This window comes from Iodidimonas muriae, from assembly GCF_014647255.1.
Classification (GTDB): Bacteria; Pseudomonadota; Alphaproteobacteria; order Sphingomonadales; family Rhodothalassiaceae; genus Iodidimonas; species Iodidimonas muriae.
Genome location: NZ_BMOV01000003.1, coordinates 228,743 through 286,413 on the forward strand (window position 1 = coordinate 228,743; position 57,671 = coordinate 286,413).

Consider the following 57,671-nt stretch of genomic DNA (forward strand, 5'->3'; position numbering starts at 1 on the left):
CGGATGCTGGCAGGGTTGATCGACCGTTGGAAAAACAAGGCGCTCACGCCTGATCGTGTGCCGCAAGGCGAAGGGTTCAATTTCGCCGATGGCAAGGGATTAGAGCTATACGCGCAATATCAGGCCCGGCTGAAAGTGCTCAATGCCTGCGATTTTGGTGACCTGCTTTTGCATATGATCACCATTTTCCAGCATCATGGAGATATTCTGACGCGCTATCAAAACCGCTATCGCCGGTTGCTGGTGGACGAATATCAAGACACCAATGTGGCGCAATATTTATGGCTGCGCCTGCTGGCCCAACGCCCGGATGACCAACCGCGAAACATTTGCTGTGTGGGGGATGACGACCAGTCGATCTATGGCTGGCGCGGCGCGGAAGTGGGCAATATCCTGCGTTTTGAAAGTGATTTTCCCGGCGCCCATATTGTGCGTCTGGAACAGAATTACCGCTCCACCGGCCATATTCTGGGGGCGGCCTCCTCCCTGATCGCCGCCAATTCCGGACGGCTTGGCAAAACCTTATGGACCGATGCGGGGAACGGGGACAAAATCACCATATGCGGCGTGTGGGATGCCCTTGAAGAAGCCCGCACCGTGGGCGACCGGGTGGAAACCCTGCAAAGAAGCGGCCATTCTCTTGCGGAAATGGCGGTTTTGGTACGTGCAGGCTTTCAAACCCGCGAATTTGAAGAACGCATGATCACATTGGGTATTCCCTATCGTGTGGTGGGCGGGCCGCGTTTTTATGAGCGGGCGGAAATCCGCGATGCACTGGCCTATTTACGTGTTCTGGTGCAACCCGATGACGATCTGGCGTTCGAACGCATTTTGAATGTGCCAAAGCGCGGCCTTGGCCCTGCCGCGATGCAGGCCATCAACCGCCTTGCCCGGCTTGAAGACATCCCCATGAGCCGCGCCGCCGCCATGCTTACCGATTCAGAAGAATTACGCCCGCAAGCGCGGCGGTCGCTGGCGCTGTTTTTGGAAGACTTCCGCCGCTGGCGCCAAGACCTGGATCATCTGGATCATCCAACGCTGACCGAACAGATTTTGGAAGATTCCGGCTATATCGAGATGTGGCAAAAAGACAAATCCCCCGATGCCGAAGGGCGGCTGGACAATCTGCGCGAAATGGTCAGCGCCATGCGGGATTTCGATACATTGCCCGGTTTTCTGGAACATATCAGCCTCGTGATGGAAAATCAGGAAGCATCCGGCGTCGAGAAGCTGTCCATCATGACCTTGCACGCCGCCAAGGGACTGGAATTCGATAATGTGTTCCTGCCCGGCTGGGAAGAAGGCGTTTTTCCCAATCAGCGCGCCATCGATGAAGGGGGGCTTGAGTCTTTGGAAGAAGAACGCCGCCTTGCCTATGTGGGCCTGACCCGCGCCAAAAAGCACGCCATCATTTTATTTGCCGCCAATCGGCAAATATTCGGGCAATGGCAAAGCAGCCTTCCTTCGCGCTTCATCGAAGATCTGGACGCCAAGCATGTGGACACATTAAACGCCCAAGGGCTTTATTCCGGCCAGGAAGGCAGCATGGCATCCGGCGCATGGGGCGGCTTTCAAGGCTATGACGCCGAACCTGCCCGTGGGCCGGGTTGGGCACGCGCCCGCAATCGTCATGCGGACGAAGGGCGCAGCACACAATCCGATTGGGGCGGTGGCCGCGCCGAGCGTATCCGCAAATCAAGACGCAACAAGCCCATCGAAGGCCGGGTGGAACGCAGCGGTCTGCCGCAAGCCAAAGCCACCCGCTTTGCCGAAGGAGACCGGGTGTTTCACGACAAATTCGGCTATGGCGAGGTTATGTCGGTGGATGGCAATAAGCTGGTGGTCATGTTTGAGCATTCCGGAGAAAAACGCGTGATCGATAGCTTTGTGAGGCCCGCATGAGCGCTTGGCATGTCTGGACCACGGCCCCCATGGCAGTGGCCCCCGCCCTTGAAACTCTGTTTGAAGAGGTGTTCGCCCTTGATGCCTGCCCCCCCACCATTTCCAGCTTTGAAGTGGTTGAAGACCATATCTGGCGAATCGAAGCCTATTTCGACACGAAACCCGATCTGACAAGGCTAGCCGCCGCTCTTGACGCATGGCGGGATGAAACCGGGCATCAAGCCGAAGACATTCAGTGCGAAGCTTTGGAAGATCGGGATTGGGTCAGCGAAAGCCAGAAACTGCTGTCACCGGTGACAGCGGGAAAACTGTTTGTACATGGCAGCCATGATCGAGAAAACCGGCGGGCTTTCGGCATCAATTTGCAGATCGAAGCGGGGCAAGCCTTTGGCACCGGCCAACATGCCACCACAATGGGGTGCTTGCTGATGCTGGACCGCTTGGCCCGGCGAATCGACCGGCCACAAGCAATGCTGGATCTGGGCTGTGGATCGGGGGTTCTGGCCATGGCCATGGGGCGTCTGTGGCGCAAAGGCGTGCTCGCCAGCGATATCGATCCCATTGCCATGGTCACCACGCGGGAAAACGCCGTTATCAACGACTTTCCATGGCGGCATAATCACCGTGCGGGCTATGGCCTTGCGGCCCTGACCGCGCCGGGGATGCGCCATCGCGCCATCACATCGGCAGGCCCTTTTGATCTGATGACCGCCAATATTCTGGCCGCACCGCTTGTGGAAATGGCCGCCGATATCGCAAAAGGCGTGGCACCGGGCGGGCGGCTGATTCTGGCGGGATTACTGGCCCGGCAGGAACGGCGTGTGGCCAATGCCTATCGGGCGCGTGGATTTTTATGTGAAGGGCGTTTGCAGATCGGCGATTGGCCGACCCTGTTGATGCGTAAGGCACCGGCCCAAGGCAAGGATAGCGCCAAGATCGCTTAGGCGGCTTGCCGTGCGATTGCAACCGGAGCCGTCACAATGGGGGCTTGGGGCTTTTGAAAGGCCAAAAGTTGGGCTGTGGCCTGTTCCGTCAATTGACCATTGTCGGTCAGCAGATCGAAAAAGCCATAATGGCGGCCAAACAGGCCTTGAGCGGCCTCACGGGTGGATTGTGCGAATTGTGCAAACATCTGTATTTCCTATGGAAAGAGTAACCTTGGTTCCCCCTCATGTGACGTTTTGCACTGCACAATAGTAGAGCCATTAAAAGCACCATAGCCATGCAAAAAACGCATGGCTAAAAAATATATCGTCCCATATGAATTATATCTAGGCCGGAGAGAAGGTGGCGATACGGGCCAGCCATTCCTCTTCATCAATCACGTCGATTCCCAAACTCTGCGCTTTTTTCAATTTCGATCCAGCGCCCGGACCGGCAATCAACAGGTCTGTCCTGGCTGACACGGAATCGGTTACAGTTGCCCCGAAGCTTTCCGCCTGCGCCTTCGCCTCGGATCGTTTCAATTGCTTCAAGGAGCCGGTGAACACCAGTGTTTTGCCTGCAAGCGGGCCGGGCTCTTGCGGCACATCTTCCATATCCAGCACCGTGACATTTGCCAAAAGCCCATCGATCACTTTGATATTATGGGGCTCATGGAAAAAATCGATGATGCTTTCAGCCAGCTTTGGACCAATCTGATCCACCGCCTTCAATTCCGCCTTGGCCTGTCCCGGATCGCCTTCCAGCAAGCCGCGCAATGCCTTTAAAGATGTCCAGCGGCGGGCCAATATCTTGGCGGTGGTTTGCCCCACATGGCGAATACCAAGGGCATATAAAAAGCGATCAAGGGAAACTGTACGCCGCGCCCTGATGGCATCGAACAGTTTTTGCGCCGATTGCTCTCCCCACCCATCCATCTTTTCGATCTGAAGATCTTTATTACGGTCTTCCAGCGTGAAAATATCCTCAGGGCCTTCGATCAAGCCTTTGGCGAAAAACGCCTTGATCTGCTTATCGCCCAGCCCTTCGATATCCATGGCATCACGGGATACAAAATGGCGCAAGCGCTCGCCCCTTTGCGCTTTGCACACCAAGCCACCCGTGCAACGAATGACCACATCATCACCTTCGCGCACCACAGCCGAGCCGCAAATGGGGCAGGTTTCCGGGAAATGAATGGCCTTTGCATCATCAGGGCGCAATTCCGGCACAAATCCCAAAATCTGCGGGATCACATCGCCAGCGCGCTGTATCATCACCGTATCGCCGATCCGCACCCCAAGGCGGGCAATCTCGTCTTTATTGTGCAGCGTTGCCTTTTGCACCACCACGCCGCCCACCGTCACCGGCTTCAATTTTGCCACCGGAGTAATGGCGCCGGTGCGTCCCACCTGAAAGTCCACATCCATCAAAAGCGTTTGGGCTTTTTCTGCGGGGAATTTATGGGCAATAGCCCAGCGTGGGCTGCGGCTGATGAACCCCAGTTTATCCTGCAAATCCAGCCGGTCCACCTTATAAACAACGCCATCAATATCATAATCAAGGCTGGCCCGTTTGGCCTCCAACCCCCGAAAATGCTCCAATACAGACTCTAGATCATCCAGCGTTTGCGTATAGGGATTGATCTTGAATCCCCAGCGTTCAAACTGCTTCAAGGCCTCCATTTGCGTCTTGAACGGCAAAGCCGACATATCGCCCCACCCATAGGCGAAAAACCGCAAAGGCCGCGATTTGGTAATGGCGGGATCAAGCTGACGCACCGACCCTGCGGCGGCATTGCGTGGATTGGCAAAGGGGGCCTTCCCAGCCTTTTCCTGCCGTTCATTGAGGGCGAAAAAATCCGATTTCGCCATATAAATTTCACCGCGAATTTCCACCACATCAGGCCAGCCATCGCCCGCCAATCGTTCGGGAATATCGCTGATCGTGCGGATATTGCGGGTGATATTCTCGCCTTCTGTCCCGTCGCCACGGGTGGCGCCCACCACCAATTGCCCATATTCATAGCGCAAGGATGCCGACAGGCCATCGATCTTGGGTTCGCCGGTCAGGCTGATGGGCGCCTCATCGGCCAGCTTCAAAAACCGCCTGATGCGCGCCAGAAAATCCGCCATATCCTTTTCATCAAAGGCATTGTCAAGCGACAACATGGGCTTTTGATGACGGTATTTTTCAAATTTTTCCGAAGGCGCCGCCCCCACCCGTTTTGACGGGCTATTGGTGCGGACCAGATGGGGAAACCGCGCCTCTATTTGTTCGTTTCGGCGCCGTAACGCATCATAGTCCGCATCGGAAATGGCGGGCTTGTCTTTCTGATAATAAAGCGCGTCATGATGGGCGATTTCCATCGCCAAACGTGCCAGTTCGCGGCGTGCTTGTTTTTCATCAAGATCATCCACCGCAACCGGCAACAAAGGGAGCTTCGACATAAAAACACTGCTTTATTAGAAAATGAGACGAACGCCCTGGAGATCAGGCGGATTGTTTCATCAGGCTGGATGCGGCCGCACGTGCTGCATCGGTGATTTCCGCACCCGACAACATACGTGCAATTTCCTCTTGTCGCGCCTCTTGGTCAAGACGTGCCACATCTGTCCGGGTTACAAGCCCTTGTGCATCGTCCCGATCGGCCTTGCTGATCTGTAAATGACAATCGCCCCGGGCCGCCACTTGCGGTGAATGGGTCACCACCAGCACTTGCGCCTGTTGGGCCAAACGCGCCAAACGCTCACCCACCGCATCGGCGGTCGCCCCGCCAATTCCCCGATCAACCTCATCGAAAACCAGCGTTGCTGCACTGTTGCGGCTAGCCAAAGATACCTTGAGCGCCAAAATCACTCGGGCCAGTTCACCGCCTGAAGCCACCTTGATCAGCCCGCCAAAAGGCGCGCCGGGATTGGTGGAAATCTCGAAGGCCACATGATCGCCGCCATCCCGCGTCCAATGCTCTTGGGCCAAGGGCTCCAGGCGGGTGCGAAACCGGGCTTTTTCCAGCTTCAAAGGCGGCAATTCGGAATTCACCGCCGCATCCAGTTTTTGCGCCGCATCTTTTCGGGCCTTGTGCAAATCCGCGATTTTCTCGGCAAGGACTGTGCGAGCGCGTTCCAGAGCTGCGCGTTTTTCGCCAATACCTTCCGAACTGTGATCCAAAGAGGCCACATCCTGTGCAAATTTCATCCGCAATGCGGGCAGATCATCAGGCGCACATTTATATTTCCGGCCCGCCGCGCGCAAAGCGAACAAACGCTCTTCCACCTGTTCCGCCTGCTCGGGATCGAAATCCAGCTCAGATTGTACGGCAGACAACGCCATCATTCCGTCTGCGGCTTCGATCACCGCCCGATCCAAAGCACTGATCACTGGCTGCAAAAGGCTCTGCACTTCTGGCTCCAGCCGCTCAAGACGCCGCAACACACCACGCAACTGTGCCTCGACTCCGGTATCGGCCTCTAATTCTGTCTGGATATCCCCCAGTGTTCCCGCCAAGCGTTCGCCCTGCATCATCAGCGCCCGACGTTCGGCCAAATCCGCTTCTTCGCCCGCTTCTGGGGCCAATTTATCCAGTTCTTCCAAGGCATGGCGCAAATAATCTTCTCCGGCCTGCGCTTGCGCCAAAGTCTCTTCCGCTTGATGCAGGCTGGTCTTGGCGGCTTTCATCGCATCATAGGCGCTAGCCACCGCCTCACGGAGGCCTTCATGGCCCCCATAGGCATCCAGCAAGGCCCGATGTCCAGACACATCCAGCAAACCGCGATCATCATGCTGGCCATGCACCTCTACCAGCAGATCGCCCAATTTTCGCATCATGGAAACAGAGATCATCTGGTCATTGACATAGGCCCGGCTGCCGCCATCCGCATGAATGACCCGACGTAAAATCACCGGCTCATCCGCGCAATCCGTCTCTTTGCCGATTTCCTGGTCGCGCAGGAATGCCCGCGCCTTATGGGTGGCAGGCAGATCGAAACTGGCCGTCACAGAACCACGGCTGGCCCCATGCCGCACCAGCCCGCTATCGGCGCGCGCACCGATGGCAAGCCCCAGCGAATCAAGAAGGATGGATTTCCCCGCCCCCGTTTCACCGGTCAGCACCGTCAGCCCTTGGGAAAAGGACAAGGAAAGCTGCTCGATCAAAACAATATCGCAAATAGTAAGGCCAAGCAGCATTACGACAGAGCCCCTAAGCCGCCTTTCACAGGATCACCGCCCTCAGTTCCCGAAAATCCGCGCGAAAAAACTACGGTTTTCTTGTGGCGCATCAGGATCTTCACCCGTGACCATGGCATAAGAATAGCGATACCACTTACTGCCGGGATGGTTGTGTCCCAAAACAGCGGCGTATTTCTGCGCTTCCCGCTCCACACCAAGGGCCGTATAACATTCCACCATGCGATGGAGCGCTTCCGGAACATGGCTGGTGGTGCCATAGCGGTCGATCACATTCTGGAAGCGCCCCATGGCGGCCAGATATTGTTCTTGCTTCAAATAGAAGCGGCCCACATCCATATCTTTCGCGGCAAGCTGGTCATAAACCAGGTCCAGTTTCAAGGCCGCATCGCGGGCATATTCACTATCGGGATAACGGCGCACAACTTCTGTCAATGCCTGGGCTGCCTGCTCCGTAACCCGTTGATCCCGGTACACATCCGAGATCTGCTCATAATAGCTGACGGCAATCAGATAGTTGGCATAGGCTGCATTTTCATTGCCGGGATGCAAAGACAAGAACCGTTCGGCCGCAAGAATGGCCGAATCATATTCATCATCCATATAAAGGGCATAAGCCCCCATCAGCTGCGCCTGACGCGCCCATACAGAATAGGGATGCTGGCGTTCCACCTCGTCAAAGGCGGCGGCGGCCATTTTCCAGCGACGCTTTTGCAAGCCGTCATAGCCGATGCTGTAAAGCACATCCACATCCCGCGCCACATAGGTGTCTTTTTCGCTGCCGGAACAAGCCGCTAAAGCTGCAACCAGCCCAACGGACAGAACGGAACGCAGAAACACACCCTTCAGTTGCAATACTTTTTTGAGAAATCGCATCTATACTTGTCCACCGAGTTGTCCTATCGTACCTCTTTCTACCATGAGTATTTTTACTCATCGAAAGAGACACAGTGATTGATAGCCTTATAACACGATTTTCAGGAATTGCGGCAATGCATCCGTTCAAATTGAACATTGCATGCCAAGAACCGGTGTTTGTGAAGGCCGGGATTGTCGTGATCCAAACCGCTTATGGGGACCAGGGAGCGCACGAGAGTGACTGAAGAGGAACAACGAGAGCCAAGCATGCCCGACAGAGAGGCGCTAGGGGAATTGGCCAACAGAGTTGATCAGCAAGTAGGGCTGTCGATCAAGAATCGACGCCAGCAGCGTGGTGTGACCCAACAGGAATTGGCCCGGGCTTTGGGAATTTCCTATCAGCAGGTGCAGAAATATGAAAATGGCACCAATCGAATCAGCGCCGGGCGCCTTTATATTCTGGCAAAAGCACTGAACATCACGGTGGGGGATTTCTTTTCCGAAATCGACCAGCCCTTTTCCAGCAAATCACTGGCGGTCACATCGGAAGATGTGGTGCTGACCGCAAAGGAACTAAATGCGGTTCGTGACCCGCGTGTGCGCAATTCCATTCGGGCTTTGGTACGGATTCTGGGATCGGATAACGATCCCTTTTATTAAGAAGCGTGCAAAACAAGAACATGCCGTCACCGGGGACATCCCGATGACGGCATGGGGCAAGCAAGAAAAGGCCATCGAGCCTTTCTAGTTGATCTGGCGGCGCAAGAATGCCGGAATTTCCAACTGCTCTTCTGCCAGTTTCTTTTCCGAACGACTGCTCGGAACCGGACGGTCTTCGGGGCGTAACCGATCCAGCTTGCGCTTGTCTTTTTGCGCCTCTTCCGTTTTGGCGTTCAGCTGGGCATCCGCCACAGACTGGGCCGACGCCCCGCCTTTATTGCCAAAAGAGGTCATGCGCCGAAACAGAGAGCGGCTTTTTTCCACCTGAGGCTCGCCAGCATTTTCATAATCCGCTTTTGCAAACACATCCGGTTCCCCCACCGGATCTGTCGCCGAGCTGGGGATTTGCGGCTCCGGTGCGATAAACACATCCGCATTTGCCACAACCGCTTCCACATCGGCTTCATCCAGTGACGCATTGTCCATCGCGGCAGACTCGTCCAAAGCAGCATCCTGAGACATGTCCGTCTGCGCCGGAACTTCCGTTTCACTGCCAATCTGGGCTTCCAGCACAAGCGCTTCTTCAGCATCCTGGGCTGCCAAGCGGGCATCATCCTCTTCCATGATTCGCACCGGCTCTTCATCCAGAGCGCGCGCCACGGCCGCTTCCGCACGCGGTTGAGAAACAGCACCATTGATTTGAGGCCGCGTATTGCGCGAAAAGCTCACAACAGATGCACTGGAGGGCTGTGCATCTGCCGGCTTTTGCATATCTTCGCCTGCAATGCCTGTGGCCACAACAGACACCCTGATCTGGCCGTTCAATGCTTCATTAAACGCCGACCCGACGATGATATTGGCATCTTCATCCACTTGGCTGCGGATATGCTTGGCGGCTTCATCCACCTCGAACAAGGTCAGGTCCATACCGCCGGTGATATTGATGATCACGCCCTTTGCGCCCTTCAAGGACACCTCATCCAGCAAAGGATTGGAAATGGCTGCTTCGGCAGCTTCCACAGCACGACGGTCGCCATCGGCTTCGCCGGTGCCCATCATCGCCTTGCCCATTTCGCTCATCACCGTTTTCACATCTGCAAAATCCAAATTGATAAGGCCGGGCATCACCATCAGATCGGTAATGCCGCGAACCCCGGAATTGAGCACTTCATCAGCCATGGAGAAAGCATCTTGAAAGGTGGTTTTCTCTGTGGCGATGCGGAACAAATTCTGATTGGGGATGATAATCAGCGTATCGACACTTTCTTGCAATTCAGCGATACCGGCTTGCGCGAATTTCATCCTGCGGTTGCCTTCAAAGCTGAACGGCTTTGTCACAACCCCAATGGTAAGGATGCCACGTTCACGCGCTTTTCGGGCGATCACCGGTGTGGCTCCGGTGCCGGTGCCACCGCCCATGCCCGCGGCCAAAAACAGCATATGACAGCCATCCAGATGCTGTTCGATCTGTGCCAGTGTTTCTTCCGCTGCCTGTTCACCCACTTCAGGTTTAGAGCCTGCACCCAAGCCCTGCGTGCTTTCCACGCCCAGCTGGATACGCGTATCGCACAGACTATGCGACAAAGCCTGTGCATCGGTATTGGCAACCACAAAGCTTACACCTTGCAGTTCGGACCGGATCATATTGTTCACGGCATTGCCGCCAGCGCCCCCCACACCCATCACAGTGATGCGCGGTTGAAGCTCGGTCAATTCTGGCATGGTCAGTTCGATCGACATTGGCCTTCTCCTCTTTTTATCCCCCAATCGGGAGGCATATGCGCCGGGCTTGCCCTTCCGGTCGCGTCTCGTTTCTAGAAATTCTCTTTGAACCAGCGCCCCATTCGCGCCAATCGTCCTTTGGGTTGTTCCTTTGCCTCTGTTTGGCGTTCGTCCGACAGTTCCAAAGGGGCCATCTGGTCGTATAATAAAAGCCCCGTACAGGTGGCGAAGGCCGGTCCGGCCGTGGCATCGGCCAAGCCAACCACCCGACATGGCCGCCCAATCCGCACCTGCTTTCCCAAAATGGTTTGTGCCAGTTCGCGGATGCCCGGCATTTGCGCGCCTCCGCCTGTCAGCACCACCCGACGCGCGCCAATGCCATCAAAGCCGCCCGCTTCCAGATAATCGCGCACCAATTCCAGAGTTTCCTCGATCCGTGGCTGGATCACCCCTGTCAGCACCGAACGCGGCAATTGGCTGGTGATATCTTCGGCCGGGCCGGTTTCCCCCAATTGCGGCACGTCGATCATTTCCCGATCATCGGTCGGTGATTGCATCGCCGCGCCATAATAGGTTTTCAAGCGCTCGGCATGGTCCACCGGCGTCAACAAACCCCGCGCAATGTCTTGCGTGATATGGCCCGCCCCCACCGGGATCACATCCACATGCACCAAGGCACCGCCTACGAAAATGGCGATCTGTGTCGAACCGGCTCCCATATCCACAACAGCCGCGCCCAATTCCCGCTCGTCATCCACAAGCGTTGCAAGGGCAGAAGCGTAAGGGCTTGCCACAAAGCGAGCCACGGTAAGATGGGCGCGCTGAATGGCGCTTTCCAAATTCCGCACCGGTCCGGCAGCCGCCGTGATCACATGCATGGACACCGCCAAACGATCGCCAAACATGCCCACCGGTTCTTTCACCCCATAAGAGCCATCAATGGCAAAACAGGCCGGAAAAGCGTGGATCACCACCCGATCACCGGGATCGATACTGGCACGGGCTTCATGCAGCACGCGGGTGATATCCGCCTCTTCCACCCGATGGCCATCAATGGAGACATCCACCTCGATGACCTGCGATTCCAGTTGTCCGGCGCTCAGGCTCACCAAAACGCTTTCCACGGTTTCGCCCGCAAGGGTTTCCGCTTGCTGCACGGCAGCACGGATAGCCCGCTCGGCCTCGGCAATATCCACCACCGCACCGGCCTTCACGCCCCGGCACACCCGATGTCCCAAGCCAAGCACATCAAGCTCGCCCGAAGCCCCTCTATGCGCAATGAAACACCCCACTTTGGAGCTGCCCACATCCAGTGCCGCGATCAATCCCTGTCGCTGAGAGGTCATGGCCGAGCCCCCCCCGCCAAAGCTGTTATGAAACCGGCCCGGATCATAGGATATCCCCATTGGACAAGCCCAATGCCCGACCTTCCGGGGTCAGGCGCACAACCAACCGGTCCGCAAGGCGCAAATCCACCAAAGCAATATCGCGGGTCATCAGCCGATGCTGCTTTTCAAGGGCCGCAAAAAACGCCCAGGCCCTGGCGCAATTCCACACCTGCTCCCCTTCCGCGCGTGCGTCCTCCCCAAGGCCACTCTCCGGGCCATTTTCAGGGCCATCCTCAGGTAAGCGCACAAGGATATTATTGGCCATTTTCACATCCCAGCGCCGCGCCCCCACCCGCACCAAGGCATCCACCTGGCTTGCCAGATCCGGCGTTGTATCAAGCACATGGAGCATCGCCTGCGCCGCTTCGGGAGCACCTGCGCCCACGATCAACGGCAGATGCCGCCAGCGGGCCAGATCTTCATGGGTGAGAATTTCGCCCGTATCGTCCACAAGGCTTAAAACCCGATCCTTTTGCCACAAGGCAAAAGGCGTGCGTTCGGTAAGCCGGATCAGGATACGGTCGGGCAATTGGCGCTCTACCTCAGCGGATTTTACCCAGCTTATGGCTTCCACGCGGGCCTTGATGGCATCCAGCGCCACCGCATCCATGGCCCGCCCCCGCTGATCGCCAATGGCTTCATTCAGCGCCGCATCGGATGTAAAGACGGCCCCTTCCACATCCACACTATGAACCGTCAGGCCCAGTTTCTCGCGTGCTTCGCTGCTGAACAACACCCATTGGCTGCGCAGGACCGGCCCATAAAGCCCGAAAGCCCCCAGCCCCACGACCAAAAGCACCAAGGCCGCCACAGCCTTGATCATGCCGGTACGTGAAAAAGGTCCGATCATCTGGCCCCTCCTGCACGCTTGCCGATGCGGCGGATTTCCCAATCCAGCGTTACGCCGCATTGATCCGCCACGCATTGCCGCACCATTTCACCCAAATCTTCCAGATCGCCAGAGCTGGCCGTTCCGGTGTTGATCAGGAAATTTGTATGTTTTTCCGATATTTGTGCGCCGCCCAATGTCATGCCCCGACAGCCTGCCCGGTCAATCAGTTCCCACGCCTTCATCCCCGGCGGGTTTTTAAAGGTGGAACCGCCCGTACGGCTGCGCAAAGGCTGCGCATCTTCCCGTGCCTTGCTGATCTCGGCCATGCGCGCTTCGATCCGTTCGCGGTCACCCGGCACACCGCGCAAGCGGGCGCTGACAACCACATCCCGATCGCTTAACCCGCTATGGCGATAGCTGAAATCCAGATCGGCACAGGCCACGTTACGGATATGCCCGAAGCGATCCATAATGCAGGCATCCACCAGTATATCGGCCATTTCAACGCCATAAGCCCCGGCGTTCATCCGCACGGCCCCACCGATCGAGCCGGGCACACCCCGCAAAAATTCCAAGCCCGACAAACCATAATCGCGGGCCGCATGGGCCACCGCAAAATCAGAGGCACCCGCGCCCACCATCAGACAATCGCCATCGCGGGCAATCTGTCCCATGGCCTTGCCCAAGCGAATCACAAGCCCGTCCACCCCGCCATCGCGGATCAAGATATTGGAGCCCACCCCAAGAACGGTCAGCGGCACATCCGCAGGAAGAGTGCCCAGCAAGGCACAGAGATCGTCTTGATCTGCCGGTTCAAAAAACAGCTCTGCCGGACCGCCTGTGCGGAACCAGCTATAACGTGCCAAAGGCACATTCGCTTCCAGACGCCCCTTCAAGGGAGGCAGATCCTCGGTCCAATGGGAGGAGGCATGTGCGGCCATCATGTGCTCCCCCTGTCTTTCAGCAAGGGCGCAAGGCTTTGGGGCAGATTATGCGCCCAACGGGTAATGGACCCGGCCCCAAGACACACCACCAGATCGCCCGGTTCGGCGACTGAAGCCACCGCCTGCGCCAATGCGGCTTCATCGTCGATCAAAGTGACACTGCGATGTCCGTGGGCTTTCAAACCACGGGCCAGATCATCGGCCATGGCCCCTTCAATGGGTGTTTCTCCGGCTTCATAAACCGGCGTCACGATCACATGGTCGGCCTGATTGAAGCAGGTGCAGAAATCCTCAAACAGATTTTTAAGGCGGCTATAGCGGTGCGGCTGCACCACGGCGATCACCCGGCCATCATAAGCCTCGCGGGCGGCTCCCAAAACAGCGGCAATTTCCACCGGATGATGGCCATAATCATCAACAATGGTCACGCCGCCCACCTCGGCCACCAGGCTGAAGCGCCGCTTCACACCGCGAAATCCCAACAAGGCGGCACCGAGATGTTTGTCATCGAGGCCCATTTCCAGACCCACGCACAAAGCAGCAAGGGCGTTTTGCACATTGTGCCGCCCCGGCATCGGCAGGCGCAGCCCTTCAATGCGGCGTGCCTCACCACTATGACGGTCCATCACCTCCACAGCGAAATCCGCACCACCCTTGGAGAATTCCAGATCCACGGCGCGAATATCGGCCTGCTTTGAAAAGCCATAGGTGACAATGCGGCGGTCAACAATACCGGCCATCAAGGATTGCACTTCCGGATGGTCGATGCACAAAATCGCCGCGCCATAAAAAGGGATATTCTCGATAAATTGGCGAAAGGCAGCCCGTTCCGTATCGAAATCCCCGTAAAAATCCAAATGCTCGGGATCAATATTGGTGACCACAGCCAGCGTTGCCGGAAGCTTCACAAATGTGCCGTCGGATTCGTCGGCCTCTACCACCATCCATTTGCCTTCGCCCAAGCGTGCATTGGTGCCATAGGCATTGATGATGCCGCCATTGATCACCGTGGGATCGAAATTGCCCGCATCCAGAACCGCAGCACAAAGCGACGTTGTGGTGGTTTTGCCATGGGTGCCCGCCACCGAAACACACCATTTAAGGCGCATCAACTCGGCGAGCATTTCAGCGCGGCGCACCACCGGGATCTGACGATCACGCGCCTCCAGCAATTCGGCATTATCGGGCCGGATCGCCGAAGAAATCACCAGCACCTCGGCCCCGCCCAGATTGTCCGCATGGTGGCCGATGGACACCACAATCCCCAAGCCGCGCAACCGTTCCACATTGGGGGTTACGGCAATATCGCTGCCCTGCACCTGATAGCCCAGATTGTGCATCACTTCGGCAATGCCCGACATGCCGATGCCGCCAATGCCGACAAAATGGATCACGCCAATGTCGAAGGGGATGGATTTCATGACATGGCCTCATCTTGGTCGGAAACTTCAAAAGGGGACGCGCTTTTGCCCGATGCCGATTGATCGGGCCGAGCACCGCGCATGCTGGCGATTTCTTCCACCAAATCGGCCAGCGTTTCTGCCGCTTGCGGACGGCCAAGCTGATGGGCGCGCCGGGCCGCCACCCGCAGGCGTTCCGGCTCCAGCGCCAGTCTTTGCAAGCGTTTGGCAAGGGTTTGCGGGGTAAAATCCGTTTCGGGCATCAGCCATCCGCCGCCCTGATCGGCCAAATGCCGGGCATTTTTGGTCTGGTGGTCATCGGTGGCGATGGGCAGCGGCACCAAAATCGAAGGCCGCCCGCCGCACATCAATTCCGCAAGGGTGGTGGCACCGGCCCGTGCAATGGCCAAATGGGTCCACATCAGACGTTCGGGCATATCGGCAATGAAGCTGGCCAGTTCCGCCGCGATTCCCGCATCTTTATAACGGGCGCGGACCTTTTCCAGATCTTCTTCACGGCATTGTTGTGTGACCTGAAGGCGGCTCTTCAAATGCGGGGGCAATAGCGCCAAGGCATCGGGCACCACATCGGACAGCACCCGCGCCCCAAGGCTTCCGCCCACCACCAAAAGCCGCAGCATATGATCTTCATCCAGCGCCGGATAAGGCTTGGCGGCCAAGGCTGCCACCTCGTTGCGCACGGGATTGCCGGTAAGCACCGTGCGAGCCCGCATGCCCCGCGACAGCTTTTCCGTATCGGGATAAGACAGGCCAATGGCTTCGGCCATCGGGGCCATCAAACGATTGACCCGCCCCAGCACCGCATTTTGTTCATGAAGGCAAATGGGGATTTTCAAGCTCCGCGCCGCCAGCAAGGTCGGCAGGGCCGGATATCCGCCAAAGCCGATCACCGCATTGGGGCGCTCTTCACGCAAAAGTCGCCGCGCCACCCTGATATTACGGACAATCCGCGCCAAGGCCCGCACCCGCACCCACAAGCCGCCGGTCATGCGGCCACTATCAAGGATATGCACCGGTTGGTCGGCCAATGGCCCCGGCACGGCCGCGCCGCGCTTGTCTGTAACCAGATGGGTGATATGTCCGCGGTCTTGCAATTCCAAAGACAGCGCATAGGCAGGCATCATATGTCCACCGGTGCCGCCAGCGGCAATCATCACCTTTATGGGCTGCTTTGCGGTCACCATCATGCCCAATGCCCCCGCACTGTGCTGGTATGAAGTCTCGGCCCGGTTTCAAAGCGGTTTTTACGGGTCAGCGCCAGCACCATTCCCATGCTCAAGCCCAAAGCCAGCATGGAAGACCCGCCATAGGAAATGAACGGCAAGGTCATGCCTTTGGAGGGCAAAAGCGCCAAATTCACACCGATATTGATCATGGCTTGCAGGCCAAACAGCGACAGCAACCCGCCAGCGGCCAAAACGATGAAGGGATCTTCTTCCTCCGTCAAACGCACAAGCCCGCGCATCACAATGACGGCAAACACCCCCACAATAATCAGGCACACAAGCGCCCCGAATTCTTCTCCGGCAACGGCGAAGATATAATCCGTATGGGCATCGGGCAGCACTTTCTTCACTGCCCCTTCGCCCGGCCCGCGCCCGAACAATCCACCGGCACGAAAGGCATTCAGCGCCGTATCCACCTGATATGTATCGCCGCTGGAAGGATCGAGAAAACGATCAAAGCGTTCGGTCACATGGGGGACGAACAAATAACACAGAAATACCGTGACAATGCCCAGAACCAACAGGCCACCGATCCATAAAAGCGGCAGGCCCGCCAAAATCATCTGTATGGACCATACGCTGCCCAACAAAATGGTCTGGCCGATATCGGGCTGCAAAATCAGCAATCCGGCACATAAAACAAACAAACCACTGGCGATCTGGCGGCCGGGGAAGCTCTTGTCATCCATGGCACCGGCAAACAGCCATGCCGAAACCACGGCAAAAGCAGGCTTTAAAAACTCTGCCGGCTGAAGCGTGAACCCTGCCACATTCACCCAACGGGTGGCGCCATTATAATCCGGCCCGAACAACAAGGTAACAACCATCAGCACAAGGCAAAGGGCAAACAACGCAATGGCCCCGCGCCGCACCATTTTCACCGAAGCCAGAGAGACGGTGATCATCAGCACCAGTCCCAAAGCCAGAAACACCAATTGACGCTTGGCAAAATGAAATACCGGCAGGCCCAGCCGCTCGGCAACCGGCGTACTGGCTCCGAAGGTCAGCACCAGTCCGGCCCCCAGAAGAAAAATCACCGCCACCAGCAACCAACGGTCCACGGTCCACCACCAACGGGCGACAAGGCTTTCATCGGCACGTGAGAGAAGGCTCATGCGCGTTCTCCCGACAAGAAAGGCGCAAGGGCTGTGCGAAATGCCTCGCCCCGCGCTTCAAAATCACTGAACTGGTCGAAGCTGGCGCAGGCGGGCGAAAACAGCACGGTTTCGCCGGGTTTTGCATCGGCCATGGCCTTTTGGCTGGCCACATCCACCGTCCCGCACTGGGTGACAGGCACATGACCGTCCAAAGCATTCGCAAAATCCGCGGCCGCTTCCCCAATCAGATACGCATGGCGTATATGCGGGAAAAACTGTGCCAAAGGGCTTAAATCGGTGGATTTTGCGCGCCCGCCCGCAATCCACAAAATTTTGTCATAGGCCGCCAAAGCGGTGGCAGTGGCCTCCATATTGGTGGCTTTGGAATCGTTCACCACCAAAATATCCCCCTTTTGCCCCAACACTTCGCAGCGATGGGCAAGGCCGGGGAAATCCGCAAAGGCGGCCATGATGGCATTGGGTGAAAAGCCAAGCCGCCGTCCCACCACATAGGCGGCCGCGGCATTTTGCCAATTATGGCGGCCGCGCAAGGTGGCAAGGCCTTGAAGGCTTCCCACAGCCTTTGCCGTCCCGTCCTTGCGCTCCACCAACTGGCCATCAGGGGTCACGCCCACCCCGTCCACTCGTTCGTCGCGGACAGAAATCGGTACAAGGCTTTGCGGCAGGGTTTTGGCCATCTGCCGGCCTGCGGCATCATCCACACCGATCACTGCCAAATGCGCTTTAGATTGCATCTCGAACAAACGGCGCTTGGCCGCCACATAGCCCGCCATATCCCCATGTCGGTCCAGATGATCGGGGCTCATATTGAGCAACACCGCCACATCCGCATCCAGATTATGGGTCAGGTCGCATTGGAAGGATGACAGTTCAAACACATACACCCCGCCTTTGGGCAAAGGGTCCAGATCCAGTACCGGAATACCGATATTCCCGCCCAGGGCCGCAGGCCGCCCACAGGCTTTCACCATATGATGGATCAAGGCCACGGTGGTGGATTTGCCATTGGTGCCCGTGACCGCCACCAGCTTATGCGTTGGCAAGTCCTGACGCGCGCTATCGAACAGATCCATATCGCCAATCAGGGGAACCCCTGCCGCCCGCGCCTTTTGCACAAGAGCATGGGGCTGCGGATGGTGAAGCGGCACACCAGGGGCCAACATCAAGGCATCCAGACCGGAAAAATCCGCGCCATAAAGGTCGATGGCGGGGCACGGCACCGCTTTTCTGCGCGCCACATCATCATCCCATGCCCACACATGGGCACCGGCAGCCAAAAGCGCCCGCACAGCAGCCAGCCCGGTGCGTGCAAGGCCGAACACCCCGATCCGCTTTCCCTGATATGCGTGCGGCACGATCATCAGCTTATCTCAGCTTCAAAGTGGCAAGCCCGATAAGGGCAAGGATAAGTGCAATGATCCAGAACCGGATCACGATGGTGGGTTCCGACCAGCCTTTATGCTCAAAATGATGATGCAAGGGCGCCATGCGAAACACCCGCCGCCCCGTCAGCTTGAAGCTGGCCACCTGAACGATCACCGACACGGTTTCCAGCACAAACAGCCCGCCAATGATCAACAGCACCAGTTCATGTTTTGTGACCACCGCCACAGACCCCAAAGCCCCGCCCAGAGACAGGCTGCCCGTATCGCCCATGAACACCATGGCGGGCGGCGCGTTGAACCACAAAAAGCCAAGGCCCGCACCGATGATCGCGCCGCAAAACACCGCCAGTTCGCCCGATCCACGGATATAGCTGATCTGCAAATAATCGGCATAGATGGCATTGCCCACCAGATAGGAAATCAACCCGAAGGCCGAAGCGGCGATAATCACCGGCATGATGGCCAATCCGTCCAGCCCGTCGGTCAGGTTCACCGCATTGCCGGCGCCCACAATCACCAACACGCCGAAAATGGGATAAAACCACGCCAAATTGACCATGGTATCCTTCACAAAGGGCAGCATCAGGCTGGGCGAACCGATATGCGCCACCCACAAGGCAATGGCGACAGCCACACAGCTTTCCGCCAGAAATTTCCAACGCCCCGGCACGCCTTTGGGATTGGCCTTGGTGACCTTGAGATAATCATCCAGAAATCCGATGGCCCCGAAGCTGGCGGTCACCGCCAAGCAAGCCCACACATAAGGATTCGACAAATCGGCCCACAAGATCGTGCTGGCCACCAGCCCGATCAGGATCATCAGCCCCCCCATGGTGGGCGTGCCTGCTTTTGACAAAATATGCGATTGCGGCCCGTCTATGCGGATGGGTTGGCCTTTTTTCTGCTTCACCTTCAACCAGCGGATCAATCCCGGCCCGATCACAAGGCTGATCAGCATGGCCGTCAACAAGGCCGCGCCGGTGCGAAAGGTGAGATAACGCACCAGATTGAGCACGGCAAAATCATCAGCCAGCGGGATCAGAAAATTATAAAGCACCCATTTCTCCCTTCACATCGCCGCCGCAGCAAGCGGTTGTTGGCGGTGCGGTACAAACGGACTTTGACCCAATGCGAAAAACCCCGAAACAACCCGATCAAGCCGTGCCGCATGGGAACCTTTCACCAACAAAACATCACCGGGCCGAACGATCCGCTTGGCCTGCGCCAACGCCTGTTCGGGGCCATCCACCTCTGTAACCGGGATATTTGCGTGCCGGGCCATGGCCGCCATTTCGGGGCCAAGCGCAATGATCTGCGCCAAGCCTGCTGCCTGCGCCGCTTTGGCCAAGGCCTGATGACACGAGGCACTATCGGCCCCCAATTCCGCCATATCGGCAAAAATGCCAAGACGCCGCCCCTTTGCCCCCGGCGCCGCCAAAGCCAATGCGGCAAGGCTGGCCTCAAAAGACAGCGGATTGGCATTATAGGCATCGTCGATCAAGGTGAAGGGGCCATCGCGCAAAGCAATCTGGCGATGCACACCGCGCCCTTTTGCCGGCCGAAAATCTGCCAAGGCCAGCGCCGCCAAGCCCAGATCGCCGCCCAGTTCCCTTACTGCGGCCAAAACCAGCAAGGCATTGGCCACCCAATGGCGTCCTCCGGCCCCGATCTTGCCCGTCACCAATGTTTTCCCAAGCCGCGCGGTAAAGCAGCTTAGCTGCGCCTGTTCATGATAGCGCACCAGCCCCACATCGGCGGATGCCTCTTCCATCGATACCGTCACCAGCCGCGCTTTGGCCGCTTTCGCATGGGTCACAAGCCGCGATGCCTGATCGTGATCCATCCCCAGCACCGCCACACCGCCGGGGGTCAACCCCGCGAAAATCTCGGCTTTTGCATCGGCGATCTGCATAAGGCTGTCGAACGCCTGTGCATGCGCCTTGCCAACACCGGTAACAATCGCCAGATCCGGGGCCATCAAGCGCGACAAAGGCGCAATTTCGCCCGCCGCACTCATCCCCAATTCAAATACCGCAAAGGCCGTTTCACGCGGCATCCGCGCCAAAGACAAAGGCGCGCCCAGATGATTGTTGAAGCTGCGGATGCTGGCATGGACAAGGCGTTCGCGGCCCAAGGCAAGGCGCAGCATATCCTTGACGCTGGTTTTGCCTGCACTGCCGGTCACCACCGCCACCTTGCCCGTCATCCGCGCCCGCGCGGCTGCAGCCAGCTTATAAAGCGCCGCCATGCCATCATCCACCGTCACCAGACGGGGATCATCATCGGCAACACCGGACACCGCTTTTGAAACAATGGCCCCAACGGCCCCTGCCGCAAAAGCCTGCGCCACATAATCATGGCCATCATGATTTGGGCCATCCAGCGCGATAAACAGATCACCGGGCACCAGATCGCGGCTGTCAATGGCAATGCCGTCCGCATACCAGCGGCTTGTGCCCATAGCGCCCAGAACCGCCCGGATTTCCTGCGCTGTCCATAAAGGTTCGCGGATCGTCACGCCCCTCTCCCTGCCAAAAGTGCGGTGACCACCGCGATATCGGAAAAAGGCAAAATCCGGTCGCCGATTATCTGCCCTTGTTCATGGCCCTTGCCCGCAATCACAAGGCAATCGCCTGCATTCAGGTTCTGGATCGCAAAGGCAATGGCTTGGGCCCGATCACCGATTTCCTGCGCATCAGGGCAGGCCGCCAGAATATCCCGACGAATGGCAGCGGCATCTTCGGAGCGCGGATTGTCGTCGCTCACCACCACAAGATCCGCCAAATCCTGCGCCAAGCCCCCCATTTCCGGGCGCTTGCCGCGATCACGGTCGCCGCCGCAGCCAAACACCACCGCAAGCCGGTTGGCAGTATGGGGGCGCAACGCCTCCAGCACGGTTTTCAGGCCATCAGGGGTATGGGCATAATCCACAAACACCGGCGCACCGTTTTGGGTATCGCCAATTTTTTCCAAGCGCCCCGGCACCGGCTTTAACGTTTCCAGCGCTTTGAACACCGCCTTCGGATCACCACCACAGCCGATCGCCAGCCCTGCCGCCACCAAAGCGTTTTCAGCCTGAAATCTGCCGAATAGCGGCAATATAATATGGTGGGTCACGGCGTCATATACGATCTTGAGCTGCTGCCCGCTGCCTTCTGCCTTGATGCCATCAAGCCGGATCGACGCATAAGGCGCCCGCCCCACCGTAATCAGGCGCAAGCCGCGACCTGCGGCGATATCGGCCATCCGCACGCCAGCCTCGCTATCAATAAAAACAACCGCCGCGCCATCATCGACCGCCAGATCATTGAACAAGCGGGCTTTGGCATGGAAATAGGCTTCCAATGTATGGTGATAATCCAGATGATCGCGGCTGAGATTGGTAAAGGCCACGGCCTTGGGACGCACCCCGTCCAGCCGATATTGCGCCAGTCCGTGGCTCGATGCCTCGCACACGCCGTGGGTGACACCGGCTTTTTGCAAGCTGGCCAAAGCTTCATGCAGCGCCACAGGATCGGGGCTGGTGAGGCCGCCGGGGCGAGTCATCACCGTGCTTTCGACCCCAAGCGTGCCGATGCTGGCCGCAAACAATCCCGATTGTTCCCAAATCTGACGCGTGAAGCTGGCCACAGACGTTTTGCCATTGGTGCCGGTCACACAGGCCATCACCTCGGGAGACGGTCCATAAAACCGCGATGCCATATGGGCAAAGGCCTGGCGCGGCACCGCCGCTTCGATCCGCGCCACATCGCCGGGCAGCTCTAGCCCCTTGGGGCCAAGAACCGCCACCGCCCCCCGTGCCAAAGCATCGGGGACAAAATCTTGGCCATCCACCTGACTACCGGGAAGGGCTGCAAACAGATATCCTTTTTGCACCCGACGGCTATCGGAGGTGAGGCCGGTGATCGCCATATCGCCATCACCATCAAAGCCCAAAAGATCGGATAAAGGGCGCATGTGCATGGAATCGGCCATCACGGATGCCTCCGCGAATCTTCGATCGCATAGGCTGCCTGCTGGAAAAGACCATCATCTTCCTTTTGCGGCTCCACCCCCAAAATTGGCGCAATACGCAGGATAATCTTGGCCACGGTGGGGGCTGCGGTCCAACCGCCGCCCGCAAAATTCCATGTGGCTTTTGTGCCTTTTGGCTCGTCCACCAAAACGAAGACCAAATAGCGCGGATCATCCATGGGAAAGACGCCGGCAAAAGACGACAACAGCGCTTTGCGGGCATAGCCACCGGCTGCCGGTTTTTCTGCGGTGCCGGTTTTGCCACCCACCTGATAGCCGGGCACATCCGCCGATTTGGCCGTACCATCCCGCACCACAAGCCGCATAAGCCGCCGCATGATATCGCTGGTATTTTCTGAAATAACCCGTTTTCCCGAAGACATCTGATCTTCATTTTTGCGGATCAAAGTGGCCGGAAAAAGGTCGCCACCGTTCACCATTGCGGCAAGGCCGGTGGCCAATTGCACCGGACTAACGGCGATGCCATGGCCATAGGAAATGGTCATGGTGGCGATATCGCGCCACCGTTCCGGCACCAAAGGATGCCCCACTTCGGAAATCTCCAGCGCCGCCGGACGCAACATACCGATACGCGAAAGAAACGCCTGCTGGTCTTGCGCCCCCACATCCAACGCCATTTTCGCGGCGCCAATATTGGACGAATGCACAAACACTTCCGGCAGGCTTAACATACGGGCCTGAGGATGATCGTCCCGAATGGTAAAGCGGCTCACCCGGATCGGTTCCGACGCATCATAGCGCGAAGACAAATCCGCCACGCCCGTTTCCAGCGCCATGGCAATGGTGAACGCCTTGAAGGTGGACCCCAATTCATAAACGCCCTGGCTGGCGCGATTGAACAGCGCATCTTTTGGCGCACCGCCCCCATGATTGGGATCGTAATCAGGAAGCGAGGCCAGTGCCAGAAGTTCGCCTGTGCGCACATCCATCACCAGCCCCGCCCCGGCCTTGGCGGAAAAACGCTCGATAGCCTGCGCGATCTGATCGGCAAGAGCGTGCTGCACCCGCACGTCCACCGAAAGCCTGAGCGGTTCGTCCACCATGGTTACATCCGACAAGCGGCTGTCGAAAAAATGCTCTACCCCCGCAAGGCCACGCCCGTCGGGATCGGTAAAGCCCAGAACATGCGCCGCCAACCGCCCTTGCGGATAGACGCGCTCTTCTTCTTCCTGAAACGCAAGCCCCGGCAATCCAAGCGCATTCACAGCCCACATCTGGCGGGGCGACAGCTTGCGCTTGATCCACACAAAGCGACGGCTGGAGCGCAATTTCTCCAGCAATTCCGCTTGGGCCAGATCCGGCAATATACGGACCAGCTTGGCCGCCGCATCTTCCGGATCAAGAATGCGCTTGGGATCGGCATAAAGCGAAGCAGTGCGCAAATTAGTGGCCAGAACCACGCCATTGCGGTCCACAATATCGGCGCGCGATGCGGCCCGCACAGTGGCCGAAGCCGACAAGGAATGGGTTTCCGCCACCGCCCGGAACAAGCCCAGATCAAGCGTGCGCACCCCCATCAGCAAAAACGCCCCGCCGAACAAAACGGCGATCACAACCAGACGCTGGCGGGCGCGCTCCATTGCTGTGGCCCGCGCGCCGTCCACTCTGACGCGCGTCAAGGTCATCTCTCGTCCCCGATACGCTCAAGCGCTTTTTGCATCCGCGCTCCGAAATCCAGCTGTTTGGGCCGTGATGTTTGGCGGGGCGGTGCGTTGTCTTTAGCGCGGTCTGTCCGGGTCAATCGGGGCTGTTGGGCGCGGGGTGCGGCGCTATAGTCCCGTGCATCAGACACGGCAATCACCGGCTGATCGTGTTCTTCGATCCGCACCGGAGCCGTCGGTTTCTTACGAGGCGACGGCACGCGAAACACATCATCAGGCATGGCGGATGCCAAACGCCGCCCTTCCAGACGATATGGCAAAACCGCAAGCGACGATACAAGCTGCTCAGGGCTTGCCGGACGCAATTTCAAATACCGGAAGGCCTGATCCTGAATCACCTGCGGGCTGGACAAATACGCCCATTCCGCTTCCAAAACGCGCACCGCTTCTGCATCATCCACGATCTGGCGCTCAAGGGCGGACACAGCATCACGCCGCGCTTCCACCTGATGTTTCAGCTGATAAAGACCGGCAGCGGACCCAATGGCCAAAAGAGCAATAAGGGCGATCAAAAGTTGCCTCATGCCGCAGCCCTCCATGCCGGGGCTTCGGTCCGCACCGCAACGCGCAAACGCGCAGACCGGGCCCGTGGATTCGTCGACACTTCTGTATCCGACGGCTTGATGGCCCCTTTTTTCGGAAGATAAAAACTGGGCTGCGGCCCCACATCCGGCAAATCAGGCAGATGCCGCGATCCGGAAGGCAACCGCCCGGCACGCTCGGCCAAAAAAGACTTCACGATGCGGTCTTCCAAGGAATGAAAAGCCACAATGGCAAGGCGACCTTCAGGGGCAAGCACCCGTTCGGCGGCGTCCAGCGCCCGCTCCAGTTCGCCCAATTCATCATTCACGGCAATCCGCAAGGCTTGAAATGTCCGGGTTGCCGGATGGATTTTTTTCTTGGCGCGTGGCCCCATGCCCACGGCCCCCACAATGATTGCCGCCAATTCCGAGGTGCGCAAAATGGGTTTTTCCGCCCGCGCCGTAACAATGGCCTTGGCGATACGCCGCGAGCGCACCTCTTCCCCCAATTGATAAATCAGGTCGGCAAGGTCTGTTTCGCTGCGGGTATTGACCATATCCGCGGCTGTTTCCCCGGTGCGCGCCATGCGCATATCCAGCGGCCCATCGGATTGGAAAGAAAAGCCACGCGCCGCCGTTTCAATCTGAAAGGACGACACGCCCACATCCAAAGTGACCCCATCGACAGAGTGCACATCATGGTGCGCCAGCAGCGCCTCCATGTCAGAAAAGCACCCTTCCATCAAAACCAGACGTCCATTGCTTTCCCGCACCAGATCGGCCCCGCGGGCAATGGCTTCGGGGTCGCGGTCGATGGCAAACACCCGCACATCATCCGCCGACTCTAAAAGAGCCCGGCTATAGCCACCGGCACCAAATGTTCCGTCAACGAAACAATCGCCGGATTTTGGGCGCAGCGCTGCGATCACTTCGGAAAGCATAACAGGAACATGGCGTGTGCTACGGGCGGGAGCATCGGTCATTGGCCACCCCCTGCCACAGCAACGGCACGCGGGCGCAAAGCCCCCAAACGCTGTGCCGCCGCCCGGGCCTTGGCCCGCTGTTCGTCGCGATAGGCTTCCCACGCAGCCGGTTCCCAGATCAGGATCTTTTCACCAACACCGACAAACACCGCCATGCTGGTGATGCCGGCAAATTGCATCAGGGACTGGGGCAATAAAATCCGCCCGCCACCATCGAAGGGCAAATCAAAGGCGGCCCCTAAAATCGTTGTGGCCAGCGCTTCTTTTTCATCTTCAAAGGCACCGAAATCCTCGGCCAGCCTTTGGGACAGCTCGTCCATAAACTCGCGGGAGCTGGCCTCCAGACAGGGCAGCTTGAAGGATTCATAAACAACGATGCCGGGAAATTCGCTTTTTTCCAGCAGGGCACGATAGCGCGCGGGAACGGATACCCGCCCCTTCGCATCGACTTTATTGCTGTAATTGGCTGTGAAGCGCATGCCCCCTGCCATCCCTGCCTGCATCGAGCCACAAAGGCCCATGACGCGTTATAATCATTATCCCACAATTTTTGGGTTCTTATGGGATACCATGCCATAAATTGGACTGCAATGGGATGAAGGCTGTTTTCCCGTGTTTCTAGGAGCTTGAAGGGGGCTTTTTCCACCGCTTCCTTAAAACTTTAGAAATAACCGAACATAATAACAATGAAGGCTGTACTTTCAGAATCGTCCGGAACAGCTTTTAAACACGACATAAATTCATAATAGTTCTATATTTGTTCTTGACTGTCACTCATAAACCCCCGCCACCCGAAGCATGTCCGGTGGGGAAATATCCCATAGCACAGCCATTCCGAGTCGTTTTTCACAAGAACAGGGTGGTGCAGGGGGCGGGATGTGGTACAAAATTACCCAAAATAATCAGGGGAAAGGCGTCAGATGGCCTATAAGCCGGGTTCTGTACATTCGCGCATAAACGCGAAGCGGCGACCATTCCTCTAGGGCTACCGTTGCCGGCAGCCTCAAGCGATCAACCCGGACGACAGCCCAAAGACACGGCCATTCGTCGTCCCTATTCGATCTTGCTCCCGGTGGGGTTTACCATGCCCGTTCTGTTACCAGACCGGCGGTGCGCTCTTACCGCACCCTTTCACCCTTACCCGGCATGTGACCCGCAAATGCGGCAGGCCGGGCGGTTTGCTTTCTGTGGCACTATCCCTGAAGTTGCCTTCGCCGGGCGTTACCCGGCACCGTATCTCCGTGGAGCCCGGACTTTCCTCGAAACCCTCATAAAAGGATCGCGCGGCCGCCCGGCCATCTGACGCGCCAAGGACATGGGGCAAAAGCCTGCCCAGATCAAGCCTTCTTGGCAGCAAAGCCCCATTTACCACTTTGGATGCTTGCACGCCGGCATGGGATAAGGCAGTGTCTGCGCATCGTCCATCCGGCAAAGATTATACAAAAATATTATGGCTCAACATTTTGCTCTTCGCCCCGGCTTTATCCTTCGCACCGCCAGCCTGGCCCTTTTGGCTTTTGGCTTGTCAGGCTGCAGCTGGTTTTCTTCAGACAAGGACGTGGACCCCATTTTCGCGGATCTGCCCATGGGCCCCGATACCCGCTCTGTGGCGAAACAATTGCCCGACGGGCTCCCCGGCGATACGGAAAATGAACGCCATATGCGCTCGACCATGGCTCCCAAAGAGCTGGCCCCCAATGATGGGCAAGCCGCGCCCAACTAAGACAAAGACCGGCTCTTGATATGGGGCGGCCCTAGCCTTCTTGCGGTGGGTACAGCTTTAGAAATGTGGATACCACATCGGCCACATGCCGGTTGATCTCGTCCGCTTCTATTCCGGATGCCAGCCCCAGAGTGCGCTTTAGATACAAATCGCCGCGCAACAATGTCGCAAATAATTGAGAAGCCTTTTGAGCATCGGCACAGATCAGGTCGCCGCGTTCATGGGCATATCGGAACACCGATTCCAATGCCTGCGCCAAGCGCCCCGGCCCTTCTTCAAAAAACATCGCCACCAATTTGGGGTGACTTTCCGCATTGCCCGCTAAAATACGGAACATGGCCACCGCATCATCGGACAAGATCAGGCGCATATATTGCTGCCCAAGACGGTTCAGCGTTTCCTTGATCGAACGATGGCCGGCCGTATCCAACAGATCGTCTTGAAAAAAATCCGACACCCGATGGCCGATCACCGCGCGAAACAGCCCTTCTTTGCTTTTAAAATGGCCATAAACGGTTTGTTTGGAAACTTCGGCTTTACTGGCAATCTGATCCATCGAGACCCGATCAAATCCAACGCTCAGAAACAAGGCGCTGGCAGCATCAAGGATCGCCCGGTTTTTATCCGCACTGCGTGGCCGCCCCCGGCTTTTTTCCAAGCCCTGCCGAGCCATCGAAGCTGTTTTTTCCATCTGCGCCTTATTTACATAAATTTCTGTCATTATTTACCCGATGGTAACTGAAAGGGCTGATGTTATATATTGGACTATACAGTCTAGTTTGTTATAAAGGCGTTCAAAGGCAGGGGCAAGGCCCAACCGAATGATCAGGCAAACAGGAACGATCTGCGCATGACCGGATTTTCGCCCACACAACTGCGTCGCTTTTCTTTGCTGGCGGGCATCGCATTCATCGTCATCATGCTTGTTATCTTGATGGGCCGGATAGGCTTTAAGGAATCGGGCGCGGAAAAGCTGACACAAGAACGCGCCTTGCCGGTATCGGTCTTGAAAGTGAATATCCGCGATCATTACGACATTTCCCGTGGTTTTACCGGACGGGCGGTATCACGCAGGCAAGCGGATCTGGGGTTTGACAGCGGGGGCATTGTGCGCCGCGTTCTGGTGGATACCGGGGCGATTGTGGAAAAGGGGCAGATTCTGGCGGTGCTGGATACGGACCGGTTGCTGGCCCGCCGCTCGGAATTGGTGGCCCAGCTTGCGGAAGCCGATGCCAATCTCGTTGTTGCCCAAAAAACCGCCGAGCGCAGCCGTGCCCTGTTCAAGCAAGGCCATGTAACAGAGCAACGGCTCGATGATGCCGTGGCCAATGCCGATACCGCAAAAGCCCGGCGCAGCAGTGCCAATGCCGCCCTTGCCAGCCTGGAAGTGGATATTGAAAAATCCCGCCTGATTGCGCCCTTTGATGGCATGGTCTCTCGCCGTTTGCTGGATGAAGGAGCCATTGTGGCCGCCGGCGAGCCTGTTTTGTCGCTGATTGAAAACGGCGGTCTGGAAGCGGAAGTGGGCATGCCGCTCGATTTTGCGCATCGCTTGGCAGCGGGGGATCATGTGCCATTAAGCACGCAGGACGGGGATCTGGTCTTTGCGCAAGTGAAGGCCATTGTGCCCTTCGTACGCGGAGAAACACGCACCGCCCTTGTCACCATGGATATTACGGGTGATGCCTCGCAATTGATTGCCGATGGCTCGCTTGTGACCGCCAGAATCACCGATCCCGTCAACACGTCCGGCTTCTGGTTGCCGCTTGAGGCCTTGACCGCCGATGTGCGGGGCCTGTGGCGGGTTTATAAGGTGGTTCTTGATGAACAAGGCCGCCATCATGTGGTGTTTGAAAATGTGCAGATCTTGCACAATGAAGTAGACCGCGTGTTTGTATCTGGCACCGTGCGCGATGGAGATCTGATCATTGATGGGGGCGTTGCGCGCGTCACTCCGGGCAAGCATGTGGACATCGTTCAAACCCGCCAAATGGGGCCGCAAGGCCAATTGCCCGGCAAAACAGCCACGGATACGGACGGGGCCGAGTGATGCGCAGTCTGTATAATTATCCGCGCCTGATCATCTTGTTGCTGCTGTTGATTCTGGTGGCCGGCAGCGCGGCGGTGACCACCATGCCGCGCCTTGAAGACCCGCATATGGAAAACCGGGTGGCCTTTGTGATTACCCGCTTCCCCGGGGCCAGTGCCGAGCGGGTGGAAGCCCTGATCACCGAAAAACTGGAGCGCAAGATCCGAGAAGTCTCGGAAGTGGATGATATCTCTTCGGCCTCGCGGCTGGGGCTATCCTTCATCACCATCGAGATGAAAGACGAAGTGACCGATGTGGACCGGGTGTCCAGCTTACTCCGTGACAAGATCAATGAAGTCACCGATTTGCCGCCCGGCTCCCTTCCCCCTGTCTATGATGATGACCGCCTTTATTCTCTGACCAGCATCATCGGCCTTGTGTGGCACGGCGAAGGCACCCCCAATTATGCAATTCTGGGCCGCCATGCGCGGGAACTGGAAACCCGGCTCAGCAATGTGGCCGGTACCGATTTCGTGCGGACCTTTGGCCTGCCTTCGGAAGAAATCTCTGTCACTCTGGACGACGATATGCTGGCCGCCATGGGCATGTCTGCCGCCGATGTGGCCAACCGGATTTTTGCCGCCGATTCCAAAAACACCGCAGGCACGGTATCGGGTGCAAGCAACCGCTATGTGGTGCAAGTATCCGGCGCCTTTGACAGCCTTGAACGGATTCGCACCATCCCGCTGACCACCAGCGCCGAAACCGGCATGGCCACGGTGGGCGATGTGGCAAAAATCGAACGCACCCACCGCGACCCGCCGGATTCGCTGGCCTATCTTTCTGGCGATTATGGCGTGGTGGTGGGCGCCCGCATGCTGGAAACCAGCCGTATCGATACATGGATGGACACCGTTCATGCGGTGCTGGACGATTATCAGACAACCTTGCCGGAAAACATCACCGCCGATGTTTTGTTCGATCAGGCGAAATATACCAATGAACGCCTGTCGGATCTGATGGACAATCTGATCTATGGGGCCATCATCGTCATGGTCACCTTGCTGGTCACTTTGGGGTGGAAGGCCAGCATCATTGCAGGCTCTATCCTGCCATTGGCGGCTTTGGCGGCCTTGGCGGCGCTCAATATCTTCGGCTTTCAAATCGAACAGATGGTGGTCACCGGCCTGATCGTTGCCCTTGGTATCATGGTGGATAATGCCATCGTGGTAACCGATGATGTGCAAAGCAGGCTTTTGCGCGGCGAACGGCGCAGCCAGGCCGTGGCGCGGACCGTGGCAAAGCTTTGGCTGCCTTTGATGGGCTCGACCATCACCACCATCATCGCTTTCATGCCGATCATCTTGATGCCCGGCAATGCGGGGGAATTTGTCGGCGGGATTTCCGCCAGCGTGATCGCCGCCCTTGTGGCCAGCTATATCATCAGCTTTACCATTATCGTTGCCATGGCGGGCCGGGTTCTGGGGAAAAACACATCTCCACAAACATCAGACAGTCTGGACGAATCGCCCCGCACATGGTGGAATGAAGGGGTGAATGCAAAACCGGTGCGGCTGGCCTTTCGCCGGTCTCTGGGCTGGTCGATGGCCCATCCAAAACTCTCCATGCTGATGGCCAGCGCCTTGCCGATCTTCGGGATTTTTTCCGCAAGCACGCTTACCGAGCAGTTTTTTCCGCCCGCCGACCGCGACCAGTTCCATATCGAAATGACATTGCCCACGCAGGCCTCCATCGAGGAAACCCGCGCCTTGGTGGAAGATGTGCATGCCATGCTAAGCGCCGACCCGGATCTGCTGTCGGCCCATTGGTATATCGGGCAAAGCGCCGCAAAATTTTATTATAATCTGATCAGCAACCGCGATGGGGCTGCCAATTACGCCCAGGCCATGATCACCGCCACCAGCGATGAAGCCACCAATCGCATGATCGATGTCTATCAGGACAAATTGGACAGGGCCTATCCCCATGTGCAAACGCTGGTGCGCAAGCTGGAACAAGGCCCCCCTTATGATGCGCCGGTGGAACTGCGTCTTCATGGCCCTGATCTTGAAACCCTGCGCGATCTGGGGGAACAGGTGCGTCAGGTCATGGCCACCGTGCCATCGGTGATCCATACCCGCACCAGCCTTGAGGTGGGTCGCCCGGAAATCCGTGTCGAAGCCGATGAACGGGCCGCCGCCACATTGGGCCTTGATCTGCGGGCCGTTGCCGATCAATTACGCGCCGCAGTGGATGGGGTGCAGGGCGGCTCCATCATCGAAGAAACCGAAGAAATCCCGGTTCGCGTGCGTACCAGCGCCGACAACCGGTCCGATATTGCCGGATTGCGGGAACTGGAACTTGTCCCCCCCGTGCGGGGCCGCGCCGCTGATGGCAGTTTCACCAGCGTTCCCCTGACCGCTCTCGCCCGCATTGATGTAACGCCCTCTGTGGGCTCTATCGCCCGGCGCAATGGCGAACGGATAAACACGATACAAGGCTTCATCCTGCCCGATGTGTTGCCAGAAACCGCCTTTGCCGAAATCACGAAGCGGCTGGAAGATGCGAATTTTCAAGTGCCGCCGGGCTATAGCATCGATTTTGGTGGCGAAAGTGAAGAACGCAACAAGGCTGTGGGCAAGCTGATGGCACAGGCAGGTGTGCTGGCGGTGTTGATGGTCATTGCCATCGTCCTCACCTTCGACAGCTTCCGCCTTGCAAGCATCACCTTTGCCTCGGCCATTCAAGCGGCGGGTCTGGGGCTGCTGGCCCTGTGGGTGTTCAATTATCCGCTGGGCTTTGTGGTCATTGTCGGGCTGATGGGGCTTGTAGGGCTGGCGATCAATGCCTCCATCGTTATTCTATCTGAACTGAAAAACGATCCCGCCGCCCGCTCTGGCGATAATGAAGCGATCATCCACGGCGTTCTTTCCACCGGACGGCATATCATTTCCACCACATTGACAACGGTGGGGGGCTTCATGCCGCTGATCTTGTCCCCCAGCCAGTTCTGGCCACCTTTTGCCGTGGCCATCGCCGGTGGCGCATTTCTAACCATGCTGGTATCGTTTTATTTCGCGCCTGCGGCCTTCAAGCTGTTCGTCTGCGAAAAGCCCACGCAGAAAAAAGCAAACGCACCGCAAACCCCTCCGCATCCCGGGCCAATCGAGCTTTTATCCCGCGCCGGGGAATAACCACTCTTCAAGGCGGGCCCCATATGCCGTCAAAGGCTTAAAGTGCGTCAATTTCATCATGCAACCGGCTGCGCTTGTCTGTAGCGATCCTCTCCAGCGTCCGCACCCGTTGTTCCAGATCATCCACCCGTTTCAATTGATCCGCGACCCCCAATTCCTTGAGGCGCTTTTCCAGATCTTCCATGCGGGTTTTGGTTTTCGCGCGATTTTTTACAATCTCGCCGACCGTGGCAATCAGCACGATCAGCACAACCATTTCAAACACGCCCATTTATCACTCCTTTGCGTTTGGCGGCTCTGTTTGGCCAGCCCTTATCAATCGTTCGTTTCTTTCAGATATTGATAATCCGAAAAACCGATATGGGTGACAGCATCAACGGAGATGAAAAACAGGGCCCGAACCGATAGATTCACGTCAACCTCCTGGGGAAGGATATCACCGGACAGGCTATGGCGGGCAAAGAGAAATTGCATCTCGAATTTTTTGATCTTGGCAATCATCGCCTTACTGAAAGGATTGGGGGCAAACACCCGAAATTCCGAAACAAACGGTACGCCATCGGTTTTATCCACCATGAGATGCGCTTCCAGATTCTCGCCGAAATCAACCTCGTCCTCTTCCAGAATCTCTGTAAAATCGCCTTCAAGGCGGTAAAATGCCTGATCCTCTGTTTCCTTGATCAGAAACGCGTCTTCCAAATTCAAGTCTCCGATCACATCGTGATACAACTCGAAATTATTGCTGTTGCCGTTCACCTTGAAGCTGCTGGTTTTATATTCTTCAAGCTCTTCAGACGTGGGGTCTCTCCCCTCGATGGCGACCAATTCCCATTTTTTCTCTTGGTCCAAACGGGGGTCATAGCGTTCCGTGCGGTCAAACACCTCGTCTTCCGCATCCACTTTGATCCGCCGCACAAAGCTATAGTCCAGCTGATTTGGCTCATGTTCTTTGGCAAAGGTAATGGCTTGCGCCAAAGGGCCACCTTCCCGGGCCGGGCTCTGCGCTGCAGCGCCCCCCATCTGCACGAAACAAAAAGCGCCGGCCGCCATCAGGAAATAGATCGGTTTCATAAGCCTTATCCTCGCTATATATGGATCGTCGCCTTGTTCCGGCGACATCATTCTTATTATATCATCCCGATATAGAGCCCGTTTTGCAAGCCTTAATATACACGCCTCCTGCACGGCGCAGATCCGGTCTGGCGGTGGCTGTCCGGCCCCGTTACTGTAAGGCTATGAATTGGGAAAAGATTATCAAAGGAATCCACCGCGAGGTGGAGCCGATTTTGGGCAAGGGGGCTGTGGCAAGCTATATCCCCGCCCTTGCCAGCGCGAACCCGAAATCCTTTGCATTGGTGCTCACCACCCTTGATGGAACGGTTTATAAAAGCGGCGATGCGGACACGCCCTTTTCCGCACAATCCATATCCAAATTGTTCATGCTGACACTGGCTCTCGAAGCTTTGGGCAGCCGATTGTGGAAACGGGTGGGCCGCGAACCTTCGGGCAATGCGTTCAATTCCATTTCCCAACTGGAATATGAATGTGGCATCCCCAGAAATCCCTTCATCAATGCAGGGGCCTTGGCGGTTACCGATGCGGTGATCAGCTCGGCAGGGGACCACGGTGCCCTAGACGACATGCTCACCTTGGTGCGCAAGGCCAGTGGATCAAGCCGTGTGCGTATCGACCCGGAGGTGGCACAAAGCGAACGGGAATGGGGCCACCGCAATATCAGCCTTGGGCATTTCATGAAAAGTTTCGAGGTGATCGACAATGATGTGGATCAGGTTCTGAATACCTATTTCTGCCAATGTGCGCTGGAAATGACCGCCATCGAGCTTTCCCGCGCCGGGCTTTATCTGGCCAATGGGGGAAGCGATCCCATCAGCGGCGCCAAGATCACCCAACCGGGCCGCGCAACACGAATCAATGCCCTGATGATGACCTGCGGCCATTATGACATGTCGGGCGATTTCGCTTTTCGGGTCGGCTTGCCGGGAAAATCCGGCGTTGGTGGCGGCATTTTATGCATTATTCCCGGTATCGGCAGCCTGTGCGCATGGTCGCCGCCCCTGAATGAAGCGGGAAATTCCCTTGCCGGCACCCGCGCCCTGGAGCTGTTTGCCCGGCGCACCGGCATGAATGTGTTCCGGAATTAAAGGGCAAGCATCCGCATAAAACCTCAAGGCACAGCCACGAACCGCAGCCCTTTGCGCATCGCAGACTCCCATTACACACAGCAATATAGTAATATAGACACACTGCGCAACATTCACCCTCCAATGAGGAGACATGATATGCGGTATTATTCTTGCGCATTGGCCGCCATTTCGCTGGCCTTCACCGGCGCCGCGACCCTTGCCCAAACAACAGGAAGCCGGATCGTTAGAAACAGCGATCAGCCCGTTAACATCATCCGTTTTGAAGAACCGGCAGAAATCACCCAGATCCGCATTTTGCTGAATGACGGCAAAACGGACAAAGCCATTCTTGCGGCAGAAAATCTTCTGGAAAAAGACAAAACGCCCTTGATCCAATATGCGGCGTGGAATGCGCTTTGTGTCATACACAGCACGGTGGATGCTTGGAACAAAGCCCTCGCCGCGTGCGACAAAGCGATCAGAATCCGTCCCAATCACTGGATGGCTCTCAATTCCCGCGGCACCCTTCATCTGATGCGCGGCACAACGCAAAAAGCCATCAGCGATTATCGCGCGGCACTGGCGAACCTACCCGAAAAAAGCCATGAGGCAGACATGGTGCGCCATAATATCGACCTGGCCGAAGCACAAGCCGGCTTTGGAAGCTAAGCCGCGCTGGTCATGGCTTTTCGTTTCGTCATGGGCCACAAACATCTGTTATGGCCGCTTTGCCGAGCCTTTGGATGATCCGTTCAGGGGAATGATGCGGTGGTGGATCTGGTCGCCAAAGGGCGAGCCGTCACCATTGGCCGCATTGCCCCATAAATGGACCATGATCGCGCGGCGATCCGCATCTTTTTGCCCCATATCCTGTGGTGCCGTCCATTCAAACGCCCAGCCTTGGTCCGCTGTTTCCTGGCTGCGCCCCATGTTTCCTTGTGCTTCCACAGCCGATGTGACCGCTTTTAGCTTTCCGGCGGGAGCGCCATCCTCATAAAGCATCCGCACAGCCATGCCGCGCAAAGCCGCATCGGGAGCCTCGAAGCCGATATGCAGGCGATAGCGATGGCCGGGCAGAGGGCGTTCGGGCAACCCGTCCACCGCCAAAGCGGTGGACGGCGCGACCATATCACCATCGAAATGGCACTGATTGCAGCCTTCTGCGGGGTCCATCCCCCATGGTGCCCCATCGGGAAAGGCCAAAGCGGAAGAAGCCGCCCCGCACGCAACACACAGCGCAAAGACAGCTTCCTTCATTGCTTTTGCAATCACTGGCCAAGCTCGGCCCGCCCGATGGTATTGGCATCGGTGCCAAACCACAGAGTGTCGCTGGGGGCGTGATAATCCATATGACGCACCGACCTTGCCCCCGAAGGGATCGCGGTCACGGACACGAATTCCGCCGATTTTGTATCAAAGCCCACCAGCTGATTGGGCAACACTCCGGTTTCGGCGATCCAGACCACATCATCGGCGTCAATGGCGGTGCCATAAGGCCGCGCTTTTTCACCCGATGGCAGCGGCCATTCGGTAACCGTGCGCGTTACGGGATCATAAAGCCCCACAGTGCCACGAACATAATCCGCATAATAAATATCGCCGCCAGAGGTGATCTCCAAGCGGCGCGGGCGGGCCTCCTCATGGGGGATTTCATATTCCGTCAATTCAAGGCTTTCCGGATTCACAGATGCCAGCTTGTGGGTTCCGAACAACACGATCCACGGCGTACCATCGGGGGCCATGCGAATACCATAAGGCCGCGCACGGGGGGTGGGAACGGGGATCAAATCCACTTTATGATCCGCCACGGTTACACGCCCGATGAAATTGCCGCCCTGAACGGTGAACCAGATATGGCTTTGATCGGCATCGAACACCAGCGTATGGGGATCGCGGGCCGCAGGATCGGGCATAGCGATCTTTTCGATTTCACCACTTTCGGGGTCGAAGCGCCCGACATAGCCTTTTAGATTGCCCGCATACCAAACGATGCCATCCTTGCCGACAATCAGATTATGGGGGCCCGCCTGATCCACAAGGTCGTGCTTTTCAAAGCTGCCGTCTTGCGGATTGAGCCGCGCCAGATAGCTGCTGCGCTGCCCCACGAACCACACCTCTTTTTCAGAGACAGCGAATGGATCGCGTGGCCGACTTTCTTCATATGGGACGGTCCATTCCTTGATGGTTACCGGATTCTTTTCCTCCGATGCCGCAGGCAAAGGAGCGAACCCCACCGACATAAACACTCCGGCAATCAAAATTAAAAGCGGTCGCACCAGCATGAGCGTCTCCTTTTCTTTATAAAACGATAAGTCCCAAGTTCTGCACAGATCTGATGTCTTCAACAAAAGCAGAGAAAGTCTGTCAGTCTCACTTGGCACCTAAATGCAATCATTTGACGAAGGATCGAATAAAGCGCACATTCCATATTACATTTAAATTTGGAATATATCATGTCCCGACCCTTGCTCAATTCCCTTGTTACGTCGCTTCTGCTCCTTACCCTTTCCTTTTCCGTGCAAGCGGAACAAAGCTGGTCGAAAAAAGCAAAATCCTTATTCAAAAAAGAAAAGACAGAACAAAGCACCGCCGCGCTAAGCGAAACCGACATCAGTTCTGGACTGCGCGAAGCGCTCACTGTGGCATCGGGGCGCGTGGTGGACACCCTAGGCGCTGCAGGCGGTTATCTGGATGATCCCGAGCTGCATATTCCACTCCCAAAAACCTTGAATCGCGTTGATAAAACGCTGGACCGCATCGGCATGAGCGCCTTGACCGATGAACTTGAAGTGAGATTGAACCGCGCCGCCGAAGCCGCCGCACCCCAAGCGCGGGACCTGTTCATCGAGGCGATTTCAAGCATGACGATCACCGATGCGCGCACCATTCTTACCGGTCCGGATGATGCCGCCACGCAATATCTGAAAGGGCAAATGGGGCCCGGCTTGGCCGAAAAAATGAAACCGGTGATCGATGCCAGCCTGGAAAATGTAGGGGCGCTGGATCTATATGACGAAACCATTGCGGCTTACCGCGATGTGCCCTTCGTGCCCGATGTGAAAGGCGACTTATCAGCCTATACCACCGAAATGGCCATGAACGGCCTGTTTTCCACCTTGGCGGTGGAAGAGGCTGCCATTCGCGCCAATCCCGCAAAGCGCACAACAGATCTTTTAAAATCTGTTTTCGGCAGCCTGAACTAGGCCGTAAATCCGCAAAGAACGGTCGCCTTTAAAGCGGGATATTATCGTGCTTTTTCCAAGGGTTTTCCAAAGATTTGGTTTTCAGCACCTGCAAAGAGCGGCAAATCCGCTTACGCGTTGAATGGGGCATGATTACCTCGTCGATGAAGCCCTTGGACGCGGCCACAAACGGATTGGCAAAATGGCTTTCATAGGCTTTGGTGCGTTCGGCGATCTTGTCCGCATCATCACGTTCGGCACGGTAGATGATCTCCACAGCCCCCTTCGCCCCCATCACGGCGATTTCCGCCGTGGGCCAGGCATAATTCATATCGCCGCGCAGATGTTTTGAGCTCATCACATCATAAGCGCCACCATAGGCCTTGCGGGTAATCACCGTGATTTTTGGCACTGTGGCCTCCCCAAAGGCGAACAGCAATTTCGCCCCATGCTTGATGATGCCCCCATGTTCCTGCGCCGTTCCGGGCAAAAATCCCGGCACATCCACCAGAGTCAGGATGGGAATGTTGAAGCAATCACAAAAGCGCACGAATCGCGCTGCTTTCTTCGAGCTGTCAATATCAAGGCATCCCGCCAGCACCATCGGCTGATTGGCCACGATCCCTACGGTTTGCCCTTCCATCCGGGCAAGGCCGATAATCATATTGCGGGCATGAAGGGGCTGCAGCTCGAAAAAATCGCCTTCATCGACAATCTTTTCGATCACTTCATGCATATCATAGGGTTTATTGGGATTGGAGGGCACCACACTGTCCAGAGACAATTCCACCCTGTCGGCCCCGTCGAAACTGGGACGGACAGGGGCGGCCTCGCGGTTGTTAAGCGACAAAAAGTCGAACATGCGCCGGGTTTGCATCAGCGCTTCAACATCATTTTCAAAGGCTTTGTCGGCCACTGCAGATTTGGTGTTGTGGGTGATCGCCCCGCCCAATTCCTCCTGGGTCACCACTTCATTGGTCACTGTTTTCACAACATCGGGGCCGGTGACAAACATATAAGAGCTGTCTTTCACCATGAAGATCATATCGGTCATGGCAGGCGAATAAACAGCCCCGCCCGCGCATGGGCCCATAATCACCGAGATTTGCGGCACCACGCCGGAGGCCAGCACATTGCGCTGGAATACATCGGCATAGCCCGCCAAAGACGCCACGCCTTCCTGAATACGTGCGCCCCCCGAATCGTTCAGCCCGATCACCGGCGCCCCCACCCTCATGGCCATATCCATGACCTTGCAGATTTTCTGGGCATGGGTTTCCGAAAGCGACCCGCCAAACACGGTGAAATCCTGGCTGAACACATAGACAAGGCGGCCATTGATGGTCCCGGACCCTGTCACCACGCCGTCGCCGGGATAGGACATCTTCTCCATGCCGAAATCGGTACAGCGATGGGTGACGAACATATCCATTTCTTCAAAAGAACCTTCATCGAGCAAAACCTCGATCCGTTCTCTGGCCGTCAGCTTGCCGCGGGCATGTTGGGCATCGATCCTTTTCTGTCCGCCTCCCAAACGCGCCTGGGCGCGACGGTCTTCCAGTTCTTTAAGGATCTCTTTCATAAAACTCCCCACAGGATCGCAGTTTAAAGGCGCTGGCCATTCGGTTTTAGGGCCTCGAACAGGCCTCCGCAATCCTTACCACCTTATCCGCCCCGATGAATCCTCAAAAATCCGCCAAAAACTTACGCGCTTTTAACGGAAATGCGCTAAAATCCCCCGCATGATCGGTATTTCTTCTGCAAATGCGGGTTTGTTCCCTCCTTCCATCATCCCGGCCACGGCATCGGGGCAAGGAGCAGATGTGCCAGCATCACCGGCGCTCCAAGATGGATTACGTGCGGGGGAGCCCATCATAGCGAGGGCTGCGGCTCCATCGCTTGGACAAAACCTGCTGGCGGGCGAAACGGCGCTCACCGCCCAAGCCGGTGAAGACACGGAAGACACCCGACAGCCAAGCGACCCGCCAGCCCTGCCCGATGATTTAAGCGCCGAAGAACAAGCGCAGGTGAATGAACTGCGCGCCCGCGATCGGGAAGTGCGCGCCCATGAAGCCGCCCACGCAACGGCCGGGGCAGAATTGGCCGGACAACCGCAACTGGAATTTGAAACCGGACCGGACGGGCGGCAATATGCGGTGGCGGGTGAAGTCTCTATCGACAGCGGCCCCATCGCAGGCGACCCGCAAGCCAGCATCAACAAATTGGAAAAAGTGGTTCGCGCTGCCTTGGCACCGGCACAACCGTCATCACAAGACCGCGCCGTGGCCGCACAGGCACAAGCCGATCTTCAGGCTGCCCGCGCCGAAGCCGCCGCACTTGAACAAGAAGTGCTTCAAGGAACGGCGCCTGTCACCCAACCGGGCGAGGGGCTGTCGCTCATCGTGTGATTTATGCGGGTCTGGAGATCAACGGCCTTCAAAGCCGTCACATAGGGCCAAAGCCTCAAGCCAACAACCGGTCCAGAATATCGCCATAAATATCGCGCAGGGCCGCAAGATCGGCCAGACTGACACATTCATTGGCTTTGTGCATGGTGGCCCCCACCAGCCCGAATTCCGCCACCGGACAGTAATTCTTGATAAAGCGCGCATCCGATGTGCCGCCGGTGGTGGATAAGGCTGGCGGCTCTCCCAAACGGGCTTCGATGGCCCCTGCTATGGCATCGGAAAACGGCCCCGGCGGCGTTAAAAACGCATCGCCCGAAACGGTAATATCCAGATCATAGGGCACGCCCACCGCATCCAGCCGCGTCCGCACCCAGTGTTCCAGACTGTCCCCTGTGTGCAGGTCATTGAAGCGGATATTGAACGCCGCCTCTGCCTTGCCGGGAATGACATTGGTGGCGGGATTGCCCACCTCGATATTGGTGATTTCCAAATTCGATGGCTGGAAATGTGCGGTGCCCTGATCCAGTTGATCGCGGCCCAAGGCCTCCAACAACCGCACAAGGCCGGGAATGGGATTATCCGCCAGATGCGGATAGGCCACATGGCCTTGATGACCACATACCGCCAGCCGCGCATTGAAACTGCCGCGCCGTCCGATTTTCACCATTTCCCCAAGACGCGATGGATTGGTGGGCTCCCCCACAAGGCACATATCGGGGATATGGCCATTGGCTGCCATCCATTCCAGCACCTTCACCGTGCCATTGATGGCCGGGCCTTCCTCGTCGCCGGTGATAAGAAAACTGATGGAGCCATCAAAGCCCCCCTTATGCGCGGCCAGAAAACCGCTGACCGCCGCCACGAAGGCCGCAATGGCCCCCTTCATATCGGCCGCGCCGCGCCCCATCAGCACACCATCTTCAATCAGGCCGCCAAAAGGGTCCACCTGCCAGCTATCAGGGTGGCCCACCGGAACCACATCCGTATGGCCCGCAAAACACATATGCGGTGCGCCACAGCCAAGACGGGCGAATAAATTGTCCACCCGCGCTGTTCCCGGCGCATCGAAAGGCAGGCGATGGCAGGAAAAGCCCAAAGATTCCAAAACGGATTGCAACAGGTCCAGCGCCCCTTCATCACGGGGCGTCACCGATGGACATCTTATCAAACTTTGCGCAAATGCCGCGGCATCAAGGCAGCCATCGGGTGCAAACAGATCCGCAAAGGCGTGATCGCGGCGCATCAGCTACGCAACAGCTCGTTGATAGAGGTTTTGGCGCGGGTTTGCGCATCGACGCGCTTGACGATCACCGCACAATAAAGCCCCGGCCCCGGCGTGCCATCGGCCAAAGGCTTGCCCGGCAAAGTGCCCGGCACCACCACGGAATAGGCGGGCACCCGCCCTTGGAAAATCTCGCCGCTTTGCCGGTCCATAATCTTGGTCGAGGCCCCCAGATATACCCCCATTGACAAGACAGACCCTTCTTCCACCCGCACCCCTTCCGCCACTTCGGCGCGGGCTCCAATGAAACAATTATCCTCGATGATTACCGGCGCGGCCTGCAAGGGTTCCAACACCCCGCCAATGCCCGCCCCACCCGAAAGATGCACATTGGCACCGATCTGCGCACAAGATCCCACCGTGGCCCATGTATCCACCATGGCCCCTTCGCCCACATAGGCCCCCAGATTGACAAAAGACGGCATCAGCACCGCGCCTTTTCCAATGAAAGCAGAGCGGCGCACAATGGCCCCCGGCACGGCACGGAATCCGGCATTCTGAAATTTGGCCGCCGTCCAGCCTTCAAATTTTGAAGGCACCTTGTCAAACCATGTGGTGTTGGTGCCCGGCCCGCCTTCGATCAGTTCCATATCGTTCAGGCGGAAAGACAGCAAAACCGCTTTTTTCAACCATTCATGCACCACCCATGCGCCATTTTCCTTGGAGGCAACGCGCAGGGTTCCTTCATCGAGGGCGGCCAAGGCGGCCTCCACGGCTTCCCGGTGTTCGCCTTTGCTTTGGGGGGAGAGGCTGTCGCGCATGTCCCAAGCATTTTCAATATGTGCGCGAAGATCAGACTGGGGCATGGATTCTTTCCAAACTGCGAAACATAAGAGAAGATTCAATAAAACATCATTTGGCGGGCGAGGATACGCGTGGGCAAAACATAGTCAAGGTGAAGCATCGGAAATGGGGTGCCTCTAGCCCTTCAAATCCCCGGATTGGGCGCGCAAAAAGCCCAGCAGATCATCCGTTTCATGGTGCACCGCCGCTTTTACATGGTCCACATGCCCCCATTGATAAGAGGTTTTCAACCACACAGTGGTCATGCCCAATGCCGCCTTCATACATCACGCCCCCCCCTAAACAACAGAATGACTTTCCACACCGAAATAATTATGTTAAAAACGCAAACGTTTGCCTTCATCAAAAGAACACGCAAAAATATGGCACCAAGCCGCCGGAATGCGAGAGGAGCGACCCATGACCAAGATGATCTATAACGCGCCCCGTTTCACCGTAAAACAATATGACTGGGATTTATTCAAAGGCCCAAGGGCAGGCGAAGAGGCCCAAGACTTCACTTTGACCACATTGGATGGCAAAACGGTCAGCCTCTCGGACTTTAGGGGAAAGTGGCTCGTGATCGAAACAGGATCAGCCACCTGCTCCATGTACACAAAGAATATTCCGGGCATGCAAAAACTTCGCGACGATTTTCCCGATGTGGAATTCATCATCGTCTATGTGCGGGAAGCCCACCCCGGCGAACGGCTTAGCCAGCACGCTTCTTTTGAAGAGAAAAAGAAAGCCGCCACTTTACTTGCCCCGCGCTATGGCGAGGATCGCCCAGTATATATCGATTCCTATGAAGGAGACATGCACAAATCCTATGGGGGCATGCCCAACATCATATATGTGATCAACCCCGAGGGTAAGGTTCACTATCGCTGTAATTGGGCCACTGTTGATGGCCTGCACGAAGCACTGTCGGACCGAACAAAGATCCACACTGTTGAAAATGCAGACATGAAAAAATTGAAGGCTAGCCGTGGCATGATGGTAGCCTTACGCACCATGTGGACCGGCGGCTTTATCGCTCTTTGGGACTTTGTGAAGGCCACCCCGAAACTGATCAAACGCCATAAGCTGGTGGATGATTATTATAATAAACACGGCAAATTCAGAAATTCCTAAAGGCCCCATCATGCCCATCATTGAACCAGAAAACCACTTGGTTAGAGAGCTACGAGGGGTGCATCTTTTCCACAGCCCCTTCTCAAATTGCTCGCAACGAACTCGACTCATTCTGGCGGAAAAGAAGATCCCATGGGAAAGCCATGTGATCAATCTGATGGAGTTCGAGCATTTGACACCGGATTATCAGGGCATCCATCCCAAAGGCGTGGTCCCTGCCCTTGTGCATGATGGGACGGTCGTTATCGAATCCCACGACATCATCCAATATCTGGACGACCATTTCCTTGGCCCCAAGCTGATGCCAACCACGCACCATGAGAAAAATCTGGTTTTTCCATGGATGGAGCTGGGCGACGACTTGCAAATCAGCATCAAGACCCTGACCTATGAAAAACTGTTTCGTGACAAATTCCCGCCCACGCAAGAGAAATTTGCCTATTATGCCGCCCACCAACGAAATCCAAATTTGGTCGACTTTTATCGCCGCTATCTAGAGGGCTTCGATCCCGACGATTTAGCAGGTTATGAAGCCACAGTTGGTGATTTTCTTCAGCGAATCGACAAACAATTAGAACGCACTGTATGGCTTGCCGGACCCCAGATTTCGCTCGCTGATTTTTCCGCCGTGGTGAATGTCCATCGTGCATCGAAGCTAGGTTTCAATCTTAATGATTATCCATATCTAGAACATTGGTATAATCGCATTCAGGCGCGCCCAAGCTTTGACACGGCGATCACCGCTTATGTGCCCTAGCAAGCTTATAGCCATATAAATACTGTTCAATGATTGACGAACCCCCGGAAGTATGCATGATAAGGCAAACGTTTGCGCTTCCCACTCCAAACACCGTTAAGGATGTGCCATGAGTTCAGATCATTCCCATCATTCCCATGACGGCAGGCCCTGTGATCACGAGCATGAGCGAGAAATGCTCAAAAAGCCGGCCGCCCTTTCCGAGCGGCTGGAAATCCTGCCCGACGATATTGATCCAAAACATGACTGGACGCGCCTCAATGCCCATGGCGTAATGAATGTGGATTTTGAAGAGCGTGTAGATTTTCGCCGCCTGCACAGATACCGGCTGAGCCGGGCGCGGCAGGCGTTGCGCAACTCCGATCTGGGCGCCCTTTTATGCTTCGATAACAATAATATTCGTTACATTACCTCGACTATGATTGGTGAATGGTCGCGCGATAAATTCTGCCGCTATACGGTGCTGACCGGAAATGGTGAACCCCATTTGTGGGATTTCGGATCGGCTGCCGCCCATCATCGCATTTATGCTCCATGGTTACAGCCGGTATGTTGCCATGCAGGCAATGTAGGGTTGCGCGGCACTATTCCACCAGATCAAGGTCTGGTGAAACGGGCTGCACAGGAAATTCACGATGTTCTGCGCGAACAAGGCGTCGCTAATATGCCTGTCGGTGTGGATGTGATCGAACCACCGATGATGTTCGAACTGCAAAAGCTTGGCATTGATGTGCGCGATGGGCAGCAGGTGATGCTTGATGCCCGCGAAGTAAAAAGCCGCGATGAAATCATGCTGCTGAACACAGCCGCTGCAATGGTGGATGGCGTTTATCACGATATTTATGAAGCGTTGAAACCCGGCGTTCGTGAATCAGATATCGTGGCTATGGCCTCTAAGCGTCTGTTTGAGATGGGCTCCGATGATGTGGAGGCCATCAATGCGGTCGCCGGAGAGCGCTGCGCCCCCCATCCGCACAATTTCACCGATCGCATCATCCGCCCGGGCGATCAGGCTTTTTTCGACATCATTCAGGCCTATATGGGCTATCGCACCTGCTATTACCGCACCTTCAATGTGGGAAAGGCAACACCTGCGCATCATGACGCATACCGAAAAGCCCGCGAATGGATGGACGAAGCTTTAAGCCGGGTTCGTCCCGGTGCCAGCACCGACCATATCGCCGCAGCATTCCCCAAAGCTGAAGAGTTCGGCTTCCCCAATGAAATGGAGGCGTTCGCTTTACAATTTGGGCATGGGCTCGGGGTGGCATTACATGAACGGCCCATCATTTCACGCCTTGTGTCCATGGATCATCCGATGGAGATCAAGGAAGGCATGGTGTTCGCGCTGGAAACATATTGCCCTGCAAAAGATGGATCCGGAGCAGCACGCATCGAAGAAGAAGTGGTGGTCACAGCCGATGGGGCGAAGGTCATCACCCTCTTCCCTGCTGAAGAGCTTCCAATCGCCAATCGTTATTGATCCAGCCACCGCCGTCTATGGCGTTTTCGGGGAGGGCCCGTCTCTTGGCAAAAAAAACAGAAAAAAATAACGACGACATCGGCGAAGATGTTCGTTTGGCACTATATCGCAGCCAGCAAGAAGTGCGGCAGCTTGAAAAGCGTGCCTATGATCTGTTCTTGCAAAACCTGATCAAGGGAACCAGCCATTTATGCATCGGCCAAGAGGCCATCGCGGCAGGTTTCGCCACAGCGATGAAGCCCGGAGACTGGAGCTTTTGCACCTATCGTGGCCACGGCCACACATTGGCGCGCGGAGCCTCCATGACCGGTGTTCTGGGTGAATTGATGGGCCGCGAATGCGGGCTGCTTGCCGGAAAAGGCGGCTCGATGCATCTGACTGATGTGGAAAAAGGGGCCATGGGCTCTTATGCCATTATCGGGGCCCACCTGCCCATCGCCATGGGGGCTGCATGGAAAGCCCAATACAAAAAGACCGGTGAAGTGGCCGTATGCTTTTTTGGCGACGGAACCACCAATATCGGAGCCTTTCATGAGGCCCTTTCCATGTCGGCCACATGGAAACTTCCAGTGGTTTTTGTCTGCGAAAACAATCTCTATATGGAATATACATCCATCGGCGATGTAACGCCGGTGGAGCACCCTGCGGCAGACCGTGCCCCGGCCTACGGGCTTCCCAAGATTATTGTCGATGGCAATGACGCCGATGCGGTTTACCGTGCCGCCCGTACCGCTTTTGATCTGGCACGCGCCGGTGGCGGGCCCTCGTTGATCGAGGCAAAAACCTATCGCCATCACGGCCACAGCCGCGCTGATCCTGGCAAATATCGGCCCGATGACGAGGTGAAGGCTTGGATGGCCCGCGACCCTATTCCGTTTTATCGCCAGCGACTGCTGGATTTTGGGGTTTCGGAGGCCTCGATTACCGCAATTGAGGAAGAGGTGGCTGCTGCTGTAAATGTAGCAACCGAAGAAGCGAAAGCATCGCCACCACCTTCCCAGGATTTGATTTTGAAAGACGTTTGGGCAGATGGAGGCTGGGCGTGGCGGAACTGACATATCGTGACGCGGTCGCTGCTGGCATCGCACAGGAAATGGAACGCGACGAAGATGTGGTGTTTCTTGGTGAAGATATTGCCGCCGCAGGTGGCGTGTTCAAGGCCACCGTTGGCCTGCTCGATAAATTCGGGCCCGAACGGGTGCGGGATACTCCCATAGCCGAACAGGCAATTCTCGGCGCTGCAATGGGAGCTGCCATGACCGGCTTACGCCCCATCGCGGAAATCATGTTCTCGGATTTCTTTGCCGTCTGCTGGGATATTGTGGTCAATGAAATTGCCAAAACCCGTTATATGACCAATGGGCAAATCAATCTGCCCCTTGTTATTCGGACTGCCAATGGCGGTGGGCTTCGCTTTGGTGCTCAACACAGCCAAAGCATAGAAAACTGGGCCATGATGATCCCCGGCCTTAAAGTGGTCGCGCCGTCATCTCCAGCTGATGTAAAGGGGCTTTTGGCCGCTGCCATCCGAGATCCCGATCCGGTGATTTTCTTTGAACATAAGGCCCTTTATCCCACAAAGGGCGAAGTGCCCGATGGCGAACATGTGGAAGAGCTGGGAAAAGCCAAGATCTTGCGTGATGGTGACGACCTCACCATCGCCGCTTTGGCAGCCATGGTCCCTCGCGCCGTAGAAGCCGCAGAAAGGCTAAAGGACGAACATGGGATCGAGTGCACCGTCGTCGATATACGCTCTTTGGTGCCCCTAGATACGCAAACCCTGTTCCGCGAGGTTTCAAAAACCGGACGCCTGTTCACCGTGGAAGAAAACCCACGATTATGCGGCTGGGGAGCGGAACTATCGAGCCTTGTTTCCGAAGAGATATTTTGGGAACTGGACGCACCCATCGTCCGTATCACGACACCGCATATCCCCCTGCCTGCCGCAGACCAGCTTGAGGATCTCACAATCCCCAGCGTCGATCGTATCACCGATACTATCTTAAAATCATTGGGGTAAATCATGGCCGAACCCATCATATCCGTTGACACAGGGCTTTATATCGATGGCCAATGGCGCCCGGCATCAGATGGCGCCGACATAGCGGTCAAGGACCCTGCGACCGAAGAAACCATTGCCCGCGTTTCCTGCGCATCCAAAGAGGATGCCATAGATGCTGTGGAAGCCGCTCATCGCGCTCAAGCCTCATGGGCTGTACGTCCACCCCGTGAACGCTCGGAAATATTACGCAAGGCCTTTGAATTGATGACCGCGCGGGCGGAAGGCTTTGCCCGACTGATCGCACAGGAAAATGGCAAAGCCCTCAAAGATGCGCGTGGCGAGGTGGCTTATGCTGCGGAATTTTTCCGCTGGTATGCAGAAGAGGCTGTGCGCAATCTTTCCGATTTATCCATGGCACCTTCAGGAAAAAATCGCATCATGGTCCTGCACCAACCGGTGGGTGTGGCCCTTTTGATTACACCATGGAACTTCCCCGCGGCCATGGCAACGCGCAAGATTGGCCCTGCCTTGGCTGCGGGCTGTTCTGTCATTTTGAAACCGGCTTCGGAAACGCCTCTCACCGCTCTCGCCATTGCCCGACTTTTGGAAGAAGCCGGCGTTCCAAAGGGCGTGGTAAATGTGATTGCCTCTTCACGGTCTTCGAAGATCGTTCCTGCCATTCTTGACGATCCACGCATTGGCAAACTGTCTTTCACCGGGTCCACACAAGTGGGACGTATCCTTTTAGGCAATGCAGCAAAAACCGTCATCAACTGCTCCATGGAGCTAGGTGGAAATGCGCCGGTGATTGTGTTCAATGATGCGGATCTCGATACCGCCGTTGAAGGAGCTATGATCGCCAAAATGCGCAATGGCGGAGAGGCTTGCACGGCAGCCAACCGGTTTTATGTGGAAGATGGCATTGCCGATGCTTTCACAAAACGTTTCTCCGAAGCCATGGCCTCTTTAAAGATAGGGCCAGGTCTACAGGAAGACACCGATCTTGGCCCGTTGATCAACCAAGCGGCCCGCGATGATATGGAAGCGTTGGTAGAAGATGCCGTATCCACGGGCGGGCATATCGCCACTGGCGGCATCCGGCCCAATGGACGTGGATTTTTCTATCAACCCACAGTTCTGACTGACAGCGGCCCAAACGCACGCGTGTTACATGAAGAGATATTTGGACCCATCGCCCCTATTCAACGGTTCGATGATGTGGATGACATGATCACCCGCGCCAATGATACGGAATATGGCCTGATTTCCTATGTCTTTACTGAAAACCTGAAAAAGGGCCTGATGGTTTCGGAACGCCTTCACTCGGGCATGGTTGGTCTTAATCGCGGCGTAGTCTCTGACCCGGCAGCCCCCTTTGGTGGGGTAAAACAATCAGGGCTTGGTCGCGAAGGTGCCCATGATGGCATGATGGAGTTTCTCGAGAAAAAATATATTGCGGTAGACTGGTAGGGGAGTGAACTCATGGATGTGATCATGCCCCAATTGGGGGAATCGGTAGATGAGGGAACCATCTCCGCTTGGCATAAAAAGCCCGGAGATCTGATCGCCGTGGACGACATTTTACTGGAAATCGAAACCGATAAAGTGGCGACCGAGGTGCCCTCTTTGGTAGCAGGGGTCCTCAAAGATATTTTGGTAGCCGAAGGAGATATAGCAAAGGTCGGTACAATTTTGTGCGTAATCGAAACCGCTGACCAAAGCAGTTCTTCTACTTCCGCCCCTCCCCCCCAAAAGGGTAAAATGGTCGCAGACGCCTCTTCTCCATCGCCAGAAAAAGACTCGGACGTAAATCCAATAAGCCTCTCGGGAACAAGAAAAAAACCAACACGTGCCCCGAAAAACGCGCCCGATGGAACACCATTATCCCCCGCCGTACGGCGATTGATTGCCCATCATGATCTTGATCCTGCCGCAATTCCCGGGACAGGTCGCCAAGGCCGCATTCAGCGTAGCGATGTGCTCACCTATCTCGATAAAAAAGACGTGCGGCAACCAGCCACAATCGCTCGGCCAACCGCCGTGTCAACCAACGATAAAGAACGGGTACCCTTTTCCTCTTTGCGGCGCAAAATCGCGCAGAATATGCTCGCTTCGAAACAACAGAGTGCCCATGTCTTGCAAGCTGTGGAGGTTGATTTCAGTGCCGTCGAACGGGTGCGTACCTTTATGAAGGACGCGTGGCGCGCAGAAACAGGCACATCCCTTACCTATCTGCCCTTCATCGCCCGGGCGGTATGTCTTAGCCTGCCCAATTTTCCCGACCTCAATGCGGAAAGAGATGGCGACAGCCTGCTACGGCATAAGCATATCCATATGGCCTTCGCCATTGATCTGGACCACAAAGGACTGGTCGCGCCTGTTCTGAAGAATGCTGAAAATCTCAAAGTCCCGGCCCTGGCCCGCGGCATTGTCAGTTTATCCCAAAAAGCGCGAAACGGTCAGCTTTTGCCTGATGATATGTCTGGGGCGGGATACACCCTGACAAACAACGGTAGTTTTGGAACACTATTCACCGCACCAATCATCAATCAGCCCCAAGTGGCCATTCTCTCTACCGATGGCATCAAAAAACGGCCAGTGGTGGTTGAAGGCCCTGATGGTGATGAGATTGCCATTCGTCCCATGGGGATTCTGGCACAAAGCTTTGACCATTGTGTCGTAGATGGCTCTTATTCAGCGTCTTTCCTGAACTGCGTTAAAGAAATCATAGAAACCCGCAACTGGTCTGCGGATTTCCTTTAAGACAAACGCGCCAAAAGCCTAAGGCGCGTAGCCTAACCTCGCGGGCCCGTTGATCCACGCAAAACCAGTTCCGGGTGAACAGTGATCTTTTGCGGCTGGGATAGCGGGCCCTGAATCATTGTCAACACCGCTTCAGCCGCCCGTTCCCCCATCTGATAAAGGGGGATATGAATGGTGGTCAAAGGCGGCTTGAACTTGTTGGCAAATGGCATGTCATTATAGCCCGTCACGGAGATATCATCAGGGCAAGTCAACCCCTGCTGCTCGATCGCATCGTAACATCCAAGCGCTAGCAGATCATTAGCGGCAACAACAGCCGTGAACCGCTTGCCGCTTTCAAAAATTCGAGTAAGGGCTAACTTACCTTCATCTTCCGAATAAGCATGGCAAAAAGCCACAAGCTCTTCATCCGGCTCCAGGCCTTGCTTTCTCATGACATCTAGAAAGGCAAGATAACGCTGATAGCCTGTTGAAATTTCCTGCGGGCCTGCCACATGAGCGATCTGCCGGTGCCCCAGTTCCAAAAGGTGGCGAACCGCCATTTCAATCCCGGCCGCATCATCATTAATGACAGAGGCAACGGCCGTATCTTCGACCGAACGATTGATCAAAACCACATGATACCCCTCTGCTATACAGGTTTTAATCAGATCGTCGGAGCGATGGGCTGTCGCCAGAATCAAGCCATCAGTCTGCCGCCCTTTCATCCGTTCAATAATGCGGTGTTCTTCTTCTACCTTATTATCGGTGTCACCTAAAAAGGCCGTATAGCCGGAGTGTGCCAAACGGTGTTCGATGCCGCGAATGATCGGTGGGAAAACGGGGTTGGACAAATCAGGAACCAAAACCCCCACTGTAAAAGACCTGTTTACCCGCAAGGAATAAGCAAAGGGGTTCGTTTTATAACCCAATTCGGCTGCGGCCTTGCGTATTTTATCGGCGACTTCTTCTGAAATCGCATAGCCTTCCTTGCGGTTGAGAACGCGTGAAACAGTTGAAAGATGGACGCCACACTTTTGCGCCACATCCCGCAAAGTTGTTCGTGCTCGCGCCATCATTTCGTCCCCATACAATTCCGCGCAAGAAAGTGCGCCTCATCCTCTTTCCTTACATAAAGGATTTTCCGAAACGGTCAAATTTCCCTTTTGTTAACACAAATATATTCGTTGATACTTGCACATTTTTTTCTTTGCAGTTATATCTACGCAAAGGTTTGCGCAACCGCAAACGCAAGGAAATGAAAGATCAGAGGTCATCCATCCTATTAAAGTACGTAAGAACTGGATTGCTGACCCCATGAAAATGAAAATAGATAGAAAGGTAGATCTATGTCGGGGCAGGAAAAGACATCCCTGAAAATCGGTTGGATCGGGACAGGTCGCATGGGGTTTGCGATGGCCCGACGTTTGATCCACGCAGGCTATGATGTGTCGGTTTACAATCGCACCCGCGCCAAGGCGGAACCTTTAGGCAAACTCGGTGCAACCCTGGTCGATAACCCACGCGACCTTGCCTCATGCGACATCACCTTCTCAATGGTCTCTGGCCCTGCGGATCTCAAGCAGGTCATATCTGGTGACCAAGGCGTGCTATCCGACAAAACCCAAACCCCCTCTATTCATGTGGATTGCTCTAGTGTTTCGGCGGAAGGGTCGGCCGATGTGCGTAAGGATCTGGCAGACCGCGGCGCGCAAATGATTGCAGCTCCAGTTTCAGGAAATGCCAAAGTGGTGGAAGCCGGCATGCTATCCATCGTCGCGTCCGGCCCGGAACAGGCGTTTCAAACCGTTCATCCCCTGCTCGATTGTCTGGGAGAAGGCGTGTCTTATGTTGGGGACGGTGAACTCGCACGCATGGTAAAAATCTGCCATAATATTTTTCTTGGCGTTGTTACCCAGTCCTTGGCGGAAATCACTATTCTAGCGGAAAAAGGTGGCGTAAAGCGCCACGCTTTCCTTGATTTTATCAACAAGAGTGTCATGGGCTCCGTTTTCACCCGTTACAAAACCCCTGCCTTTGTCAATCTGGACTGGAAGCCGACTTTCACCCCGGCATTGCTGAAAAAAGATCTTGATTTGGGCCTAAGCGCTGGCCGGACCTTTGGCGTGCCACAACCTTTGACAGCACTAACACGAGAAATCGTACAAAGTATGATCGGCAATGGGTATCAAGATATTGATTTTGGGGCACTTCTGGAATTGCAGGCAAAGGCATCAGGGCTGCAGTTAACCTCGGAAAATATCCCGGTAACAGATGGGCTTACTAAAAAGAACTAAGCCCCCTCTTCACTCAAAACCGGAAGGCAGCCCTATGAGTAACCCGCGCACGATCACCGGATACGGAAAAATTTCGCTGTTGCTCGCCACGGCCCTTGCCCTGCTGGCGACGCCAATGGTGTCGCCAGCAATGCACGATATTGCCACTCATTTCAAAGGTCAGATGGAGAGCGACCCGTCGGGGCGCTTTCTTGTCAGTCTGTTGTCTTTCACTACCGATACGGTCAGCATTCGCTATCTGATCAAATTCATTCTGCTTTCCACCCCGGCTCTGATGATCGTCTTGTGTTCACCATTCATGGGCTGGGCCAGCGATATTTGGGGCCGTCGCAAGCTATTGATCGCAGCCCTGTTTTTATTCGCTTTTTCTGGAATGTCGGGTTATTTCGCCTCAACATTGACCGAATTATTCATTGGCCGCCTCTTTCTCGGCGTGTCTATTGCAGCCATCAAAACCTTAACAGTGGCCATGGTAGGTGATTATTTCACCGGTAAAGAGCGGGACCGGTTCATCGGCTGGCAAGGCTCGGCGATGAAATTTGGCGGCGTACTGTTTTTACTTTTGGGAGGCTATCTAGCGGATATTCACTGGCGCATTCCCTTTTGGGGCTATGCCCTTGCCTTTCTCGCTTTGCCCGGTGCAATTTTCAGTCTGTACGATCCCAAAAAACCGGACGCCACTACCCCAAGTTCTGCTTCCAAAGCCATAGCCCCCCCTATTTCCATTCCAAAAGTAGGCTTCATTCTCATTTCTGCGTTTATGGCCTCTGTGCTATTTTTCATGACGCTGGTGCAAATCCCCTTCTTCATTCCCGAGCGCTTTGCCGGATCGCCAGGCGAGGTCGGCTTTGCTATTGCTCTGGCAAATCTGGCCGGTGCCGGCATTGCTGTTGTTTTTTATCGCTTCAAGGAACGCCTCAGCTACGTGACTATTTTCACCTTGATTTTTGCTTTAATGGGCTTGGGCTATTGGCTGGTTTCCGTCACGCCTAATTACCCGCTGTTGCTGGCAGCGATGGCCATTGCCGGCTGTGGATTCGGATTGATCGTGCCGACACAAAGTGCATGGATGTTGTCGGAAGTAACAGGAGCCCGGCGCGGTTTTGGTATTGGACTCGTAACGACGGCCATGTTCCTTGGCCAATTTGCATCGCCCGTGCTGATTGAACCCTTCATCGACCCAGAAGACCCATCCAGTGTTTTTGAAACGGCCGGGATAATTCTGTTTGGCTTATCAATTACATATGCAATTATCTCGTTCTTTCAAAAATCCAAAAGAGATATAGCTTCGTAAACAGCCTTCCTCAAACATGGGTCTCCCATGACAGATCCCCTTTTTCTTCTAATGGTGGTGCTTTCCCTCAGTTTGGGGAGCATCGCCAAAGGTGTAACAGGGATAGGCCTCCCACTTTTGGCAGTTCCTTTGCTCTCGGCCATAGTCGGTGTGGAGCATGCGGTGGTGATCATGGTGATCCCAAGCGTTGCTTCCAATGGCTGGCTTATTTGGGTGCATCGGCACCATGCCCCACCCGCCCGCGCTCTTGGCCCCTTCCTTTTTTTCGGAATGATTGGCGGCGTGGTTGGTACGTGGCTTCTTGCCGTAACCAATGACCTAACGCTCACACGAATCCTTGCCACATGGCTTGGACTTTATCTTGTTCTCACTTTTACACAGCCCGATTTCCGCTTACGCGGCGCAGAAAAACTCGCTCCATTTTTTGGTTTCGCCTCAGGAACAATGCAAGGCGCGACTGGCATATCTGCCCCTATTATCACACCATTTCTGCATGGGATTGGACTAGACCAACGGGCCTTCATCTTCTCCATGTCCCTGTCGTTCACAGCCTTTTCCATTATGCAAACAAGCGCCATGGTGGTTCAGGGATTGTTTACCGCTGGCCGTTTGGTCGAGGGGCTTGTCGCCTTGATCCCAGTGATGTTGTCTCTTCAATTTGGCGTGAAATTATCACGACTCATTTCAGCAAACACCTTCCGCCGATTCTTATTGTTTATCTTTGTCCTGATGGAAATGCGCCTAATCTGGGCCAGCATTTCTTCCTGGTTCACACTTTAATTCTACTTTTTCTGATGGAATATGGCATTGCCAAGCCAAACCCCATGGAATATCGTAGTAAGGCAAACGTTTGCTTTATCCATCACCCACTCTGAGAATAATTTGGATCGGATACGGCCAACGCCTGAAAGACATAGAAATCTGGGGAGGATTTTCGATGCCTAGCAAAAAGAAAAAGGACTATGCCGTTTTACAAACCATAATGGCCGGTGTTTCTGCATCCGCAATCAGCCTGTGCTTACTGGGAACATCCACCTATGCGCAAACGTCTGCACCGACAGAAACGAATACAGAACCAGCCGAAGATGCCGCTATTTTTGGGCTGGAAGAAATCACCATCACCGCTCAGCGCTATGCAAGGCGGGTACAAGATGCCCCCGTCTCCGTTACAGCCATGACAGCCGACTACATGGTCAAGCAGCGCATCAACACCGCTGACGATGTGATCCAGTTTACACCCGGAGCCACCTTTGTCGGTTTCAACAAAACTCAGCCCGAATACAGCATTCGCGGCATTAGCTCGCGCACGGAAGGCAGCTCTTTGGAATCTGCCATCCTGACTGTGATCGACGATGTGCCAATTTCAAAGGATATCTTAAAAAACCCAGCCATGTTTGACATGCAACGGGTGGAAGTTCTCCGCGGCCCCCAAGGCACATCTTTTGGCCGCAACGCGTCAGCCGGACTGGTGCACTTAGTGACACAGCGCCCCACATTTGATTTCAGCGGCCGCATATCCGCAGGGGCGGGAAGCCACGAACGCTATGAAACCGATGGCTATATTAATGTGCCTTTATCCGAAAAACTCGCCGCGCGGGTCGCCTACAATTTTGATACGTTCGATGGCTATACGGAATCTGTATCCACAGGAAAAGGACTTGATGGACAGCAAAATTTTTCCATCCGTGGTTCCTTGCTGTTCCACCCCACTGATCGTCTCAGCCTTTATTTCAAAGCCGAATATAACAAAGATGACGATGAAGCGCCGGTCCGTCGGTCGCGTAATTGCGAAATTCCGCAGGTTATTGCCGGGTCGGATGTTGCGTTACTCGATCAATTCGCCCCTCCCGGCCATCCCGCATGGGCCACCACTTTTTTCGATCCCTGTGACCCTTGGAAAACAGAAATCTCGCAAGGAGATTTCTTTATCGACCGTGAGATGGTCAATCTTACGGGGGAAATCGCGTGGGAAATCGCCGAAGGCTACAACATCACCTCAGTCACAGGTTATGTAGATGGGGATGTTGATCAACTTCAAGATGCCCACGGCACACCTGAGAATGTGCTGTTTCAGCGCGGCGTTCAGGCGGCGGATATTTTTACAGAAGAAATCCGCATCGACAATCATAGTACAGACAGTCGCCTGCGCTGGCTTGCTGGCTTCATGTATCTTTCCGACGACCACGACTGGTTTAGTGAAAATCAGTTTTTCCAAAATGGTGGCGCAGGGCGCCCCGATACACGAGACACCAAGTTCACCACCACCCAAACAGACAGCATCGGCATTTTTGGTGAACTGAGCTACGACCTGACTAGCAAGCTGAACGTGACTGTGGGCGCCCGCTGGGCCCGTGATGAAAAAGACGGTACAATCGTACACACCGCCTTCGGTTTTGGCGGCCCCATTGCCCAGATCCAAGGCTGTAATTTTGACCCGCCTTTCCAGTTCACTTGCGGCGACGCCGCGAATCCTGTTGGCTTTTCAACCCCTGTCGTTGTCAATGACACATGGAAAGACTTGATGGGAAAAGCATCGCTGGAATACCAATTAAACGATGATCATATGTTTTATGCTCTGTTCTCTCAGGGTTACAAAGCGGGCGGTTTCCAAGTCGAACCACCTTCGGCAGAAGCCGCTGAAATTTCGTTCGACGAAGAGACTTCCAACAATTATGAAATTGGCTGGCGGGGAAGCTTTGGCAATCGCGCCCGCCTCAGTGTGACGGCCTTCCTGTTGGATTATAATGATCTGCAATTGCTCCAATTCCGTAACACAGAGCAAGGATTTTTCCAGATCATCACGAATGCTGGCGGTGCCCGCACCATCGGTTTGGAAGTGGAAGGCACATTTCTTATCACGCCCAATCTGCGCCTAGAAATCGGCGGAGCCTTACAAGATCCGCAATTAACCACTGATGTGGACATCACAGGCGACGGCATTCCCGACCCTACCGATGGTTTCCGGCTAGATAATGCACCCATATGGACGACAACCATCGCCGCAGAATATGCCTTCGATCTCGAGGATGGATCGGTCCTGACTCTGCGCGGTGATTACCGGGGGCGCGGCGATGCATGGGACGATATTATCAATCGTGAGCTGACACAGATCGGCAGTGACAAGCCCATGCGTCTGCGCCCCAACGCCAATATCTTCGGATCACGGCTAAGCTGGGAGTCTGCAGATAATCGGTGGATAGCAAGTCTTTGGGTTCAAAATCTCTTTGAAGAAGAAGAGATACTCAATGTCGGTCCGCCTCAACCCAATACGGTTGATCGCCCGTCCATGTTCGGCAGGCCACGCACATGGGGCGCGAACATCAGTTATCATTTCTGATGTAAGTGGCTATCCAGAAAGGAACGTTAAAATGACAACGCCCCCTAACAGACGCCGTTTCCTGGCTGGTCTCGCCCTTGGATCTCTTACTTTGACAACGAATGGTGTTGTGGCT

The 57,671-nt window shown here is 55.8% G+C and carries 51 protein-coding genes and 1 other RNA gene (2 of these 52 running past the window's edge); 22 read left to right on the forward strand and 30 right to left on the reverse strand.

The window, feature by feature from the left end; genetic code table 11:
* On the forward strand, positions 1 to 1,902 hold the 3' portion of the coding sequence (locus IEX96_RS06020; protein WP_188873620.1) for an ATP-dependent helicase. Its footprint begins 477 nt before the window's first position; 1,902 of the gene's 2,379 nt are visible here — the last part of the coding sequence; its start codon lies beyond the left edge, outside the window; its stop codon occupies positions 1,900 to 1,902.
* Positions 1,899 to 2,846, forward strand: a complete 948-nt coding sequence (locus IEX96_RS06025) for a 50S ribosomal protein L11 methyltransferase (protein WP_150004936.1) — start codon at positions 1,899 to 1,901, stop codon at positions 2,844 to 2,846. Before IEX96_RS06020 ends, IEX96_RS06025 begins: the two co-directional genes overlap by 4 nt.
* Here the strand turns inward: IEX96_RS06025 and IEX96_RS06030 are convergent.
* The 4 genes from IEX96_RS06030 to IEX96_RS06045 all read right to left on the reverse strand — a co-directional run bounded on the left by IEX96_RS06030 (position 2,843) and on the right by IEX96_RS06045 (position 7,887).
* Positions 2,843 to 3,034 carry a hypothetical protein gene (locus IEX96_RS06030; protein ID WP_150004935.1) on the reverse strand — a complete coding sequence of 64 codons (192 nt, stop codon included), beginning with the start codon at positions 3,032 to 3,034 and terminating at the stop codon, positions 2,843 to 2,845. The two genes, IEX96_RS06025 and IEX96_RS06030, sit on opposite strands and share 4 nt — an antisense overlap.
* 139 nt (positions 3,035 to 3,173) lie before the next feature.
* Positions 3,174 to 5,273: an NAD-dependent DNA ligase LigA gene (gene ligA / locus IEX96_RS06035; RefSeq protein WP_188873621.1), complete on the reverse strand. Its 2,100-nt coding sequence runs from the start codon at positions 5,271 to 5,273 to the stop codon at positions 3,174 to 3,176.
* A gap of 43 nt (positions 5,274 to 5,316) precedes the next feature.
* Positions 5,317 to 7,011 (reverse strand): DNA repair protein RecN, encoded by a 1,695-nt coding sequence (gene recN / locus IEX96_RS06040; protein WP_150004934.1) that lies wholly within the window; start codon positions 7,009 to 7,011, stop codon positions 5,317 to 5,319.
* A gap of 42 nt (positions 7,012 to 7,053) precedes the next feature.
* Positions 7,054 to 7,887, reverse strand: a complete 834-nt coding sequence (locus IEX96_RS06045) for an outer membrane protein assembly factor BamD (RefSeq protein WP_150000856.1) — start codon at positions 7,885 to 7,887, stop codon at positions 7,054 to 7,056.
* A 249-nt stretch (positions 7,888 to 8,136) separates the two neighbouring features.
* Here IEX96_RS06045 and IEX96_RS06050 point away from each other — a divergent pair, with 249 nt between their 5' ends.
* Positions 8,137 to 8,529: a helix-turn-helix domain-containing protein gene (locus tag IEX96_RS06050; RefSeq protein WP_188873622.1), complete on the forward strand. Its 393-nt coding sequence runs from the start codon at positions 8,137 to 8,139 to the stop codon at positions 8,527 to 8,529.
* 84 nt (positions 8,530 to 8,613) lie between these two features.
* Here IEX96_RS06050 and ftsZ read toward each other — a convergent pair whose 3' ends face one another.
* The 16 genes from ftsZ to rnpB all read right to left on the reverse strand — a co-directional run bounded on the left by ftsZ (position 8,614) and on the right by rnpB (position 27,068).
* Positions 8,614 to 10,269 (reverse strand): cell division protein FtsZ, encoded by a 1,656-nt coding sequence (gene ftsZ / locus IEX96_RS06055; protein ID WP_150004932.1) that lies wholly within the window; start codon positions 10,267 to 10,269, stop codon positions 8,614 to 8,616.
* 74 nt (positions 10,270 to 10,343) lie between these two features.
* Positions 10,344 to 11,597: a cell division protein FtsA gene (gene ftsA, locus IEX96_RS06060; RefSeq protein WP_188873623.1), complete on the reverse strand. Its 1,254-nt coding sequence runs from the start codon at positions 11,595 to 11,597 to the stop codon at positions 10,344 to 10,346.
* A gap of 43 nt (positions 11,598 to 11,640) precedes the next feature.
* A complete protein-coding gene (locus tag IEX96_RS06065; protein ID WP_188873624.1) occupies positions 11,641 to 12,489 on the reverse strand; it encodes a cell division protein FtsQ/DivIB in 849 nt (282 codons plus the stop codon).
* Positions 12,486 to 13,415, reverse strand: a complete 930-nt coding sequence (murB, locus tag IEX96_RS06070; RefSeq protein ID WP_150004930.1) for a UDP-N-acetylmuramate dehydrogenase — start codon at positions 13,413 to 13,415, stop codon at positions 12,486 to 12,488. Before murB ends, IEX96_RS06065 begins: the two co-directional genes overlap by 4 nt.
* Positions 13,412 to 14,836 carry a UDP-N-acetylmuramate--L-alanine ligase gene (gene murC, locus IEX96_RS06075; RefSeq protein WP_150004929.1) on the reverse strand — a complete coding sequence of 475 codons (1,425 nt, stop codon included), beginning with the start codon at positions 14,834 to 14,836 and terminating at the stop codon, positions 13,412 to 13,414. The genes murB and murC overlap by 4 nt, the downstream gene beginning before the upstream one ends.
* A complete protein-coding gene (murG, locus tag IEX96_RS06080; protein ID WP_229773566.1) occupies positions 14,833 to 16,023 on the reverse strand; it encodes an undecaprenyldiphospho-muramoylpentapeptide beta-N-acetylglucosaminyltransferase in 1,191 nt (396 codons plus the stop codon). The genes murC and murG overlap by 4 nt, the downstream gene beginning before the upstream one ends.
* Positions 16,020 to 17,177: a putative lipid II flippase FtsW gene (gene ftsW / locus IEX96_RS06085; protein WP_150004928.1), complete on the reverse strand. Its 1,158-nt coding sequence runs from the start codon at positions 17,175 to 17,177 to the stop codon at positions 16,020 to 16,022. The genes murG and ftsW overlap by 4 nt, the downstream gene beginning before the upstream one ends.
* Positions 17,174 to 18,541 carry a UDP-N-acetylmuramoyl-L-alanine--D-glutamate ligase gene (murD, locus tag IEX96_RS06090; protein ID WP_150004927.1) on the reverse strand — a complete coding sequence of 456 codons (1,368 nt, stop codon included), beginning with the start codon at positions 18,539 to 18,541 and terminating at the stop codon, positions 17,174 to 17,176. The genes ftsW and murD overlap by 4 nt, the downstream gene beginning before the upstream one ends.
* Positions 18,542 to 18,545: 4 nt before the next feature.
* Entirely contained in the window at positions 18,546 to 19,622 is a 1,077-nt protein-coding gene (gene mraY, locus IEX96_RS06095; protein WP_150004926.1) for a phospho-N-acetylmuramoyl-pentapeptide-transferase, read from the reverse strand.
* A 12-nt stretch (positions 19,623 to 19,634) separates the two neighbouring features.
* A complete protein-coding gene (locus IEX96_RS06100; RefSeq protein ID WP_188873625.1) occupies positions 19,635 to 21,083 on the reverse strand; it encodes a UDP-N-acetylmuramoyl-tripeptide--D-alanyl-D-alanine ligase in 1,449 nt (482 codons plus the stop codon).
* Positions 21,080 to 22,540: a UDP-N-acetylmuramoyl-L-alanyl-D-glutamate--2,6-diaminopimelate ligase gene (locus IEX96_RS06105; RefSeq protein WP_229773578.1), complete on the reverse strand. Its 1,461-nt coding sequence runs from the start codon at positions 22,538 to 22,540 to the stop codon at positions 21,080 to 21,082. Before IEX96_RS06105 ends, IEX96_RS06100 begins: the two co-directional genes overlap by 4 nt.
* Positions 22,540 to 24,225, reverse strand: a complete 1,686-nt coding sequence (locus tag IEX96_RS06110) for a peptidoglycan D,D-transpeptidase FtsI family protein (RefSeq protein ID WP_150004923.1) — start codon at positions 24,223 to 24,225, stop codon at positions 22,540 to 22,542. Before IEX96_RS06110 ends, IEX96_RS06105 begins: the two co-directional genes overlap by 1 nt.
* Positions 24,222 to 24,785, reverse strand: coding sequence for a cell division protein FtsL (gene ftsL / locus IEX96_RS06115; RefSeq protein ID WP_150004922.1), 564 nt, complete (start codon positions 24,783 to 24,785; stop codon positions 24,222 to 24,224). Before ftsL ends, IEX96_RS06110 begins: the two co-directional genes overlap by 4 nt.
* Complete coding sequence (rsmH, locus tag IEX96_RS06120; protein ID WP_150004921.1) at positions 24,782 to 25,765, reverse strand: 16S rRNA (cytosine(1402)-N(4))-methyltransferase RsmH; 984 nt, start codon at positions 25,763 to 25,765, stop codon at positions 24,782 to 24,784. Before rsmH ends, ftsL begins: the two co-directional genes overlap by 4 nt.
* The gene (locus IEX96_RS06125; protein WP_188873626.1) at positions 25,762 to 26,244 is read right to left on the reverse strand and encodes a division/cell wall cluster transcriptional repressor MraZ; all 483 of its coding nucleotides are present in this window, start codon (positions 26,242 to 26,244) and stop codon (positions 25,762 to 25,764) included. Before IEX96_RS06125 ends, rsmH begins: the two co-directional genes overlap by 4 nt.
* A 433-nt stretch (positions 26,245 to 26,677) precedes the next feature.
* An RNA gene (rnpB, locus tag IEX96_RS06130) (RNase P RNA component class A) lies at positions 26,678 to 27,068 on the reverse strand.
* A 147-nt stretch (positions 27,069 to 27,215) separates the two neighbouring features.
* On the opposite strand from rnpB, the gene IEX96_RS06135 reads away from it, so the two are divergent.
* Complete coding sequence (locus tag IEX96_RS06135; protein WP_150004919.1) at positions 27,216 to 27,488, forward strand: hypothetical protein; 273 nt, start codon at positions 27,216 to 27,218, stop codon at positions 27,486 to 27,488.
* Between the two features lie 31 nt (positions 27,489 to 27,519).
* Here IEX96_RS06135 and IEX96_RS06140 read toward each other — a convergent pair whose 3' ends face one another.
* Positions 27,520 to 28,161: a TetR/AcrR family transcriptional regulator gene (locus IEX96_RS06140; protein ID WP_188873627.1), complete on the reverse strand. Its 642-nt coding sequence runs from the start codon at positions 28,159 to 28,161 to the stop codon at positions 27,520 to 27,522.
* 177 nt (positions 28,162 to 28,338) lie between these two features.
* On the opposite strand from IEX96_RS06140, the gene IEX96_RS06145 reads away from it, so the two are divergent.
* Positions 28,339 to 29,538 carry an efflux RND transporter periplasmic adaptor subunit gene (locus IEX96_RS06145; protein WP_150004917.1) on the forward strand — a complete coding sequence of 400 codons (1,200 nt, stop codon included), beginning with the start codon at positions 28,339 to 28,341 and terminating at the stop codon, positions 29,536 to 29,538.
* A complete protein-coding gene (locus tag IEX96_RS06150; protein WP_229773579.1) occupies positions 29,538 to 32,711 on the forward strand; it encodes an efflux RND transporter permease subunit in 3,174 nt (1,057 codons plus the stop codon). Before IEX96_RS06145 ends, IEX96_RS06150 begins: the two co-directional genes overlap by 1 nt.
* Positions 32,712 to 32,748: 37 nt before the next feature.
* Here IEX96_RS06150 and IEX96_RS06155 read toward each other — a convergent pair whose 3' ends face one another.
* Both IEX96_RS06155 and IEX96_RS06160 read right to left on the reverse strand, forming a co-directional pair.
* A complete protein-coding gene (locus IEX96_RS06155; protein ID WP_150000841.1) occupies positions 32,749 to 32,982 on the reverse strand; it encodes a hypothetical protein in 234 nt (77 codons plus the stop codon).
* 44 nt (positions 32,983 to 33,026) lie between these two features.
* Complete coding sequence (locus IEX96_RS06160) at positions 33,027 to 33,782, reverse strand: hypothetical protein (RefSeq protein WP_150004915.1); 756 nt, start codon at positions 33,780 to 33,782, stop codon at positions 33,027 to 33,029.
* Positions 33,783 to 33,946: 164 nt separating this feature from the next.
* On the opposite strand from IEX96_RS06160, the gene IEX96_RS06165 reads away from it, so the two are divergent.
* Positions 33,947 to 34,873 carry a glutaminase gene (locus tag IEX96_RS06165; RefSeq protein WP_150004914.1) on the forward strand — a complete coding sequence of 309 codons (927 nt, stop codon included), beginning with the start codon at positions 33,947 to 33,949 and terminating at the stop codon, positions 34,871 to 34,873.
* Between the two features lie 138 nt (positions 34,874 to 35,011).
* Positions 35,012 to 35,524 (forward strand): tetratricopeptide repeat protein, encoded by a 513-nt coding sequence (locus IEX96_RS06170; RefSeq protein WP_188873628.1) that lies wholly within the window; start codon positions 35,012 to 35,014, stop codon positions 35,522 to 35,524.
* Positions 35,525 to 35,572: 48 nt separating this feature from the next.
* On the opposite strand, the gene IEX96_RS06175 is transcribed toward IEX96_RS06170, so the two are convergent.
* Positions 35,573 to 36,112, reverse strand: a complete 540-nt coding sequence (locus tag IEX96_RS06175) for a choice-of-anchor V domain-containing protein (RefSeq protein ID WP_150004912.1) — start codon at positions 36,110 to 36,112, stop codon at positions 35,573 to 35,575.
* Positions 36,113 to 36,123: 11 nt separating this feature from the next.
* Positions 36,124 to 37,137 (reverse strand): Vgb family protein, encoded by a 1,014-nt coding sequence (locus IEX96_RS06180; protein ID WP_229773567.1) that lies wholly within the window; start codon positions 37,135 to 37,137, stop codon positions 36,124 to 36,126.
* Positions 37,138 to 37,308: 171 nt separating this feature from the next.
* Between IEX96_RS06180 and IEX96_RS06185 the strand changes: the two genes are divergently transcribed.
* The gene (locus IEX96_RS06185; protein WP_150004911.1) at positions 37,309 to 38,058 is read left to right on the forward strand and encodes a DUF4197 domain-containing protein; all 750 of its coding nucleotides are present in this window, start codon (positions 37,309 to 37,311) and stop codon (positions 38,056 to 38,058) included.
* Between the two features lie 28 nt (positions 38,059 to 38,086).
* On the opposite strand, the gene IEX96_RS06190 is transcribed toward IEX96_RS06185, so the two are convergent.
* Positions 38,087 to 39,619, reverse strand: coding sequence for an acyl-CoA carboxylase subunit beta (locus IEX96_RS06190; RefSeq protein WP_188873629.1), 1,533 nt, complete (start codon positions 39,617 to 39,619; stop codon positions 38,087 to 38,089).
* A 241-nt stretch (positions 39,620 to 39,860) separates the two neighbouring features.
* On the opposite strand from IEX96_RS06190, the gene IEX96_RS06195 reads away from it, so the two are divergent.
* Complete coding sequence (locus IEX96_RS06195) at positions 39,861 to 40,445, forward strand: putative metalloprotease CJM1_0395 family protein (protein WP_150004910.1); 585 nt, start codon at positions 39,861 to 39,863, stop codon at positions 40,443 to 40,445.
* A gap of 55 nt (positions 40,446 to 40,500) precedes the next feature.
* Here IEX96_RS06195 and dapE read toward each other — a convergent pair whose 3' ends face one another.
* The 3 genes from dapE to IEX96_RS14190 all read right to left on the reverse strand — a co-directional run bounded on the left by dapE (position 40,501) and on the right by IEX96_RS14190 (position 42,776).
* Positions 40,501 to 41,688, reverse strand: a complete 1,188-nt coding sequence (gene dapE, locus IEX96_RS06200) for a succinyl-diaminopimelate desuccinylase (protein ID WP_150004909.1) — start codon at positions 41,686 to 41,688, stop codon at positions 40,501 to 40,503.
* Positions 41,688 to 42,533 (reverse strand): 2,3,4,5-tetrahydropyridine-2,6-dicarboxylate N-succinyltransferase, encoded by an 846-nt coding sequence (gene dapD / locus IEX96_RS06205; protein ID WP_150004908.1) that lies wholly within the window; start codon positions 42,531 to 42,533, stop codon positions 41,688 to 41,690. Before dapD ends, dapE begins: the two co-directional genes overlap by 1 nt.
* A gap of 114 nt (positions 42,534 to 42,647) precedes the next feature.
* A complete protein-coding gene (locus IEX96_RS14190; protein WP_268238495.1) occupies positions 42,648 to 42,776 on the reverse strand; it encodes a hypothetical protein in 129 nt (42 codons plus the stop codon).
* A 154-nt stretch (positions 42,777 to 42,930) separates the two neighbouring features.
* Here IEX96_RS14190 and IEX96_RS06210 point away from each other — a divergent pair, with 154 nt between their 5' ends.
* The 7 genes from IEX96_RS06210 to IEX96_RS06240 all read left to right on the forward strand — a co-directional run bounded on the left by IEX96_RS06210 (position 42,931) and on the right by IEX96_RS06240 (position 50,649).
* Positions 42,931 to 43,644, forward strand: a complete 714-nt coding sequence (locus IEX96_RS06210; RefSeq protein WP_188873631.1) for a peroxiredoxin family protein — start codon at positions 42,931 to 42,933, stop codon at positions 43,642 to 43,644.
* Positions 43,645 to 43,654: 10 nt separating this feature from the next.
* Positions 43,655 to 44,401 carry a glutathione S-transferase family protein gene (locus IEX96_RS06215; protein ID WP_188873632.1) on the forward strand — a complete coding sequence of 249 codons (747 nt, stop codon included), beginning with the start codon at positions 43,655 to 43,657 and terminating at the stop codon, positions 44,399 to 44,401.
* 175 nt (positions 44,402 to 44,576) lie between these two features.
* Positions 44,577 to 45,884, forward strand: a complete 1,308-nt coding sequence (locus tag IEX96_RS06220) for a M24 family metallopeptidase (protein WP_150005032.1) — start codon at positions 44,577 to 44,579, stop codon at positions 45,882 to 45,884.
* A gap of 44 nt (positions 45,885 to 45,928) precedes the next feature.
* Entirely contained in the window at positions 45,929 to 46,939 is a 1,011-nt protein-coding gene (locus tag IEX96_RS06225) for a thiamine pyrophosphate-dependent dehydrogenase E1 component subunit alpha (protein WP_229773568.1), read from the forward strand.
* Positions 46,927 to 47,904 carry an alpha-ketoacid dehydrogenase subunit beta gene (locus tag IEX96_RS06230; protein ID WP_150004905.1) on the forward strand — a complete coding sequence of 326 codons (978 nt, stop codon included), beginning with the start codon at positions 46,927 to 46,929 and terminating at the stop codon, positions 47,902 to 47,904. Before IEX96_RS06225 ends, IEX96_RS06230 begins: the two co-directional genes overlap by 13 nt.
* Positions 47,905 to 47,907: 3 nt before the next feature.
* The gene (locus IEX96_RS06235; RefSeq protein ID WP_150004904.1) at positions 47,908 to 49,356 is read left to right on the forward strand and encodes an NAD-dependent succinate-semialdehyde dehydrogenase; all 1,449 of its coding nucleotides are present in this window, start codon (positions 47,908 to 47,910) and stop codon (positions 49,354 to 49,356) included.
* Between the two features lie 24 nt (positions 49,357 to 49,380).
* Positions 49,381 to 50,649 carry a dihydrolipoamide acetyltransferase family protein gene (locus IEX96_RS06240; RefSeq protein ID WP_229773581.1) on the forward strand — a complete coding sequence of 423 codons (1,269 nt, stop codon included), beginning with the start codon at positions 49,381 to 49,383 and terminating at the stop codon, positions 50,647 to 50,649.
* Positions 50,650 to 50,681: 32 nt separating this feature from the next.
* On the opposite strand, the gene IEX96_RS06245 is transcribed toward IEX96_RS06240, so the two are convergent.
* A complete protein-coding gene (locus tag IEX96_RS06245; protein ID WP_229773582.1) occupies positions 50,682 to 51,674 on the reverse strand; it encodes a LacI family DNA-binding transcriptional regulator in 993 nt (330 codons plus the stop codon).
* Between the two features lie 303 nt (positions 51,675 to 51,977).
* On the opposite strand from IEX96_RS06245, the gene IEX96_RS06250 reads away from it, so the two are divergent.
* From IEX96_RS06250 to IEX96_RS06270, 5 genes are all read left to right on the forward strand, one after another.
* A complete protein-coding gene (locus IEX96_RS06250; protein ID WP_150004900.1) occupies positions 51,978 to 52,925 on the forward strand; it encodes an NAD(P)-dependent oxidoreductase in 948 nt (315 codons plus the stop codon).
* 34 nt (positions 52,926 to 52,959) lie between these two features.
* Positions 52,960 to 54,219 (forward strand): MFS transporter, encoded by a 1,260-nt coding sequence (locus IEX96_RS06255; RefSeq protein WP_188873636.1) that lies wholly within the window; start codon positions 52,960 to 52,962, stop codon positions 54,217 to 54,219.
* 27 nt (positions 54,220 to 54,246) lie between these two features.
* The gene (locus tag IEX96_RS06260) at positions 54,247 to 54,999 is read left to right on the forward strand and encodes a sulfite exporter TauE/SafE family protein (RefSeq protein ID WP_150004898.1); all 753 of its coding nucleotides are present in this window, start codon (positions 54,247 to 54,249) and stop codon (positions 54,997 to 54,999) included.
* Between the two features lie 70 nt (positions 55,000 to 55,069).
* Complete coding sequence (locus tag IEX96_RS06265) at positions 55,070 to 57,556, forward strand: TonB-dependent receptor (RefSeq protein ID WP_150004897.1); 2,487 nt, start codon at positions 55,070 to 55,072, stop codon at positions 57,554 to 57,556.
* Between the two features lie 31 nt (positions 57,557 to 57,587).
* Positions 57,588 to 57,671, forward strand: partial view of a RidA family protein gene (locus IEX96_RS06270; protein ID WP_188873637.1) — the start only. It continues 831 nt past the right edge of the window; only the first 84 of its 915 coding nucleotides appear in the window; its start codon is at positions 57,588 to 57,590; its stop codon lies beyond the right edge, outside the window.

What these genes read in the sequence shown, in the direction of transcription:
- IEX96_RS06125 (WP_188873626.1), bottom strand. Translation starts at nt 26,244, where the DNA reads ATGCGCTTCACAGCCAATTACAGCAATAAAGTCGATGCGAAGGGGCGG.
- IEX96_RS06110 (WP_150004923.1), bottom strand. Translation starts at nt 24,225, where the DNA reads ATGACCTTGACGCGCGTCAGAGTGGACGGCGCGCGGGCCACAGCAATG.
- IEX96_RS06025 (WP_150004936.1), top strand. Translation starts at nt 1,899, where the DNA reads ATGAGCGCTTGGCATGTCTGGACCACGGCCCCCATGGCAGTGGCCCCC.
- murB (WP_150004930.1), bottom strand. Translation starts at nt 13,415, where the DNA reads ATGATGGCCGCACATGCCTCCTCCCATTGGACCGAGGATCTGCCTCCC.
- ftsW (WP_150004928.1), bottom strand. Translation starts at nt 17,177, where the DNA reads ATGAGCCTTCTCTCACGTGCCGATGAAAGCCTTGTCGCCCGTTGGTGG.
- IEX96_RS06210 (WP_188873631.1), top strand. Translation starts at nt 42,931, where the DNA reads ATGACCAAGATGATCTATAACGCGCCCCGTTTCACCGTAAAACAATAT.
- recN (WP_150004934.1), bottom strand. Translation starts at nt 7,011, where the DNA reads ATGCTGCTTGGCCTTACTATTTGCGATATTGTTTTGATCGAGCAGCTT.
- IEX96_RS06140 (WP_188873627.1), bottom strand. Translation starts at nt 28,161, where the DNA reads ATGGCTCGGCAGGGCTTGGAAAAAAGCCGGGGGCGGCCACGCAGTGCG.
- dapE (WP_150004909.1), bottom strand. Translation starts at nt 41,688, where the DNA reads ATGCGCCGCGATCACGCCTTTGCGGATCTGTTTGCACCCGATGGCTGC.
- murC (WP_150004929.1), bottom strand. Translation starts at nt 14,836, where the DNA reads ATGAAATCCATCCCCTTCGACATTGGCGTGATCCATTTTGTCGGCATT.
- IEX96_RS06160 (WP_150004915.1), bottom strand. Translation starts at nt 33,782, where the DNA reads ATGAAACCGATCTATTTCCTGATGGCGGCCGGCGCTTTTTGTTTCGTG.
- ftsL (WP_150004922.1), bottom strand. Translation starts at nt 24,785, where the DNA reads ATGAGGCAACTTTTGATCGCCCTTATTGCTCTTTTGGCCATTGGGTCC.
- IEX96_RS06255 (WP_188873636.1), top strand. Translation starts at nt 52,960, where the DNA reads ATGAGTAACCCGCGCACGATCACCGGATACGGAAAAATTTCGCTGTTG.
- IEX96_RS06170 (WP_188873628.1), top strand. Translation starts at nt 35,012, where the DNA reads ATGCGGTATTATTCTTGCGCATTGGCCGCCATTTCGCTGGCCTTCACC.
- IEX96_RS06215 (WP_188873632.1), top strand. Translation starts at nt 43,655, where the DNA reads ATGCCCATCATTGAACCAGAAAACCACTTGGTTAGAGAGCTACGAGGG.
- ftsZ (WP_150004932.1), bottom strand. Translation starts at nt 10,269, where the DNA reads ATGTCGATCGAACTGACCATGCCAGAATTGACCGAGCTTCAACCGCGC.
- IEX96_RS06240 (WP_229773581.1), top strand. Translation starts at nt 49,381, where the DNA reads ATGCCCCAATTGGGGGAATCGGTAGATGAGGGAACCATCTCCGCTTGG.
- IEX96_RS06175 (WP_150004912.1), bottom strand. Translation starts at nt 36,112, where the DNA reads ATGAAGGAAGCTGTCTTTGCGCTGTGTGTTGCGTGCGGGGCGGCTTCT.
- IEX96_RS14190 (WP_268238495.1), bottom strand. Translation starts at nt 42,776, where the DNA reads ATGACCACTGTGTGGTTGAAAACCTCTTATCAATGGGGGCATGTGGAC.
- IEX96_RS06250 (WP_150004900.1), top strand. Translation starts at nt 51,978, where the DNA reads ATGTCGGGGCAGGAAAAGACATCCCTGAAAATCGGTTGGATCGGGACA.
- rsmH (WP_150004921.1), bottom strand. Translation starts at nt 25,765, where the DNA reads ATGACCGATGCTCCCGCCCGTAGCACACGCCATGTTCCTGTTATGCTT.
- murD (WP_150004927.1), bottom strand. Translation starts at nt 18,541, where the DNA reads ATGATCGTGCCGCACGCATATCAGGGAAAGCGGATCGGGGTGTTCGGC.
- IEX96_RS06050 (WP_188873622.1), top strand. Translation starts at nt 8,137, where the DNA reads ATGCCCGACAGAGAGGCGCTAGGGGAATTGGCCAACAGAGTTGATCAG.
- ftsA (WP_188873623.1), bottom strand. Translation starts at nt 11,597, where the DNA reads ATGACCTCTCAGCGACAGGGATTGATCGCGGCACTGGATGTGGGCAGC.
- IEX96_RS06220 (WP_150005032.1), top strand. Translation starts at nt 44,577, where the DNA reads ATGCTCAAAAAGCCGGCCGCCCTTTCCGAGCGGCTGGAAATCCTGCCC.
- IEX96_RS06185 (WP_150004911.1), top strand. Translation starts at nt 37,309, where the DNA reads ATGTCCCGACCCTTGCTCAATTCCCTTGTTACGTCGCTTCTGCTCCTT.
- IEX96_RS06145 (WP_150004917.1), top strand. Translation starts at nt 28,339, where the DNA reads ATGACCGGATTTTCGCCCACACAACTGCGTCGCTTTTCTTTGCTGGCG.
- IEX96_RS06180 (WP_229773567.1), bottom strand. Translation starts at nt 37,137, where the DNA reads ATGCTGGTGCGACCGCTTTTAATTTTGATTGCCGGAGTGTTTATGTCG.
- IEX96_RS06150 (WP_229773579.1), top strand. Translation starts at nt 29,538, where the DNA reads ATGCGCAGTCTGTATAATTATCCGCGCCTGATCATCTTGTTGCTGCTG.
- IEX96_RS06190 (WP_188873629.1), bottom strand. Translation starts at nt 39,619, where the DNA reads ATGAAAGAGATCCTTAAAGAACTGGAAGACCGTCGCGCCCAGGCGCGT.
- murG (WP_229773566.1), bottom strand. Translation starts at nt 16,023, where the DNA reads ATGATGGTGACCGCAAAGCAGCCCATAAAGGTGATGATTGCCGCTGGC.
- IEX96_RS06105 (WP_229773578.1), bottom strand. Translation starts at nt 22,540, where the DNA reads ATGGCCGATTCCATGCACATGCGCCCTTTATCCGATCTTTTGGGCTTT.
- IEX96_RS06155 (WP_150000841.1), bottom strand. Translation starts at nt 32,982, where the DNA reads ATGGGCGTGTTTGAAATGGTTGTGCTGATCGTGCTGATTGCCACGGTC.
- IEX96_RS06030 (WP_150004935.1), bottom strand. Translation starts at nt 3,034, where the DNA reads ATGTTTGCACAATTCGCACAATCCACCCGTGAGGCCGCTCAAGGCCTG.
- IEX96_RS06165 (WP_150004914.1), top strand. Translation starts at nt 33,947, where the DNA reads ATGAATTGGGAAAAGATTATCAAAGGAATCCACCGCGAGGTGGAGCCG.
- IEX96_RS06135 (WP_150004919.1), top strand. Translation starts at nt 27,216, where the DNA reads ATGGCTCAACATTTTGCTCTTCGCCCCGGCTTTATCCTTCGCACCGCC.
- IEX96_RS06045 (WP_150000856.1), bottom strand. Translation starts at nt 7,887, where the DNA reads ATGCGATTTCTCAAAAAAGTATTGCAACTGAAGGGTGTGTTTCTGCGT.
- IEX96_RS06260 (WP_150004898.1), top strand. Translation starts at nt 54,247, where the DNA reads ATGACAGATCCCCTTTTTCTTCTAATGGTGGTGCTTTCCCTCAGTTTG.
- IEX96_RS06235 (WP_150004904.1), top strand. Translation starts at nt 47,908, where the DNA reads ATGGCCGAACCCATCATATCCGTTGACACAGGGCTTTATATCGATGGC.
- ligA (WP_188873621.1), bottom strand. Translation starts at nt 5,273, where the DNA reads ATGTCGAAGCTCCCTTTGTTGCCGGTTGCGGTGGATGATCTTGATGAA.
- dapD (WP_150004908.1), bottom strand. Translation starts at nt 42,533, where the DNA reads ATGCCCCAGTCTGATCTTCGCGCACATATTGAAAATGCTTGGGACATG.
- IEX96_RS06065 (WP_188873624.1), bottom strand. Translation starts at nt 12,489, where the DNA reads ATGATCGGACCTTTTTCACGTACCGGCATGATCAAGGCTGTGGCGGCC.